The organism is Nonomuraea sp. PA05 (genome assembly GCF_008086045.1).
Classification (GTDB): Bacteria; Actinomycetota; Actinomycetes; order Streptosporangiales; family Streptosporangiaceae; genus Nonomuraea; species Nonomuraea monospora.
Window position 1 is genome coordinate 1 of sequence record NZ_VSEY01000020.1, and the last position, 54,860, is coordinate 54,860.

Consider the following 54,860-nt stretch of genomic DNA (forward strand, 5'->3'; position numbering starts at 1 on the left):
CCGGACGAGCACCTCGTGCGGCTGAGGCTCGGGACGGGGGACGTCGGCCAGCTCCAGCACCTCTGGCTCGCCGAAAGAGCGGTAAACGATCGCGCGCATGTTCTTTGTCACGGAAGACATGCTGGTCAGGATGGTTCCGCTTGTGAAGAAGGCACCTGATTGGTATTCAGGTACCTGATGGATACCACCTTTCCCGATCTCAGGAGCTACGGCGGCGCGGACGCGTTCCTGCGGGCCTGCAAGCCCCGCACCGTGCTCGACCTGTTCACCAGCAAGTGGACGGGGCTCGTCATGGGCGCCCTGCTCGACGGGCCCCGCCGGTTCAACGAGCTGCGCAGGATGCTCGACGGCCTCACCCAGAAGATGTTGTCGCAGACCCTGCGCAGCCTGGAGCGCGACGGCGTGGTGACCCGCACCGTCTACCCGACGATCCCGCCGAGGGTCGAGTACGAGCTGACCGACCTGGGGCGCAGCGCCATCGGCGTGCTACAGGCCATCGGAGAATGGGCGGGCCAGCACGCCGACGAGGTGCTCGCCTCCCGCCAGGCCTACGACGAGCGCGCCAAGGAGCCGGTCAAACCCGTTTGATCCGCGCCCACACCACGAACGCGCCCCCGAACACCGCCATCGCCAGCCCCGTCCACAGATTGATCACGCTGCCCACCAGCCCCGCGACGATCAGGATCACGCCGTACAGCAGGAACAGCCCGCCGATCACCATCCGGATGTCACTCACACGATCACCCCGTAAGCCAGGACCGCCAGGACGAGCGCGCCCACGCCGAGCAGCAGCGGCGAGCGGTACCACCGCGCGTCCCCGGCCAGCGCGTCGTCCTCCAGATTCACGTCGGCGAGCCCGTACACGAGCCCGCGCAGCTCCTCCTCCGGTTTCTCCGTGGTGACCAGCGTGATCACCACGGACACCGCGATGTCCACGCCGAACGCGATCCCCGCGCCCCAGAAGCTGGCGTTCAGCTCGGTGCCGAAGTCCACCAGCCCCGCCTTGTACGAGATGTACGACGCGAAGGCCGCCACCGTTCCGGCGAGCAGCCCCCAGAACCCGGCCCACGGCGTCATCCGCCGCCAGAACAACCCGAGGATGAACGTCGCGAACAGCGGAGCGTTGAAGAAGGAGAAGAGCGTCTGCAGGTAGTTCATGATGTTGGAGTAACCGGCCGCGATGAACGCCGTGCCGACCCCCAGCCCCACGCCCGCCACGGTCGCGACCCGGCCGACCAGCAGGTAGTGCCGGTCCTCGCGGCCTGGCCGCAGGTGGGCCTGCCAGATGTCGTTGGTGAAGACCGTGTTGAACCCGCTGATGTTGGCCGCCATCCCCGCCATGAACGAGGCCAGCAGCCCGGTCACCGCGACGCCGAGCACGCCGTTCGGCAGCAGGTCGCGCATCAGCAGCGGGATCGCGTTGTTGTAGTCCTGCCCCTGGCCCCACCCGCTGTACAGCACGAGCGCGATCAGTCCCGGCAGCACGGTGATCAGCGGGATGAAGATCTTCGGGTACGCGGCGATGATCGGCGTCAGCCGGGCCGCGTTCGTGTTCCTGGCCGACAGGGCCCGCTGCACCTCGGCGAAGTTCGTCGTCCAGTAACCGAACGAGAGCACGAACCCGAGCCCGAACACGATCCCGATCCAGTGCGCCTGCATCGGGTTGTCGCCGTTGAACGTGTCCGCCCAGGTGTGCAGGCCCGCCTCGCCGAGCGTGCTCTGCCGTACCCGCTCGGCCAGCCCCGAGAACCCGCCCACCTCGATCAGCCCCAGCACCGTCAGCGGGATCAGCCCGGCCAGGATCACGAAGAACTGCAGCACCTCGTTGTAGATCGCCGAGGAGAGCCCGCCGAGCGTGATGTAGGCCAGCACGATCACCGCCGACACCACCACCGACACCACCAGCGGCCAGCCCAGCAGCGCCTCGACGACCAGGGCCAGCGCGTACAGGTTCACCCCGGCGATGAGCACCTGCGCGACGGCGAACGTGATCGCGTTCAGCAGCTGGGTGGCCGGGTTGAAGCGCCTGCGCAGGAACTCCGGCACGCTGCGCACCTTCGAGCGGTAGTAGAACGGCATCATCACCAGGCCGAGGAACACCATCGCAGGCACGGCGCCGATCCAGTAGTAGTGCAACGTCATCGCGCCGTACTGCACGCCCTGGGCCGCCATGCCGAGGATCTCGATCGCGCCGAGGTTCGCCGAGACGAACGCCAGCCCCGTGATCCACGCGGGCAGCCCGCGCCCCGCCAGGAAGAAGTCGAGGCTGGAGCTGATCCGCTTGCGTGCGGCGAACCCGATGGCGAGCACTGTCACGAAGTAGATCGCGATGAGCACATAGTCGAGGAGGTTCACGTCGAGACGCACGGCCAGGCGGCTACCCATGGTGGACCTTCGTATGCCGCCCTCATACGCTCAGGGGCGTGGATGTCGCCGACCTGAGCCCCGCGCAGGCGCGGGAGCGCTTCCGCACCGGCGAGCGGTTGCCCACCGCCGGCTGGTGCCAGGGCTGGACGCAGGCCAACCTCATCGCCGTGCCCAAACGGCTGCGGTACGAGTTGCTGCTGTTCGCCCACCGTAACCCCCAGGCGTGCCCGGTGCTCGACGTCGGCGAGCCCGGGGCGTGGTCCACCGAGCTGTTCTCCGGTGACCTGCGCACGGACCTGCCCGGCTACCGGCTCTACCTCGACGGCGAGGCGGTCGCCGACCTCGATGAAGTGGTGGCCGAGTGGCGCGAGGACCTGGTGCCGTTCCTGATCGGCTGCAGCTTCACCTTCGAGCGGGCGCTGCTGGCCGCCGGCGTGCCGGTGCGGCACCTGGAGTCCAGGACGAACGTGCCGATGTACGTCACCAGCGTGCCCTGCCGCTCCACCGGCAGCCTGTCGGGGCCGCTGGTCGTGTCGATGCGGCCGGTCCCCGGCAAGCTCGTCGCCACCGCCGTCGAGGTGAGCGGCCGCTACCCGATGGTGCACGGCGCGCCCGTGCACATCGGCGACCCGGCGGCGATCGGCATCGACGACCTCGCCAGCCCCGACTACGGGGATCCGGTGGAGGTGCGGGAGGGCGAGGTGCCGCTGTTCTGGGCGTGCGGGGTGACGCCGCAGGCGGCGGTGCTGGCCAGCGGGGTGGACTTCGCGATCGGCCACCTGCCGGGGCACATGGCGATCATGGACGTGCGGGACGACGACTACCTGGTGACCTGAGACGCGATCCCCGCCGCCGTGAGCTGCCGTCCGATCGCCGGCGCGCCCCGCCGGTTGTCGATCTCCAGATGCGGTACGACCGGCGGCTGGTCCACTCGGATGTCGCGCAGATAGCCGTCGAACGCCGCCAGCTTGCCCGCGTCCCTGCCCAGCCCTCTGGCCGTCAGCCGTTCGCGCAGGGTCGGCCCGTCGGAGCGCACCCACAGCAGCCGCACCGGCGGCCCGCCCAGCTCCGCCACCCACTCCGCCCACCTGGCCGCGTCGTGCACCTGTGTGGTGAACGGCCCGTCGAGCAGCACCGGGCAGCCGTGCCCGCGCACCTGCCTGGCGATCCTCGTCAGCCCCTCGTACTCGTGCCGCTTGATGTGCCGGTCGTACCAGGGGCCCTCGCGCTCGCCGTCGGGACGGCCGTGGGCCCGCAGCACCTCCGCCGCGAAGCCGCCGTACACGGTGTCCTTGTCGAGCAGCGCGGGCACCGGGGACAGGCGGGCGAGCAGCTCGGCCGCCACCGTCGACTTGCCCGCCCCAGGCGGCCCGCTGATCACCCAGAGCGTGCTCACGTGATCACCGTATACGCGGATCTGCGTACGCGGACGCCTCGCCTCGGCGGACGACCCCGGCCCCGCAGGACAGCAGACTCGTTGCCCATGCTGACCGTCTTGACCAGAGTCTTCCGAGCGCCGGACCTGCGGGGGAAGGTGCTGTTCACGCTGGGCGTCATCGTGCTGTTCCGGCTCGGGCAGCTCATGCCGGCCCCCGGCGTGGACATCGTGGTGGTGCGCCAGTGCCTGGGATCCGCCAGCGGCGGCGTGTTCGACATGGTGCAGATGCTCAGCGGGGGCGCCATGCTGCAGCTCTCCGTGTTCGCGCTGGGCGTCATGCCGTACATCACGGCGAGCATCGTCATGCAACTGCTCGCCGTGGTGATCCCCAGGCTGGAGGCGCTCAGGAAGGAGGGCCAGAGCGGCCAGGCCAAGATCACCCAGTACACCCGTTACGCCACGGTCGGCCTCGCCGTCCTGAACGCCGGCACCGTCGTCACCCTGGCCCGCACCGGCCGGCTCCTGCCCGGCTGCCCGCAGCCGCTGCTGCGCGACGACGGGCTGCTCGCCGTGACCGTGATCGTGCTGACCATGGTCGCGGGGGCCTGCGCGGTCATGTGGCTGGGCGAGCTGATCACCGAGCGCGGGGTCGGGAACGGCATGTCGCTGCTGATCTTCACGCAGGTCGTGGCCGTGTTCCCGGCGTACATGTCGAAGATCTTCGTGCTCAGCCCGATGAGCTTCGTGGTGATGATCGTGTCCGGGCTGTTCCTGGTCGCCGCCGTGGTGTTCGTGGAGCAGGCGCAGCGGCGGATACCGGTCTCGTACGCCAAGCAGCTCATCGGCAAGCGCATGTACGGGGGGCGGAACACCTACATCCCCATGAAGGTGAACCAGGCGGGCATCGTGCCCGTCATCTTCACCTCGTCGCTGCTGTACCTGCCGACGCTCGTGGCGCCCCTGCTCGGGGCCGAGGCGCAGGCCTGGGTGGAGCTCAACCTGACGTCCGGGACGCATCCGCTCTACATGGGGACGTACGTGCTGCTCATCGCCGGGTTCGCGTACTTCTACGTGTCGATCACCTTCAATCCCGAGGAGGTGGCCGACGGGATCCGCAAGTACGGCGGGTTCGTGCCGGGCATCCGGCCGGGGCGGCCGACGGCCGCTTACCTGGGTCACGTGCTCAGCCGGTTGACGGCGCCGGGGGCGTTGTACCTGGCGGTGCTGGCGTTGCTGCCGCTGGTGGCGTTCGCGATCCTGCGGGATCCGGGGACGCAGCAGAACTTCCCGTTCGGGGGAACCAGCATTCTGATCATGGTGGGGGTGGGGCTGGACACCGTGAAGCAGATCGAGGCCCAGCTCCAGCAGCGCAACTACGAAGGCTTCCTGAAGTAGGGGCGGGCTGGCGTTCGGGCGGGGGTGTTCGGGCGGGGGTGTTCGGGCGGGGATGTTCAGGTGGGCAGGGCGAGGCCGGCTCGCATCGCGAACACCACGAGCTGCGCCCGATCCCTGGCGTGCAGCTTCACCATGGCGCGGCTCACGTGCGTGCGCACGGTGTCGGGGCTGATCGTCAGCTCCCTGGCGATCTCCTCGTTCGACCGCCCGGTGGCCACCCACGCCACCAGCTCCCGCTCCCGGGGCGTGAGCGTCTCGATGCCCTCGACCGGGCGGGCGTCGCCGTGCCTGCCGAACAGGCCGATGACCTTCCTGGTGATGGCGGGCGAGAGCAGCGCCTCCCCGGCGGCCACCACCCGCACGGCGTTGACCAGCTCGTCGGGGGCGCTGTCCTTGAGCAGGAAGCCGCTGGCGCCGGCCTGGAGGGCGGTGAAGACGTACTCGTCCACGGCGAACGTCGTCACCACGACGATGCGGGTGCCGCGCAGCCCGGGGTCGTCGGCGATCGCGCGCAGGGCGGCCAGGCCGTCCATGCCGGGCATGCGGATGTCCAGCAGCAGGACGTCGGGGCGGGTACGGCGGATCAGCGCCAGCGCCGCCCGGCCGTCGCCCGCCTCGCCGACGCACTCCATGCCGGGCTCGCGCTCCAGCAGCGCCCGCAACCCCATCCGCACAACGGCCTGATCGTCGGCGACCGCAACCCTGATCACACCCTCAGACCCGCCCACACCCTCAGCGCCTGCCATGCCCTCAGCGCCTGCCGCACGCTCCGTGCTCGCCGCGCTCTCGGTGCTCGCCACAGCCTTAGCGCTCGCCAGACCCTCTGCGCTCGCCGCGCCCTCAGCGCTCGTCACACCTTCGGTGTTCGCCCGGCCCTCTGCGCTGGTCGAGTCCTCTGCGCCGCTCACGCCGAGACCTGCGGGAACCGGGCCTCCACCCGGAACCCGCCGCCCTCACGCGGCCCCGCCGCGAAGTGCCCGCCCGCCTCGCTCACCTTGGCGCGCATCCCGGCCAGCCCGCGCCCCTCACCCGACCCCACCGGCCCGATGCCACGGTCGGCGACCTCCACCACGAACCCGTGCGGCCCACCGGCCGCCCGCACCAGCGCCCGAGTCGGCCCCGCGTGCCGCAGCACGTTGGTGAGCGACTCGCGCACCACCCGGTAGACGGGGCTCCGCAGGTGGGCGGGCACGGCGAGGACCGGGGGATCGAGGTCCACGGGCAGCCCCGCCGCACGCACGCCGTCGATGAGCGCGGCCAGGTCGCCGGCAGGCGGGTCGATGCCGTCGAGCGCGGCCCGCAGGTGGGCGAGCGCCGTGGTGCTGGTCTCCCGGATCGCGCGCAGGGAGGCCCGCGCCTGCTCGGGGTCGTCGTCGAGGCTGACGAGCGCCAGCCCGGCCTGCATGGCGATGGCGGCCAGCCCGTGACCGGCCGCGTCGTGCACCTCCCCGGCGATCCTGGCCCGCTCCAGCACCAGCGCCGCCTCAGCACCCCCGCCGTCCAGGCAGGACGCGGCGGTCGCGTCGGCCGGGGCGGTGGTGCCGGCGGGCCAGGGCCGCACGGTCGCCGGGGGAGCGGTGCGCGCCGCGGGGATCCCCCACGCCACCGGCCGCCCCTGATCGTGCCCCGGCGCGGTCGGCAGGCACTGAGACTGCCCCGAGCCGAGCAACAGCCCCTGCGCCTGCCCGGAACCAGCCGAATGGCCCTGAGCGTGCCCCGAACCGGCCGAATACGCCTGCCCCGAACCGGCCGAATACGCCTGCGCCTGCCCGGAACCGGCCGGATTCCCCAGCGCCTGCTCACTCACGGCCGACGCGATCGGCGGCGTCTCAGCCTCTCCGGCCGCGGCAGCGGCAGCCGCGCGGGCCTGTGCGAGCCCGCTGAACGACCAGGGAACGGCCAGCCACCCGGCCCAGGCCAGCATGATGACGACCGGCACGTCACCCAGCCGGCTCAGGCGCGACAGCGCGGCGAGCGGCCTGTGCAGACGCCCGGGTCTCCGCGTGTCGTCGGTCGCCATCCCCCCACCCGCTCAGGCTCGTGTAGCCCCGATCCTAGCGAGCTTTCACACCGTGCGGCTCGCCCGAGTCCCGTCCAGCCCCCAGGAAATGATCTTGCCGGGCACGATGTGGATGACCTCGCGGGAGAAGAACGGCACGGGCGGATCGGTGTCCGTCAGGGCCACCGCCGTGCCGCGGATCTCGATGCCCCGCGCCACCCAGGGATCGACCGAGGCCAGGTCGTCGACGACGAACGACACGGTGCTGCCCCGCTGAATGTTCTTGAACTTCTTCGAGACGCCAAGCGCGTGCCCGCCGATGACGATGGTGCCGTCCTGCACGAAGAAGCCGACGGGGTTGTTCTGCACCTGGCCGTCAGGGCTGACGGTGGCGAGGCGGCCGAGCTGCCGGCCGGAGAGGTAGTCCAGTTCCGTTGCTGTGAAGGTCATGGCGCTCAGTCTGCAACCTTGACATTGGTTGAGGTCAAGGCGAGATCAGGCGGCCAGTCCCTGGGTCAGCCAGCGCAGCGGGTTGTCGTGGGTGATGAGGCGGATGACGTCCTCGGAGGTGCCCGCCTCGCGCAGCCGCGGCAGCAGCGTACGGAACAGGTGCCCGTAGCCTGGCCCGTCGTAGCGGCGCACCTGCGCCACCCGGCTCAGCCCCGTGCTGAGCAGCAGGCGCTCGGCGTGGCCGTCCTCGATGAGGCCGAGGGCGATCCTGGCGGCCTGCTCGGCGCCCAGGCCCAGCGCGCCCAGGCTGACGTACGCGCCGGACTCGGCGATCTTCCTGGCCGCGCCCAGGTCGGTGCCCGCGTACCCGACGGCGATGCGCGAGCCCGGCAGGTTCTGGCCGAGGAGGATCTCCAGCAGGGCCGGTCCGTTCTTGCCGTGGGTGGCCACGGGCAGGCGCGAGCGCAGGGAGGCGCGGGCGGCGGCGACCAGGCAGCGCTCTTCGCGCGCCGTGGGTTCCGCGCCCCAGGAGCCGACCTCGCCGATGACGCCGGGGAACACGCCCGTCCCGTCCACGCCGCTGACGATCTCCTCCATCAGGCGGGCGGTGAGCGCGTCCACGTCCTCGTCGCCGACGTTCGTGAACGGCTCGGCGAACAGGCCCGTCGAGGCGATCACCGGCACCCGGCTGCCCGCGGCGATGCGGGTCAGGGCGGCGGCGTCGCGGCCCATGCCCATGCAGGTCAGATCGACGACCAGGCCGAGCTGGTCGGACTGGCGCAGCTCGCGCAGCTCCGCGCTGACCGTCGTCTCCTCGTCGAGCCAGCGGTGCGGGTCGGAGTCGATGCCGACCGCCCAGCGCATGTCGGTACGCAGGTGCTCGTGGGGGAGAACGGTGCCGTCGATGGCGGCCACGCGTACAGGGCCGGTGACGGTACGGAGCAGAACCTCGGGCATAGCAGACATTAACCGATGTTTGCCGGACAAAGGCCGCTCTGGCGGGAAATTTTACCGAATATGGAGTTTGGTGATTTGCTAGTCGTCTGCAAGTGGTCACGCATGGGCGGGCCGTATCCTGGGTGGCACACCGACTGCCGGGGGGAAATGTGCCGATTCAGAACTCCGACACCGGCGAAGCCGACATGATCAAGAACGAGGCCGCCGGACACTCCAGCATGCCTGGGCGCCGCTCGGGCTTCAGAGGCTGGCTGGACGGTGTCCGCTCCACCCGTACGGGCGCGCTCACCCTGAAGATCGTGGTCGGCGTGATCGGCGCCGTCATGGTCGCCGGTGGGTTGATCATGGTGCCGTTCCCCGGGCCGGGGTGGCTCGTGGTGTTCGCGGGCCTGGCGGTGCTGGCCACCGAGTTCCACTGGGCGCACAAGGTGCTGGAGTTCGGCAAGCAGACGCTGCATGCCTGGACGGAGTGGTATAAGCGGCAGGGCTGGACGGTGCGCATCATCGTGCTCATCGTCACCGTGGCCGCTGCGGCGGTGATCGTCTACTTCGGCCTGCTCACGCTGGGCATCGACGTCATCGAGATCGCTCAGCGCTTCATCTAGCCCCGCGCCGGCCTCCTGGCCGTACGCGGGCGCCCGAGCCGGAGCTCAGGCCCGCCCGCATCCAGACCCGGTCGTTATCGCCGCCCGGAATCCGCCGATCCGCTGTCTATTCTGCGGGCGTGATCGCTCACCTCGTCCTCGCCCTGTCCATGACGCTCACCCCCACCGCCGCCGCTCCCGCGCGGGCGGACCTGACGCTCCCCGGCACAGGTGGCGTGAAATATCGCGAAAAGGCGGGCGATCCCGTACGCCTGGCCGCCTACGGGCTCGGCACCAGGCGCACGTACCTGAGATCGGCCACCGGCAACGCCTTCACCTGGGAGAAGACGCTGTCCGAAGTGTCCGTCTCGCCGGGCAACCGCTGGACGGCAGGCGTGCCCACCGCCTACCGCTCCGGCTACGACACCCTCGTCGTCACCGACCGCACCACCGGCCGGGCCGCCGGCATCCGCACCGTCAAGAAGCCGATGACCGCCTCCTACGTGTCCTGGTCGCGCGACGCCAGGCGCGTCGCGCTCACGGTCGAGCGCAAGGTGAGCGGCAAGTGGCGGGTGCTCGGCTACACGGTCGTGGACGTGGTCTCCAAGACCGCCCGCACGGTGCGCATCTCCGGCCTGAGCGCGGAGGCGGGCTTCTGGTGGAGCCCCGACGGCAACCTCGTCTCCCGGCACGGCGCCGGCCTGCGCGTCCACCGGGTCTCCGACGGCGCCGTCCTGCGCACGTACGCGAGCGCCGGGCTGCCCACGGGCCCCGAGGACGCGTTCTCGCCCTCGGGCAAGCGGCTGGTCACCTGGTGCCCGTCCCGCTTCAAGGAGCACGTCTGCCTGATCGACCCGGCCACCGGCCGGATCGCGCAGCGGGTGGCGGCGCGGCCGGAGGCGGTGTTCGGCTGGTGGGACGACAGCCATCTCGTCGCCGTCATGGCGCACGGCGGCGCCTACCGCCTGTCGGTGCTCGACCTCAGCGGCAGGGTCACCCGTGTGCTGGCCGGCCTGCCCGCCCGGACGTGGGCCGCCGACCTGTGGCTCTCCTTCACCCGGACGGGAACTTCATAGGCTCAGAGGTACAGGCCGGTGCCGTGGTCGGTCTCCTGGGTGGCCACGGCGTGCAGGTCGCGCTCACGCATCACCAGGTACACCCTGGCGTGCACCTCCACCTCGAACTGGTCCTCCGGGTTGAACAGCACCTTGTCGCCCACTTTGACCGAGCGCACGTTCGTGCCGACGCCGCAGACCTCGCCCCATGCCAGGCGGTTGGCCATCTTGACCGTCGCGGGGATGACGATCCCGGAGCCGCTGCGCCGCTCCTCGGCCTCCTGCTCCAACCTGATCATGACTCGGTCGTGCAGCATCTGAATCTCGAACTTGGGCTCTACCACAGGCTCAAGTTTACGAGCAGGCGGACGCGCGGGCCCCCATGACGCTCACACCCGGCCACCTACCGTGACGGGAACGATCATGGGAGGATGACGCCATGATCATGGCCTTCGGCGAGACCGGCTGGCAGTGGCTGAACGCCCCGCGGCAGTGGACCGTGGACGACGGCCTGAGCCTCTTCTGCGACCAGAGCACCGACCTGTGGCGCACCACCCACTACGGCTACGTCACTGACAACGCGCACCTGTTCGGCCGCACCGTCCCCGGCGACGCGCGCCTCACCGTCACCTTCTCCGGTGAGTACGCCGAGCAGTACGACCAGGCGGGCGCCGTGCTGCGGATCGACGAGCACAACTGGATCAAGGCCGGGGTGGAGTACGTCGACGGCGGCTTCCACCTGAGCACCGTCGTGACCAGGCAGTTCTCCGACTGGTCGGTGCTGCCGCTGGGCCGGCCCGCGAGCGCGGTGACGTTCGCCCTGGAGCGGGTGGGCGACGCGGTCACCGTGCGGTACGGCCTGGACGGCGCCGCGCCCGAGACCATGCTGCGCCTGGCCTACTTCCCGCCGGGCGCGCCCGCGCTGGCGGGCGCCATGGCCGCCGCTCCCGTCGGCAAGGGCTTCGCCGTCCGCTTCACGGACATCCGCGTCACGGCCCCCTGAGCCAGGCCGACACGCGAAGAGCTGTTCCCGTCACGGCAGCTTGAGCTCGGCGAACACCGGCCGGTGGTCGGTGCCGTCGAGCCTCAGCACCTCGAAGCTCCGCACCGCCATCCGCGAGTCCGCCAGCACATGATCGATGGTCACCCCCGGCGACTGCGCCAGCGACCCGAACTGCGGCCACGTCGCCACGAACCCCTGCCCCATCACGTCCGCGGCGTCCCGATACCCGGAGTCCAGCAGGTCACGCACCGCGAGATGGTCGAGCGTGGCGTTGAAGTCGCCCGCCAGCACCCGCAACTCCTTCCCGCCGCCCCGGGGCAGCGCCTCCAGCCCGGCCCGCCAGCACGGCTGCCGCCCCGCCCGCTTGGGCGCGCACGGATGCACGGAGACGACCTCGATCCGCTGCCCGCCCGGATGCGACAGCCACGCCCTGGCCTGCCCGAAGGAGCCGATCTTGATGAAGCCGCCGTCCTTGAGCGGATGCCGCGCGTAGACGGCCGACCCGCCCACCCCCGTCAGCGGCTTGGTGACGGCGTGCGGCAGGGCCCGGCGCAGCCCGGCCTGCTCCAGCCGTTCCATGGCGTCGGGCGTGAACTCCTGCAACGCCAGCACGTCCGGCTTGAGCCGTTCGACCAGGGCGATCAGCCCGGCCGTGTCGGCCCGGCCGACCAGCAGGTTGGCCGCGAGCACCCGCAGCCGCGGCCCCCCGGCGTCGGGGTTGCCGTCCGTGAGCGCGCGCGGCAGCACGGCGGGCACCAACGCCAGCACCGACACGAGCGCGACGGTGCCCGCCGCCCAGCGCCGCAGCACGCAGGCCAGCACCAGCCCGATCACGGCCGCGCACACCGCGTAAGGCGTGTACGCCACCGCCGGCACCCACGGCCAGTCCGGCTCGAACCCGCTCAGCCGCACCACCGCCCACAGGGCGAAGGGCACCACCACGATCCAACTCGTCCAAGTACGCACGCCCTGTATCGCCACAAACCCGGATGAGGGTTCATGAGAAGGTGTGCACCATGCAAGAGGCAGAGATCAGGGTCCTCGACGCCATCGACGAGGCCGAAACCGTGAGCCTGCTGGCCGAGACCGTCAGGGTCCCCAGCGTCACCGGCACCGACGCCGAGTCGGACCTCCAGCACCGCATGGCCCGCCTGCTCACCGAGGCGGGCATGGACGTGGACGTCTGGAAGCTCGACCTCGCCGACCTGACCTCCCGCCCCGGCTTCCCCGGCACCGAGGCCCCGCGAGCCGAGGGGTACGGGGTCGTCGCCGTCACCCCGGGCGGCGAGGGCCCGCCCGCGCTGGCGCTGCAGGGCCACGTGGACGTGGTGCCGACGGGCGACCTGGCCAAGTGGGCGGGCAGCGACCCGTTCGCCGCCCGGATCACCGGCGACGTGCTGCACGGGCGCGGCGCCTGCGACATGAAGGCCGGCCTCGTGGCGAACCTGGCCGTGGCCCGCGCGATCAAACGGTCGGGGATCAGGCTGGCCAGGCCGCTGGCCGTGCACTGCGTGATCAGCGAGGAGGACGGCGGGCTCGGCGCGTTCGCCACCCTGGCCAGGGGGCACACGGCCGAGGCCGCGGTGATCACCGAGCCCACCAGCGGCGCGGTCATCACCGCCAACGCGGGCGCGCTGACGTTCCGGCTGGAGATCGCGGGACGGGCCGCGCACGGCGCCACCCGGTACGAGGGCGTCAACGCGATCGAGGCGTTCTGGCCGGTGTTCCAGGCGATCAGGCGGCTGGAGGCCGAGCGCAACAGGGACGTGCCGGAGCTGTTCGCGGGCAACGCGATGCCGTACCCGATCGAGGTCGGCACCGTGCGGGCCGGCGACTGGGCCAGCACCGTGCCCGACCTGCTGGTGGCGGAGGGGCGCCTAGGAGTGCGGCTGGACGAGGACCCCGCGGCGGCGCGGGCGGCGTTCGAGGAGGCGGTGGCGCGGGTGGACGACCCGTGGCTGCGCGCCAACCCGCCGGTGGTGACGTGGCCGGGCGGGCAGTTCGCCAGCGGCCGGCTGCCGGCCGGGCACGAGCTGCTCGACCAGGTGGGCAGGGCCGTCGAGGACACGACGGGCGCGCGGCCCGCGCAGACGGCGGCGCCGTACGGGAGCGACCTGCGGCTCTACGCGGCGGGCGGCATTCCGGCGCTGCACTACGGCCCGGGGGACGTGCGGTTCGCGCACGCCCCCAGGGAGCAGGTCGAGCTGCGGGAGCTGCGGGAGGTCACGCGGGCACTGGCACTGCTCGCTGTGCGCCGCTGCGCAGCACTCTGACCAGCGCGGCCGGGCTCATCAGCGCCGGTGGCGGGTCGTAGAGGTTCGTGACGCGCAGGAAGCGCCGCGTCAGCTCGGGGTCGTGCGCGGCGGCGGCGTGGAAGCGGTCCAGGTAGGCGCCGATCAGCCGCATCTTCTGCGTCGGGTTGCCGTGCGTGGCGGGCAGCCGCAGGTCGGCGCCGACGGTGATCTCCCAGGGGATGTCCACGACGGCGGCGATCCGCCGGAAGAACGCCTTCGCGCTCAGGTCGGTGTCGAGCAGTTCCCTGGCCTCCAGGGCGGAGACCGTCATGCCCTGGCCGTACAGGGGGTTGAAGGAGCAGACCGCGTCGCCGGTGACGAGCAGGCCGTCGGGGAAGGAGCCGAGCTGCTCGTAGCGGCGCCTGACGGCGGTCGGCGTGTGGTAGGCGCGCGGCTCCCCGAGCGGCTCCGCCGTCATGATCAGGTGGTGCAGGTCGGGCGCGGTGAGGGTCGCGGCGTAGGCGGCGAAACCGGCGGCGCCGGGCGGCGGGCCCTCGCCGTACCCGGCCAGGGTGACGACCCAGCGCTCGTCCTCCAGCGCCAGCGCGACCCCTGCGCGCGGCACTTCGGGCGTGGGGCCGACGACGGCGAGCAGGTCGCCTGCGAGGTGGTCGTCGCGGCGGCGGAACTCGCGCGTGCCGTACCGCATGTCGATCGCCACCCGCTCCTCCCTGGGCGGCCGGCACCCCAGGTCGCCGAGCCACAACGGCGTGCGGGAGCCGCGGCCGGCGGCGTCCACGACGAGGTCGGCGGGGATGCGCTCGCCGTCGGCCAGCCGCACCCCGGTGACGCGGCCCTCGCGGGCCAGCAGCCCGGTGACGGTCCGCTCGGCCAGCACCCGGACGCCGGGCAGGCCGCTCACCCTGCGTCGCACCTGCCCTTCCAGCAGCGGCCGGCTGACCATCAGCGCGCTGAGCCCGCTGGGGCCGCGGGCCAGCCGGTGGCCCGCGTGCACGTGACGGGCCCTGTCCTGCATGTCGCCCCTGATGGCGCCCTGCGCGACGAGCTCGGCCGTGATGCCGGGCAGCAGCTCGTCCATGATCTCGCTGCCCCTGGCGAGCAGCCCGTGCGCGTGCCGGCTCTGACCCGTGCCCCTGCGGTGCGCGTCGACGGCCGGGAGCCTGTCGCGGTCGAGCACCGTGACTTGGGCGAAGCGTCGGTGCAGGGCCGCCGCGGACAGCAGGCCGGCGATGCTCGCCCCGATGACGACGGCGTGGTCCATATGGTGTCTCCCCCTATGAAGCTGTTCTGAGCATTCGCCAGAGGGTCGCCCGCGGATGGATTTTCTTCCACGTCTTTTGGCGCGTTCCAGCCGCAGGGAATTGGACTAAAGTCCGGATGGTGCGGGAAACGTCGCTGGAGCTGCTGATGAGCCGGCCCGTCCAGGAGCGGGCGGACGCGGCACGCAACCGGGAGAAGGTGCTGGCCGCGGCGGCGCGGCTGTTCGCCGAGAAGGGGGTGGACGCGGTCTCGATGGACGCCGTGGCCGCCGAGGCGGGGGTCGGCAAGGGCACGCTGTTCCGGCGCTTCGGCGACAAGTCGGGGCTGGCGGTGGCGCTGCTCGACGCTCGCGAGCGCGACCTCCAGCAGCGCATCCTGTCGGGGCCGCCGCCGCTCGGGCCCGACGCGCCGGCCCGCGAGCGGCTGGTCGCGTTCGTACGGGCCTACCTCGACTTCCTCTTCGCCCACCTCGACCTGGTGCGCATGTCGGAGACGGCCAGCCCCGGGGCGCGTTACCGGATCGGGGCGTACTGGTTCTGGCACCGGCACGTGACCATCCTGCTGGCGCAGGCCAGGGGCGGCGACGCCGACGTCCTGGCGCACACGTTGCTCGCCTCGATGCAGGCGGAGCTGGCGGAGGTGCTCCAGGGCGAGTACGGCCGCGACCGCGCGATCGCCGCCGTCACCACCCTGGCCGAGGCACTGACGACCTGAGCCGTTTCACACCGGTCTCCGGACCGGGCCGCCGGCGTGTGCGCGCGTCTCCAGGAAGGACCCCCGCCGAGTACGGCGGAGGCTCAGGAGGAGGCGGTCACCCGCCGCCGCGCCTCAGGGACGATGAGCGGAGTGCCCGACTGCGGGTCCTGGATGATCTCGCACCGCAGGTCGAACACCTCGTGCACCAGCTCAGGCGTGACGATCTCGGTGGGGTCGCCCTCGGCCACGATCTGCCCGCCCCGCATCACGATCAGATGCGTCGCGTACCGGCACGCCTGGTTGAGGTCGTGCAGCACCGCCACCATGGTCCGCCCCTGCTCGTGCAGCTCGGCGCAGAGGTCCAGCACCTCGATCTGGTGGGAGATGTCCAGGAACGTGGTGGGCTCGTCGAGCAGCAGGATCGGCGTCTCCTGGGCCAGCGCCATGGCCAGCCACACCCGCTGCCGCTGCCCGCCCGACAGCTCGTCCACGATCCGGTCGGCCAGCTCGGCCACGTCGGTGGCGCGCATGGCCTCCGACACGGCGGCCTCGTCGGCCTTCGACCACTGCCGCATGAGCTTCTGGTGCGGGTACCGGCCGCGCGCCACCAGGTCGGCCACGGTGATGCCGTCGGGCACGATGGAGCTCTGCGGGAGCAGGCCGAGCCGCCGCGCCACCTCCTTCGACGGCAACGAGGTGATCACGCTGCCGTCGAGGTGCACGGCGCCGGTCTTCGGCTTGAGCATCCTGGCCAGGGCCCGCAGCAGGGTGGACTTGCCGCAGGCGTTCGGGCCGATGATCACAGTGAACGACTCGTCGGGGATCGTCACGCTGAGGTCCGTGGCCACGACGCGCTGGTCGTAGGCGAGGGTCAGGCCGGTACCGGTCAGACGGGAAGCAGGGGCCATCAGTGACGGTCCTTTCGCAGGAGCAGAACGAGATAGGTGCCGCCGATGGCGGCGGTCAGCACACCGACGGGGAGCTGGGTGGGGGCGAGCACCCGCTGGGCGGCCAGGTCGGCGGCGGTCAGCAGGACGGCGCCCATGAGGGCTGAGGAGGCCAGCGTGACGCCGGGGGAGCGGGTCAGCCGCCGGGCGAGCTGCGGCGCGGCCAGGGCGACGAAGACGACGGGCCCGGCGGCGGCGGTGGCCACGCCCGCCAGCAGCACGCCGGCGGTGACGGCGGCGGCGCGCACGACCTCGACCTTGATGCCCATGGCCTTGGCCGCGTCGTCGCCCATCTCGATCATCCGCATCGGCCGCGCGACGTACAGGCACAGCGGCAGCAGCACGAGCAGCGCCAGCGCGACCGGCCAGGCGTGGTCCCAGCCGCGCCCGCTGAGGCTGCCGGTGAGCCAGGCGCCCGCGTTGGCCGCGTCGTTGATGTTGGCCCGGGTCAGCAGGTAGGAGTTGACGGCCAGCAGCAGCGCGTTCGCGCCGATGCCGACCAGGACGAGCCGGTAGCCCTGGACGCCGCCCCGGTAGGCCAGCAGGTACACCAGCACGGCCGTCACCACGCACCCGGCGAGCGCGCCGCCGGCGATCGTCATGGCCGACCCGCCCGCCACGACGGCGAGGATGCCGCCCGTGGAGGCGCCGGCGGTGAAGCCGATGAAGTCGGGGCTGCCCAGGGGGTTCCTGGTGAGGCTCTGGAAGATGGCCCCGCTGACGCCGAACGCGGCCCCGACCAGCAGCCCGGTCACCACGCGCGGGGCGCGCAGCTTGCCGACGATCAGCTCGGCGACCGGCGTGCCCTGCCCGAAGATCGCGGAGACGATGTCGGGAACGGGCACGGTGAACTCGCCCGTGGACAGCGCCGCCACGGTGACGAGGAAGCCGAGCACGACGAGGAGGCCGCCGACGAGCAGGGCGCGGGGCGCGAGCCGTACGGACCAGGAGCCGACGCGGACGTTCACAGCGCGGCCACCCGCTTCCGCCTGGCGAGCATGATGAAGATCGGCGCGCCGATGACCGCCCACACGATGCCCACCTGCACCTCTCCCGGCCGGGCGATGAGCCGTCCGATCACGTCCGCGCCCAGCAGCAGGATCGGCGCGGCCAGCGCCGAGTACGGCAGCACCCACCGCTGGTCCGGGCCGACCAGGGCGCGCACGGCGTGCGGCACGATCAGCCCGACGAACACCAGCGGCCCGGCGGCGGCGGTGGCGGCGCCGCACAGCAGGGTGACGGCCACGCCGGTGAGGATCCTGGTCCTGTTCACCGCGAGGCCCAGCGCCTTGCCCGCGTCCTCGCCGAGCGCCAGCATGTTGAGCGGCCTGGCCAGCAGCAGCCCGAGCACCAGCCCGGCGATCATGAAGGGCGCGAGCCGCACCAGCGTGCCGGCGGTCTGCCCGGCCAGCGAGCCGGTCAGCCAGAACCGCATCCGGTCGAAGGTCTGGGTGTCCATGCGGAGGATGGCCGAGGCGACGGCGGTGCACACCATGCCGAACGCGACTCCGGCCAGGGCCAGGCGGACCGGGCTGGAGCCGGAGCGGCCGGCGGAGGCGAGCGCGTACACCAGGACGGAGGCGAGCGCTGCGCCGCCGAAGGCGAACCACACGTAGACGGCGGGGTCGCTGAGCCCGAACACGCCCAGGGCCAGTGTCACGCCGAGCATGGCGCCCTGGTTGATGCCCAGCAGGCCGGGGTCGGCCAGCGGGTTGCGGGTCAGGCTCTGCATGAGCGCGCCGGCCAGCCCGAGCGTGGCCCCCACGCCGAGCCCGAGCAGCGTGCGCGGGACGCGCAGCTCCCGGATGACCGTGTGGTCGCTGGAGCCGTCCGGCGCCACGAACGCGTCGATCACGGTGCTGAACGACACCGAGCGGGCGCCCAGCGCCACGCTCGCCAGGGCGACCAGCGCCAGCAGCCCGACCGTGACGACCAGCCCGGCGACGAGCACCGGGCGACGTCCCCTGGGCCGCCGTTCGCCGTCTTCCTGGCCCACTCCGGCCGCGACCGCATCCTCAGCCGGACGCACCCGACCTCCTCTCGTGGCAAGTCAAACTTAGGCAAGGCTAATCTAATAGCCACATAAGAAGGCAAGCCTAACCAGAGGGGGACGCACATGTCAGGACCGGTACTGGCTCGCAGGGGCTTCCTGTCGGGTGCGGCGGGACTCGCGGCGGCCCTGACACTCGCGGCGTGCGGAGACGGCGGGACGAGCACGCAGGCGACCCCCGCGGCCTCCGCACCCTCCGCTCAGGGCTGGACGTTCACCGACGACCGTGGCAAGAAGCTGGCGCAGCCCAAGGTTCCCACCCGGATCGTCGCCCAGGTGGGCGCCGCCGCCGCCCTGTGGGACTTCGGCGTGCGCCCGATCGGCGTCTTCGGCCCGCACAAGCTGACGGACGGCACCAGGGACCCGCAGGCAGGCAACGTGGACATCACCAAGGTCACGGGCCTGGGCAACGTCTGGGACGAGTTCAACGTCGAGCAGTACATCGCGCTGCAGCCCGACCTGCTCGTCAGCGGCATGTACATCAACGGCACCCTCTGGTACGTGCCCGAGAAGTCCAAGGACACCATCGAGCAGGTCGCCCCGACCGCCGGCGTGATGCTCACCGGCAAGAGCGCCACCGAGGTGATCGGCAAGTACGAGGAGCTGGCCAGGTCGCTCGGCGCCGGCATGGAGGGCGTGCCCGAGGCCAAGGCCCGCATGGAGGCGGCCACCAAGGAGCTGAGCCGGTTCAAGCACCTCAAGATCCTCCTGGTGTCGGGCGGCGCGGACGCCCTCTGGGTGGTCAACCCGCCCGAGTACCCGGACATCGTGCACATGGTCGACGCTGGGCTGAACGTCGTCACGCCCTCCAAGGTCGACGAGGGCGGCTTCTTCCAGACGCTGAGCTGGGAGAACGCCGACGAGTACGACGCCGACGTGATCCTCTACGACACGCGCACGCAGGCGCTCAAGCCCGAGGAGATGCTGAAGAAGCCCACCTTCGCCAAGCTCCCCGCGGTCAAGGCCGGCCAGCTCTACCCGTGGTCCGCCGAGGCGCCCTTCAGCTACCAGGGTTACGCCACATTCCTGGAGGAGCTGGTGGCGAACCTGAAGAAGGCCGAACCCCTTCAGTAGGCCCCGCGGACCTCGACGATCTCGGCGAGGGGGAACTCCAGGTAGTCGCCCGCCTCCTCGCACCAGGCGTCCAGCGCGCCGCCCTTCAGCTCGCCGTGGCTGATCGTGGCGGTCAGCCCGCCGGTCAGCGTGATGCCGGCGCGCACGCCCCGGTCGACCACGAACCCGAGCAGCGACTGCTGCGCCGTCGGCAGCCTGGTCGCCATCCTGCCGATGATGGCCCAGGTGCGGCCGTTCCTGTCGTCGCCCGCCCGGCCGGCGGCGACGAGGCGGCGGGCGTGCTCGTACGGGTCGGGCGGCGGCTCGGCCAGCATGTGGGGCGGCGCCTCGAACTCCGCCAGGCCGGGAAAGTCGGACAGCTCCGCCACCTGCCCGCCGGGCAGCAGGATGAGCTTGCCCGGCGCGCTCTCCTCGGCCCTGACCCGGTGGATGGTGATCTCCCCGGTGTCGGAGACGGGCACGGGGGAGTAGCCGACCTCGCGCAGCGCGGCCAGCGTGCGGTCGGCCGGCGCGCCGCTGACCAGCACCGTAGGGGCCAGCAGCCGCAGCCCGAGCCGGCCCAGCCGCCGGTGCGCGGCGATCTCGGCGAGCAGTGTGGGGTCGGTGGCCTGCACCACGCAGCCGACCGTGCTCACGGTCACCTCGCCGTGCCTGCGAGCGGTGTCGCGGACCAGGTATTCGAGCGGCTGCGGGATGGTGCCGACCGCGGCCAGCTCGTCGAGCAGATCGTCGGCGTCGTAGCCCTGGTCGAGCGCGCGCCGCACGCTCGGCGTGGTGAAGCGCCACACCGAGGCGGCGCCGCGGGACTCGCGGTCGGCGCAGCGGTCGAGCAGCGCCGCCAGCTCCGCCGACGGCGGCCCGGTGACGACGGCGGTCAGGTCGGGCCCGAACAGCGCGCTCCTGCGCACGCTGGCCAGCGCCCTGGTGGCGGCCTCGGCGAGCACCGGGTCGTGCTCGACCATGGGCACGGCGTCGTCGTTCTCGTCGCCGGGCTTGGCCGTCAGGCCGGCCAGCGCGCGGCCGAGGTCGGTCAGCGTGTTGTTGGCCAGCAGCCCGAGCAGCCTGGCCTCGTCGAGGACGGCGGGCGCGCACTCGCGCAGCAGCGCCTTGTCGAGCAGCGGGGCGTGCCAGTGGACGGCGGCGATGAGGCTGTCGCGGTCGGCGAAGGCCGTGCCGGCGGGCAGGTGGGCGAGCACGGCCAGCACGGCCCTGCGCACCTGGGCGAGCGCGGCGCCGGCGGGGTCGTCGCCGAGCACGGTGCCGTACCTGCCGTCGATCTTGCGCAGCGAGGAGCGCTCCATCCGCCACCACGCCGCCAGCAGCACCCGCAGGCGGGCGGAGCCCTCGTCGAGCCGCCACCGGTCGAAGCGCTCGGTGGGGATCATGCCGCCGGACGGCTCGTCCCAGGCCAGCAGCCTGGCGACCGCGCACACCTCCAGCAGCAGCCGTGTCTCGTCCTCGTCGCAGCCGGTCTCCTTGGCCATCCTGCGCACCTCGCGCACGCCCACGCCGCCGGTCTTGAGCAGCGGCAGCGGCGTCTTGGAGGTGTTGTCGAGCAGGGCCGCGCACCGCTCGACCACGTGCGGGGCGGCCAGCGTCATCAGGTGGTCGACCTCCTCGGGGTCGACCGGGATGGTGGCCATCTCGGGCGCGTCGGGCAGGAAGGCCGGGTGGTAGCCGGAGCCGCGCAGGCAGATCGCCACCTCGCGGGGGATCTCGGCCTTGTGCCAGCTCGGCCGGAAGAGCAGGCCGTGGTCGGCGCACCACCGCTCGGGCGTGCCGGGGCTGACGAACCTGGCGCCGTCCACGGTGAGTGCGGGGCCGTCCCAGGCGAAGCGGTCGAGCAGCGGGACGGTGCCGTCGGGGGCGTGGCGCATCAGCGCCCTGATGCGGTCGGTGTCGCTGAGCGCCTCGATGACGCGGGTGATCATGCGGCGCTTGTTGCCCTGCACAGGCAGGCCGAGGTTGCGGGCGAGCGCGTGCAGCGCGTCGTTGCTGATGGACCAGGCGTTCAGGTAGTGGTCGAGCGGCTCGCCGAGGCTGAGCGGCGCGGCCCACCAGCGCGAGACGCCCTCGGCGAGGTGGATGACGCCGTCGTCGCCGGGCCAGGCCAGCGCGTGGTCGTAGAGGTGCTCCAGCCAGGGCGTCACCTCGTCGGGCGGGCTGCTGAGGAAGCGCGCCAGCGACTCGGCGGTGGGGCGGGTCATGGCCAGGGTGGTCTCGGCGACCTGGAGGCAGGGCAACGGCAGGCCGCGCAGGGTCTCGATCACGGCGACGGCGTTGCCGAGCCGCTGGGCCAGGGTGTCGAGCCGCCTGGGCCAGGGCGCGGCGATGGCGTCGGGCCGGTTGGCCAGGATGCGGCCAAGCCTGTCCTCGTCCAGTGTTCGCAGCCAGCCGAGCAGGTGATCTTCCATCTGTCAGCACTCTCATGGGGTCGCGCGCGGGACTCACCGTGAGCCATGACCATCCACGGTAATGCAGATCACCCCCGGTCAGGAGAGGACTGCCCAGACGATCTTTCCGTGAGGCGCGAGTGCGGACCAGCCCCAGCGGAGGCTGAGCGATTCGACGATGTGGAGTCCGAGGCCGCCGGTGTCAAGGGGGCCAGGGTATCGCAGCACGGGGACCGAGGAGCCTGGATCGGTGAAGGCGCTGGTGACCAGCGGCCCCCGGCGGACGAGGGACATGTGGACCGAGCGCTCGCGGGCCGGGTCGTCCAGGCAGAGGCCGTGCCGCAGCGCGTTGGTGGCCAGCTCGGAGACCACCAGCTCCATGTTGTCGGCCAGCTCGCCGAGGCCCCAGCCGGTCAGCGCGCCCACCGTGAAGCTGCGGGCGGTATGGACCGAGGTGGCGGCGGGCGGGAGGACGAACGTGGCGCTCGTGGACGGGCCGGGGACCAGCAGATCGCGGGCGGCCTCCGGCCACCAGCCGACTGGGGGCCACCAATCGAACGTGGTCCACTGGCCGTGCGCCGTGGTGGATTGCACGTGATCATTCTGCTGCAAACTCTCGTGCAGGTGCAAGAGCGAATGCACGTGCAGACAACTCGTGCAGGCGCTACCGTTGCCCTCAATTGGTCAATATGGGGGAAAGGGGATCTTGTCCGCGGCCCATGATCTTTCGGCCGTGAAGTGACAGACTGTAGGTGCATACTCCGCTACCCTGCGGTCGCCCGTACAAAAGGGGCGTTCGTGGGTGCAACTTCACTACGTGCGGTGGGCGCCGCCGAGAACGGTGCGGTCCCATCGTGTTGCAAGGAAACGACCCTCCGGGGTTGACGACCCTTCGGGGATATGGCCTTCAGGGATAGGACCGAGGAGCAGCACGTGTCGATTGATCCGCCCGGGACCGGTTCAACCGTTCGGCGCATCATGCTGGGGGCGAGTCTCAGGCGCCTCCGCGAGGCCAGCGGGCTCGACCGGGCACAGGCCGGATTCCACATCCGGGCGTCCGAGTCCAAGATCAGCCGTATGGAGCTCGGCCGCGTCGGCTTCAAGACACGTGACGTGGAAGACCTGCTCACCTTGTACGGCGTCGTCGACGATGCCGAACGCCGTGCCCTGCTGGAGATGGTGCGCGAGGCCAACACCCCCGGATGGTGGCACAAGTACTCGGCCGAGCTGCCGTCGTGGTTCACCACGTACATCGGCCTGGAGGAGGCCGCGAGCGTGATCCGTACCTATGAGGTGCAGTTCGTGCCCGGCCTGCTGCAGACGGCCTCGTACGCGCGCTCGGTCTTCCAGCTCGGCAACCCCGATGCGAGCCCCGAGAGAATCGAACGGCGCGTGCACATGCGCATGCAGCGCCAGGAGCGCTTCACCCAGAAAGACGGACCCCGGTTGTGGGCCGTCATCGACGAGGCGGCGCTCAAGCGGACCATCGGCGGGCGGGAGGTCATGTCCGAGCAGCTCCGGCATCTGCTGGAAGTCGCGGCCCTTCCCAACATCACCCTCCAGGTGATGCCCTTCAGATTCGGCAAGCACGCCGCCGAGGGGGGCGCGTTCAGCATCTTGCGGTTTCCCGAGTCCGACTTGTCGGACGTTGTCTACGTCGAGCAGCTCTGGGGTGCCCTGTACCTGGACAAGCGTGAGGACATCGATCCGTACCTCACGGCCATGGAGCAGTTGTGCGTGGAGAGCACCACGCCAGGGGGCACAGTCGAGCTCATCGGCGGTCTTCTCAGAAAGATGTAGATGAACCAGACCTACAACGGCATGCCCGCGGCCGACCTCACCCAGGTGGCCTGGCGCAAGAGCCGCTACAGCAACTCGCAGGGCAACTGCGTCGAGCTCGCCGAGCTCCCCGACGGGGGCGTCGCGGTGCGCAACTCCCGTTTCCCCGACGGCCCTGCCCTCATCTATACCCGCGACGAGATCCGGGCCCTGGTGCTCGGGGTGAAGGACGGAGAGTTCGACGGCCTGCTCGTGTAACAGCATGTTCACACACGGCGCGCCCGCGTAACGGGGGCGCGCCGGAGGCGTAACCGCCCGGCCTCGTCCTTCGGCCAGTATTCGGGTCATGCTCGACCAGATGACTCTGTATCCGATCGCCGACGACGTGCTCTTCGCGCCGGGCGGCAAGGTCGTGATCCGCACCTATGGCGTGGCGCCCGCCACCACGGGCGCCTCCGTCTCCTATCGCACCTGGGTGACCGGCATCAGGGACCAGCCGCGTTACTGGCACTGGGGCCACTTCGAGGACGCCGCCTCCGGGCACCGCAAGGTCCTCGAGTGGCTGACCGGGCGCGGGCCCCAGCCTTCCCAAGCGCTGTCCTGATCGCTATCCTCTGAGCCAAGCAATCGCTTGGTAGCCACCCGGCATCGGAGGAGGCGTGGTGCGGCGCGCGATCCACCTGATCGAGGAGGTCGACTTCCGGCCGATGAACTCCAGGCGCCCGCTGGAGTACCTCACCTGGCTGACCCGCTACAAGCGCGAGGACGCGGAGCGCACCGCCCCCGAGCTCACCGCCGGGATGTCCATCAGGTCACGCGAGATCGACCTCGTGGGCGCCTTCTACGCCGTCGGCATCACCGGCCACCCCCAGTTCAAGGCCGTCACGCTGTGGGACTGCCACGGCGGCTGGGACGGCGGCTGGCGGCAGATGATGGAGATCTACCAGGGCGTGGACGAGCGCCTGTTCCTGTCCGACATCGACGACCTGCGCTTCTCCGCCTACTCGAGGCCGCTCGGCGCCGTGCCCGGCTGCCCGCCGCTCGCCGAGGCGCCCGCCGCCGAGCTCTACCTCTTCGAGAACGCCCGCGTCCGCCCCGGCGCCGCGCTCGACTACCTGCACGCCGTACGCACCGAGCGGGCCCCGCTGCTGGCCGAGCACGGCCACACCCTCGTCGGCCTGTACGAGGTGCTCTTCTGCGACACGGAAGCGGTCACCGTCTGGGCCGTCTCCCTCGACGACCACCTGGCCACCCAGCGCGCCAGGGACGCGGCGCTGGGCCTCGACGACGAGATCGAGCCGGATTCTCGGCTGTTGGACTGGGGAAAACGCGCGCGCGACTACCTAGAAGGCCGCTGGCGTGAGACGCTTCTGGCACCGTTCCCCGGCTGCCGCCTGGCACCGAGGACCCCACCGGGTTAGCGTCGGCTGCGGAGGTGGCCATGACGGACTCCTACCTGTACAACGGGCAGAGCCCAGACGACCATGTCGCCTCGTGCCCTGACTGCAGTGCCGCCATCGCGCTGCTCGACAGGCCGCCCGAGACGGCCGTCGAGCCGCCCGCGTCGCTGCGCGAGGCCGTGTTGTCCATGGCGCGCCGGCGCCGCAGCCCGGCCGTGGTGCCCGTGGCGACGGTGGCGGTCCCGTACGCTGAGCAGGTCGCGCTCATGGACGACCTGCTGGCCGACCTGAGCGCGCCCGACTGGGAGACGCCGATCGCCAAGCACGGCACGATCAGGGGCGTGGTCGAGCACCTGGCCGCCAACGACGCGACCGTGGCCGCGTTCATGGGCGTGGCGGGCGCCGGCGTGGTCACGCTGCCCGTGCCGATCCACCGGCGCTGGCGCGAGCAGGCCGGGTCCCTGCTGCAGCGGGTCTCGGCAGGCAACGAGGTGCTGCTGGGCGTCGAGGTGGCGCTGGCGGGCACCAGCCCCACCCCGGTCCGCGCGCCGCTGCGCCAGGTCATGATCCAGCGCACGTTCGAGACGTGGACGCACGCCGACGACATCAGGGCCGCCACCGACCGGTCCAGGGCCGAGCCCCGGCCCGAGCACGTGCACATGATCGCCGAGTTCGGCCTGGCCATGCTGCCGGCCGCGATGAAGGGGCCGCGCCGCGACGTCTCCGCCACCATCGTGCTGACCGGCCCGGGCGGCGGCACCTGGACGATCCCGCTCTCCCCGACCTCCGACCACGTCGGCGTGCTCGTCTCCGCCGACGCCGTCGAGTTCTGCCGGCTGATGGCCAACCGGTTGCCGCCCGACTGCTTCCCGTACGCCGCCGAGGGCGACCCCGCGCTCGCCCGCGACCTGATCCGCGCCGCCGCGACGCTGGGATGCGACTGATGAGCGACATGGACCTGTGCGCACGACTGACGGCCGGCGACCTCGACGCGCTGGCCGACGCCTACGACCAGCACGGCCCGTACGTGTACGGCGTCGCCGTCAAGGTCACCGGCAGCCAGACGTACGCGGAGGAGGTCACCCAGCACGTGTTCACCGCGCTCTGGGAGCGGCCCTTGTCCTACGACCCCAGCCTGGGGTCGTTACGGGGCTGGCTGGTGAGCAGGGCCCTGCACGAGTCGGCCTTGCGCACGAAGGTCTAGCGGGTCAGACGGGGGCGTTCCAGGCCGTGAGCACCGGCTCGGCGTGCTCGAAGCCGAGCCGCGAGTAGGTGCCCGTGTCCAGCTTCAGCAACCTGCCGTCCTCCGGCGCCAGGCGCAGCCAGCGGGCGGCCAGCACGCGCAGGAAGTGCCCGTGCGCCACCAGCGCCACCCGCCCCTCCACCGCCCTGGCCCGCTCGATCACCCGGTCGGCGCGCGCGCCCACCTGCGCCGCGCTCTCGCCGGGATGCTCGGCGTCACCCGGGATCACCCCGTCACGCCACAGGTACCAGCCGGGCCGGGTCTCACGGATCTCCGGCGTGGTGATCCCCTCGTAGCCGCCGTAGTCCCACTCCCACAGGTCGGCGTCCACCTGGAGCTGCGACAGCCCGGCCAGCTCCGCCGTGCGGCGGGCGCGCTGGGCGGGGGAGACGAGCACCAGCTCGAACGGCTCCTTGGCCAGCGGCGCCAGGGCTCTGGCCTGCTCCTCGCCGTGCTCCGTCAACGGCAGGTCGGTACGCCCGGTGTGCCTGCCCGCCTTGCTCCACTCGGTCTCGCCGTGCCTGAGCAGCAACATCTCATTCATGCGTCCCATCATCCGGCACGGCCCGGCTCAGCCGGTGGCCAGGTCTTCCACGACGGGTTCGAAGGTGTCCAGGTCCCGCTCGTGGTGGAGCACGAAGTACGAGACGTCGTGCTCGTCGCGCCAGTGGCGGATCTTGTCGGCGATGTCGTGCCGGGTGCCCAGCAGCACCTGCGGCGTCTCGTCCAGCGCGGCGCTGTCGGCGGCGCTCCACGTCTCCTCCGCTTTCCGCTCGCCCGCCTGGATCACGCTGGTGCCCAGTTCGAGCCGCGCGTACCGCTCGCCGGCGGCCTCGCGCACGGCGGCGAGCTTGCCGAGGAGTGCCGGCAGCCCGCCGTCGCGCAGGTCGGGCCCGCTGCCGTCGGGCTTGACCCGCATCCCGATGTTCACCACGTCGGCCTCCTCGGCCGCCAGCCGCAACATCCGGGCGCCGCCCGCGCCGATCACCAGCGGCGGCCCGGGCCGCTGGAGGGGCTTCGGCTGCTGGTCGAGCCCCGAGATCCGGTAGTGCCGCCCCTCGAAGCGGAACGGCCCCTCGCCCCAGAGCCCCTTGAGCACGGCCAGGGCCTCCCGCAGCCGCTCGACCCGGACGCCGGGCGGCTCCAGCGCGAGGCCCGCGCCCGTGTAGTCGCCCGCCATCCAGCCGGTCCCGATGCCGACCTCCAGCCGCCCCTCCGACAGTAGATCGAGCGTGGCCGTCTCCTTGGCCAGGACGGCCGGGTGCCGGAAGTCGTTGGCGAACACCAGCGTGCCCACCCGCAGCCTGGTGGTGGCGCAGGCCGCCGCCGTGAGCGCGGCGATGGGCGCGAACCTGGGGCCGACGAGGTGGTCGGGGACGAGCAGCACGTCGAACCCGGCCCCTTCCAGCCTCCTGGCCTTCTCCGCCCACGCCTTGCCCGACCCGGCCTCCCTGACCACCGCTCCGAACCTGATCCGCCGCACGCCGCCTCCCGCCAAGTGCCTGCTCCGATCATTGTGGCGTACGAGCCGGGGGCTTACCAAGCGCTTGCTTTAGGTGCCAGACTGGGGTCATGGAGATCCCGGTGCGTCAGGCCACCGACGACGAGGCGGCCTTCTTCGCCGAGCACGGCTGGGTGCGGCTCGGCCGCCTGGTCCCGCCCGCCGTCGCCGCCGACCTGCGCGAGCGGGCCACGGGCTACCTGGAGGCACGCTCCAAGCAGCACCAGACGCTCGTCGACCAGGCGTTCGGGCAGTCCAGGGACATCGCGGCCGGTGACGAGGCGTTCGGGGCGCTGACCATGAGCCCCGCGATGGGCCGCACCGCCGCCCGGCTGCTGCGCGGCGTCCGCGCGGTACGCGTCCAGGTCACCAACCTGCTCGTCAAGGAGCCGGGCGAGCACGGCGCCACCGAGTTCCACCAGGACTTCCCGTGGATGCCGATGGACCGCTCGGCCATGCTCACCGTCTGGCTGGCCCTGTCCGACGTGCCGGCCGACATGGGCTCGCTGCGCTTCTACGACGGCTCCCACCGCCACGGCCTGCTCGGCCGCAGCTTCACCCGCCCCGGCGACGACCAGCTCACCCAGCACCCCTGGCTCAAGGAGCTGGAGCTGTCGCCGCCGCTCGACCTCAAGGCCGGGGACGCGACCGTGCACCACGCCCTGACCGTGCACGGCGCCCCCGCCAACCGCCGCGACACCCCCCGCCTGTCCTTCACCGCCACCTACTTCGACGCCGACGCCCTCTACACCGGCCTGCCGTACCAGCAGACCGACGGGCTCGGGCTGCGCGTGAACCAGCCGTTCGAGCACGAGAGGTTTCCGTGCCTGAGACCGTGAGAGGCCCGGTCGCCGACCTCGGGGCGACGCTCATGCACGAGCACGTCTTCGGGCTGAGCCCGGAGATCCTGTGGAACTGGCCCGACATCCCGGAAGGCTGGGACCTGGAGGAGCGGGCGCGCGAGGCGGCGGGCAAGCTCGACGCGCTCAAGGCCGCCGGCGTCGACACCATCGTCGACCTCACCGTGGTGGGCCTGGGCAGGTACGTGCCCGCCGTCCAGCGGGTGGCCGAGCTGACCTCCGTCAACATCGTGGCCGCCACCGGCCTCTACACCTACGACGCGCTGCCGCCGTACTTCGGCAACCGCGGCCCCGGCTCGTTGTTCGGCGGGCCGGACCGGCTGGCCGAGTTCTTCGTCAGGGACCTCACCGAGGGCATCGGCCGCACCGGCGTCAAGGCCGCCATCCTGAAGTGCGCCTCCGACCACCTCGGCCTGACCAAGGGCTGCGAGCGGGTGTTCAGGGCCGTCGCCGAGGCGCACCTGGAGACCGGGGCGCCGATCACCACGCACTCCCACAGCGCCTCCAGGGGCGGGCTCGGCCAGCAGAAGCTGCTCGCCTCGCTGGGCGTGGACCTCGGGCGGGTCGTCATCGGGCACGCCGGCGACTCGACGGACGTGGCCTACCTGGAGGAACTGGTCGCCAACGGGTCGTACCTGGGCATGGACCGGTTCGGCATCGAGACGATCAGCCCCTTCGAGGACCGGGTGGCGATCGTGGCGGAGATGTGCGCGCGCGGGCACGCCGGCCGGATGGTGCTGAGTCACGACTCGTACTGCTTCAACGACCGCTTCGACGCCGCCGTCGTACGGGAGCGGCATCCCCGCTACCACCTGCTGCACATCTCCCGCGACGTGCTGCCCGCGCTGCGCGGGCGGGGCGTCACGGACGACCAGATCCACCAGATGCTCGTCGTCAACCCGGGGAGGATCTTCGCACCATGATCGAGGACTTCGACGTCGGCGCCGACTGGCACGTCGCCGACCCGTACCCGTTCCTGGCCGGGCTGCGCGAGCGGGCGCCGGTGTTCCGCAGCGAGCACCTGGGCGCGTACGTGCTGACCAGGTACGCCGACGTGCGGGCCGCGTACGGCGACCCCCGGCGCTTCTCCTCCCGGGGCTCGCTGACGATCTCGCGCAGCCTAACCCAGGAGACCCGCGAGAAGCTGGGCGAGCACGGCTCGTTCCTGTCCAGCTTCGTGGCGAACGTGGATCCGCCCGACCACACGCGGCTGCGCCGGTCGGTGTCGAGGGCGTTCACGCCGCGCGCGGTGGCGGCCATGGAGCAGCGCTTCAGGCAGTTGAACGAGGACCTGCTCGACCGGGTGGCGCCACGCGGGCGGGCCGACTTCGTCAGCGAGATCGGCCACGAGCCGTCCGTCAAGCTCACCGCCCGCTTCATCGGCGTGCCGGCGGCGGACGAGGCGTTCGTGCAGGCCCGCGTCAAGGACTGGTTCCAGCTCTTCCTCTCGCCGCAGCCGCCGCGGCGGCAACTGGAGCTGGCCGACGGTTTCCTGACCTACCTCGACTACGTGGACCGGCTGGTCGCCGCGCGGGCCAAGGACCCGCAGGACGATTTCACGTCCCTGATGACCGCGCTGATCGGCGTCGAGCTGTCGCACCGCGAGGTGGTGGAGCTGATCTCCACGATCCTGCTCGGCGGCAACGACACCGTGCCCAACCAGCTCGGTAACACCGTCCTGCGCCTGCTGCGCGAGGGCGCCTGGCCGGTGCCGCCCGAGCTGGTCGCGAACGCGTCCGAGGAGTGCATGCGCATCGACGGCGCGTCCCTGGGCTCCTTCCGGTACGCGGCCGAGGACGTCTCCCTGCACGGCGTGACGATCCCGCGCGGCGCGCTCGTGCTGCTGTCCACCGACTCGGCGGCCCACGACGGGACGGTCTTCCCCGACCCCGGCCGGTTCGTCATCGACCGGCCGAACGCCGCCGAGCACCTGGTGTTCGGGTACGGCATCCACTTCTGCGTGGGGGCCGCGCTGGGGCGGCTGCAACTGCGTACGGCGCTGGAGGTGCTCGGCGGGCGGCTGCCGGGGCTGCGGCTCGCGCCAGGCCAGGACATCGCCTACCGCAGGTCCATCGTGGGCCGTGGCCTGACGTCCCTGCTGGTGGAATGGTGAGCGGGCGCTTCGACGGCAAGGTGGTGCTGGTGACCGGCGCCGGGTCCGGCATCGGCGAGGCCTGCGCGGCCCGCTTCGGCGCCGAGGGCGCCTTCGTCGGAGCCCTCGACGTGCGCGCGGCCGGCGCGCGGGCCACCGCCGCCGCCATCCGCGCCCACGGCGGCACCGGGATGGCGCTGACCTGCGACGTCTCCGACGAGAAGCAGGTGCAGGAGGCGGTCGCGACGCTGGTGGCCTCCTTCGGCAGGGTGGACGTCCTGCACTCCAACGCGGCCGTGTTCGAGCCCGGCGTGTACGGGCGGGACCGCGAGCTGGAGACGCTCGACGTGGCCGTCTGGGACCGGACCATGGAGGTCAACCTGCGCGGCGCCATGCTCATGGTCAAGCACTGCATGCCCGTCATGCCCGATGGGGGCGCCGTCGTCCTCACCTCGTCGGTGTCCGCCCTGGTGGGCGACTCGGTGCACGCCGCCTACGGGGCGTCGAAGGCGGCCCTGATCGGTTTCACCCGGTACGTGGCGACGATGTACGGCTCGCGCGGCATCCGCTGCAACGCGGTCGCGCCCGCCCTCGTCCTGACCCCGAACGCGCGGCGCGCCATGACGCCCGCGCAGCTCGCCGACAAGGAGGCCGAGCGGCTGCTGCCGTGGGCGTGCTCGGTCGAGGACGTCGCCAACCTGGTGGCCTTCCTGAGCTGCGAGGAGTCCCGCTGCCTGACGGGCCAGACCCTGGTGATCGACTCGGGGACGCTCGCCCACCGGCCGCAGCACGCGGTTGAGCGGTGGCGCTCGCGGCCGTAGGTTTGCGGCTATGGACGATCTTGCGGGGCCGGTGGCGGTAGGGCTGATCGGGGCGGGGCCGTGGGCGCGGATGGCGCACGTGCCGATGCTGGCCAAGGGGCCGCACACGCGGCTGGCCGGCGTGTGGGCGCGCAGGCCGGAGGCGGCGGCCGAGCTGGGGGCGCCGGTGTTCGCGACGGTCGAGGAACTGTTCGAGCACTGCGAGGCGGTGGCGTTCTGCGTGCCGCCCGCCGTGCAGGCCGAGTACGCCGTCCGCGCCGCCCGCGCGGGCAAGGCGCTGCTGCTGGAGAAGCCGCTCGCCGACACCGTGCGGAACGCCGAGCGGGTGGCCGCGGCCGTCGCGGAGGCGGGCGTGGCGTCCCAGATGGTGCTGACCCTCAGGTACGCCCCGCAGACCCGCGCGTTCCTGGCCCGCTGCGCCGAGATCGGCCCGTTCGGCGGCCACGCCGCGAACATCTCCGGCATCCTCCTCGGCGACCACCCCTTCGCCACCCCGTGGCGGCGCGCGCACGGCCCCCTGCTCGACGTCGGCCCGCACCTGATCGACGTCCTGGACGCCGCCCTGGGCCGCGTCACCGGCGTGCGCGCGCACGGCCGGCCGCTCGGCTGGATCGGCCTGCTGCTCGACCACGAGGGCGGCGCCGTCAGCGAGGTGTCCCTGTGCATGACCGCCGGCGGCGACCAGCCTCCGCAGACGATCGCCGTGTACGGCCGCGCGGGCGCCGCCGTCCTGCCGCACTTCGAGGAGGACCCGCTGGAGACGATCGCCGAGGAGTTCGCCGCCACCGTGCGCGCGGGCGGCGGGCACCCCCTCGACGCCGCCCACGGGCTGCGGCTGCAGCGGATCATCGCCGAGGCGCAGGCCCAACTCGCCCCTTGACGCGGGCGGCATCTGGGGCATTGATAACGTTTGTCCGATGCGCAGAGCGCAGCGAAGTCCGGTGTGAGTCCGGCGCTGTCCCGCAACTGTCATAGCCAGGTCGCCTGCCTCCGCGCTGACGTCATCAACCCTCGTGGAAAAGGGTGATCCGTCGCTCAACGCGGGTCTCTCGGTTCCGAACAGTGTGAAAGGACTTCTCGTGAGGCCCGTACGCACGGCCTTCGCGGGCGCGCTGCTGGGAACGCTTCTTCTGGCCGGATGCGGCCAGAGCGGCGACACCACCACCGCGACCGCCCCCACCACGCCCCCCGCCTCCTCCTCCGCCGGCTTCCCCGTGACCGTCGAGGCGGCCAACGGCAAGGTCACCATCTCCAAGAAGCCGGAGCGGATCGTCTCGCTGTCGGCCACCCACACCGAGACGCTCTTCGCCATCGGAGCGGGACCCCAGGTCATCGCGGTCGACAACCAGTCGAACTTCCCGCCCGAGGCGCCCAAGACCGACCTGTCCGGCTTCAAGCCGAACGTCGAGGCCATCGTCGCCCAGAAGCCCGACCTCGTCATCGTCTCCGACGACCTCGACCAGGTCGTCGCCGAGCTGGGCAAGGTGAACGTGCCCGTCCTGCTCCAGCCCGCCGCCACCAAGCTCGACGAGGCGTACGAGGAGATCACCGAGCTGGGCGCCGCCACCGGCAACCAGGCCAAGGCGGACGAGGTCGTCTCCGGCATGAAGGACACCATCGGCAAGCTGGCCGCGCAGGCGCCCAAGAGCGGCGAGCTCACCTACTACCACGAGCTCGACACCACGCCCTACGCCGCCACGTCCCAGACCTTCATCGGCCAGATCTACGGCCTGTTCGGCCTGACCAACATCGCGGACAAGGCGCCCGACGCCGCCGGCGGCTACCCCAAGCTGTCCGCCGAGTTCGTCGCCCAGGCCGACCCCGACCTGATCTTCCTGGCCGACGTCAAGTGCTGCCAGCAGAGCAAGGACACCCTCGCCGAGCGGCCCGGCTGGAAGAGCCTGTCCGCCGTCAAGAACGACCAGGTGATCCAGCTCGACGACGACATCGCCTCCCGGTGGGGGCCGCGCGTCGTCGACCTCGCCGAGGCTATCGGCGCCGGTGTGTCCAAGGCGGGCACCAGCTGACATGGTGACGCAGGCCGGCCCGTCCAGGGCCAGACCCCTGTGGGTGGTGGGCGCGCTGGGCGTGCTGGCCGTCTCCATGATCGCCGCCCTGCTCGACGGGGCCGCCGACATCTCGCCGTGGCAGGTCGTGCTGCAGGTCGTGGACTGGCTGCCGTTCACCCACGTGGACTCCGGGCTGGCGCCCGTCGAGCAGGGGCTGCTGTTCGAGCTGCGGCTGCCCCGCGTGCTGGTCGCCGCCGTCGTCGGCGGGCTGCTGGCCATGGCCGGCGCCGGCTACCAGGGCGTGTTCCGCAACCCGCTCGCCGACCCTTACCTGCTCGGCGCCGCCGCCGGGGCGGGGCTGGCGGCGACCGCGGCCATCGTGCTGCTGCCCGCCGTCGCCGGCAGCATCCCCGTGGCCGCCTTCCTGGGCGCCGTCGGAGGCGTGTTCCTGGCGTACACGCTGGGCAACACCGCCGGACGGGCCGGCGGCACCGCCACGCTGGTGCTCGCCGGGGTGGCGGTCACGTCGTTCCTCACCGCGATCCAGACGTTCGTCCAGCAGTTCAAGGTCGAGGAGTTGCAGCGCATCTACTCGTGGATCCTCGGCGACGTCGGCGGCGGATGGGACCAGCTCTGGCTCGTCCTGCCCTACGCCGCCGTCTCCGCCGTGCTGCTCCTGCTGCACGGGCGCATGCTGGACGTGCTGTCCGTCGGCGACGAGGAGGCCAGCAGCCTCGGGCTGCGGGCCGCCAGGGTGCGCCTCGTCGTGCTGCTGGCCGCGTCCCTGGCCACCGCCGCGGCCGTGGCGGTGAGCGGGCTGATCGGGTTCGTCGGGATCGTGGTCCCGCACGTCGTACGGCGGATCGCGGGCGGCTCGTACCGGATCGTGCTGCCGCTCTCGATGATCGGCGGGGCCGCGTTCCTCGTGCTGGCCGACCTCGTGGCCCGCACCGTGCTCGCGCCCGCCGAGCTGCCGATCGGGGTCGTGACCATGTTCGTCGGCGCGCCGTTCTTCGTGGCCGTGCTCCGCATGACCCGGCGGACCAGCACATGATCAGCGCCAGCGGCCTGTCCGTGCGGCTCGGGGAGCGCGACGTCCTCGACGGCGTCGACCTGGAGGTGCGGCGCGGCGAGTGGGTGGGCGTCATCGGGCCCAACGGAGCCGGCAAGTCCACCCTGCTCAAGGCCCTCATGGGGCTGGTCGCGCACCGGGGCGGCGTGCTGCTCGACTCGCGGCCGTCCGGCGGCCTCAAGCCGCGCGAGCGCGCCAGACTGCTGGCCTACGCGCCGCAGACCCCCGCCCTCCCACCCGACATGTCGGTCTTCGACTACGCGCTGCTCGGCCGCACCCCCTACATCCCCTACCTCGGACGCGAGAGCCGCCACGACCGCGAGGTCACCCGATCCGTACTCGAACGGCTGGACCTGACGGCGCTGGCCGGCCGCCGCGTCGGAGAGCTGTCCGGCGGCGAGCGGCAACGCGTCGTCCTCGCCAGGGCGCTCGCCCAGGAGGCCCCCGCCCTGCTGCTCGACGAGCCCACCACCGCGCTCGACCTCGGCCACCAGCAGCAGGTCCTGGAGCTGGTGGACCGGCTGCGCCGCACCGACGGCCTGACCGTCGTCACCACCCTGCACGACCTGACCGTCGCCGGCCTCTACGCCGACTCCCTCCTGCTGCTGACCCGCGGCCGGGCCGTCGCCTCCGGCGAGCCCGCCCAGGTGCTCACCGAGGAACTCGTCGGACGCCACTTCGACGCCCATGTCAAGATCGAGCCAGGGCCCGACGGGCGGCCCGTCGTGCACCTCGTGCGAGGAGGGTCGTGAAGCTCAGCTATCGCGTCGAGGAGGGGGCCCGGCTCGGGTCCCTGCTCTGGGAGTTCGGGCCGGGCTGGCGGATGATCTCCTCCGCCATGCTGGGCGGCGGCATCGGGGTGCGCGAATGGGTGCTGAACGCGCAGGTCGTGGCCGGGTACGCGCGGATGGACCCGGTCGATCACCTGGCGTCGCTGGGGCCCTGCGAGGGGGCCGGGGTCGGGATGATGACCGCGGCCTCCGTGGATCGGTACGTGCGGGCGGCCGACGCGGGTGTGGAGGCGTACGCGACCGTGGGGCTGCGGGTGCCCACCTGGGCGGCCGCGCCGGAGGGGCACACGGACCCCGAGCTGGCGCCCATCCGGGTGGGGACCATCAACATCGTGGTGGTGCTGCCTGTGGCGATGACGGACGCGGCGCTCGTGAACACGGTGATGACCGTCACGGAGGCGAAGACGCAGGCGCTCGTGGAGACGGGCTTCGCGGGGACCGGGACGGCTTCCGACGCCGTGTGCGTGGTGGTGCCTGTGGCGGGGGAGGAGGAGGTGTTCGGGGGGCCCCGGTCGGAGTGGGGGGCTCGGGTGGCTCGGGCCGTGCACGCGGCGGTGCGGAGAGGGGCCGAAGGGTGGCGGCCTCGTCACTTAAAGTGAGGGAAAAGGGGGAAGTAGCATGTGGGCGAGGGCGAGACTCCCGATAATGAGCAGGTGACCGCATTGGCGATCGAATCGACGGGGCGCACTGGCTTTCCCAGCGCGCCGTTCACCGTTGACGACCTACTCACGTTTCCCGACGACGGGAACCGCTACGAGCTCTTCAACGGGAGCCTGCTGGTGAGCCCTGCCCCGACCCCCCGGCATCAGCGCGTCATCACGAGGCTGCTGCTCGTGCTGCAGACCGCCGCACCGCCCGGGCTGGAGTGCCTGACGACGGTCAACGTGAGGTCGAGCAACGAGAATCTCTTCATCCCCGACCTCGTCGTCGTGCCGGAGGCGGTGTCCGAGGGAGTGGACCTCATGTATGCGCCGAGTGACCTCCTGCTCGCCGTGGAGGTGGTCAGCCCGAGCAGCAAGACTCATGACAGGGCCACCAAGGTCGCGGCGTACGCGGAGGCCGGCATCCCCGTGTACTGGCGGGTCGAGCCGATGGAAGGGCCGACGGTCTACGTCTACGAGCTCGACGGCAACTCCTACGCGGGGCCTGTCGCGCACAAAGCCGGAGCCGCGCTCTCCTCGGCGTCCCCCTTCCCGGTGACCTTCGACCCGGCCGACCTCATGCGTCTTCGAGGCTGACCCCGTAGTCCTCAGCCGCCCCCCGCGCCGAGACCCGCCCGGCGTCCAGGTCGGCCACCACCGCCCCCCGCTCCCGCTCCGACGCGGGCCCCAGCCCACCCCCGCCCGTGGTCTCCACGATGAACGCCTCCCCGGCCGAGAACCGCACATTGTTCACCTTGGACGCCAGCCGCTCCACCGTCCCGTCCACCCGCCGCCGGTAGAACCCGCCGACCCGCCCCGGCAGCCCACCCTCCCGCCCGGGAGGCGCGAGCCGCAGCCGGTCGCCGCGCGTCGTGACGTGGCAGTCGGCGAGGAACCGGTACACCGTGCGTGACCCCAGCCCGCCCCGGTGCCGTCCGGGGCCGCCCGAGTCGGGGATCGTCTCGATCGACTCCACGATGAGCGGGCAGCGGCTCTCCACCGGCTCCGCCTGCGGCACCGAGTTCCTGCCGACGCCGAAGTGCACGCCCGTCGCGTCCGGGCCGTCGAGGGCGCGGCGCGCGCCGACGCCGCCGAAGTCGTACGACAGGTGGATCCAGTACGGCGCCCCCACCGCCGCGATCGAGAACGGCTGCAGGATCCCGCTGGCCGCGACGGCACGCTCGGGCACCGCGTCCGAAAGCGCCTGGAAGACGGCCTCCATGGCGGCGTAGATGGGCACGTAACGGCCGCCGCAGGGGTGCGGGGAGCGGGCATTGAGCAGGGAGCCCTCGGGCAGGTGCACGTCGATGGCGCGCAGGCAGCCGTCGTTCATGGGGATCGTCGGGTCGAGGAAGCAGCGGATCGCGAACACGGCGGCGGCCAGCGACTGAGACGCGGACGCGTTGATGGCGGCGGGCACCTGCGGGTCGGTGCCGGCGAAGTCGAGCGCCGCCGTGCGCGGGCCGAGGGTGACGGCGACGCGGACGTGGTGGCGCCGGTCGAGGTCGATGCCGTCGTCGTCGATCGGGTACGACGCCTCGTACCGGCCTTCCGGCAGCTCCGCCAGCGCCGCCCTGGTCCTGTCCTCGGTGTAGGTCAGGTAGTCGTCGATGCCCGCGGCGAGGCCGTCCGCGCCGTACTCCGCGATCAGGGACTCCAGCCGGGTGGCGGCCACCGCCGTGCCGGCGACGAGGGCCCGCACGTCGCCCATGACCTTGTCCGGGGTGCGGCTGTTGGCCTTCAGGATCGCCTCGACCGAGGGCTCCAGGCCGGCGGCGGTGGCCAGGCGGACCGGGGGGAGCTGGAGCCCCTCCAGGAAGATGTCCGTGGCCAGCGGGGCCATGCCGCCCGCCGAGAGGCCGCCCAGGTCAGAGACGTGGATCATGGTGGCGGTGAAGTAGGCGGGGGCGCCGTGGACGAAGACGGGCCGGTAGACGAGCAGGTCGTTGGTGTGCACGCCGCCCCGGTAGGCGTCGTTGAGCGCGTACACGTCGCCGGGGCGCATCGTGTGCGGCGGGAGGTCGTTGAGCAGCTCGGGGAGGGCGAGCTTGAGCGCCATGCTGTTCATCAGCGTGGTGGCCATGGAGTGGGCGATCAGGCGGCCCCGTGCGTCGAGGACGGCCGCGGAGGCGTCCGAGCCCTCGACGATGAAGGTCGAGTACGCGGAGCGGACCACCACGATGCCGGCCTCCTCGGCGGCCACCACGAGGGCGTTCCTGAGCACCTCGGCGGTCAGCGGGTCCGTGGTCATGGGGTGCTCCGGGTGAGGTGGACGGCCTGGCCGGGGGTGAGGCGGGCGGTCCAGCCCGGCGGGATGACGATCGTGGAGCCGGGGTCCTCGACGATGGCGGGGCCGTCGGCCTGGCCGCCCGCTCCGGCGAGGGTGTCCCTGGTGTGGACGGGGACGTCTGTGTAGCCGCCGCACTCCGGGAAGTACGCCTTGCGGGTGCCCGCCGTTCGCGTCGCGCCGGGCTCCGCCGTACGGCTTCCCGCCGGACCGCCCGCGTCGCCAGGCGGGGTGGTGACGCGGACGCGGTAGCTGACCAGCTCGACCTCGCCCCGCTGGGTGATCCCGTACACCTCCGCGTACCGGCGGGAGAACCGCGACTCCAGCACGTCCCGGTCGCCGGACCACTCCACCGTGAGGTCGTGCGACTGGCCCTTGAAGCGGACGTCCACCGAGCGCAGCACCCGCACGCCGGGCGCGGACAGCGAGAGGCCCAGGTCGGCGGCGGCGTCCCCGGCCAGGGAGGTGAAGATCGCCTCGGGGTCGGGGGCGTCGAGGCGGGACAGGACCCGGTCGGTGGACAGGGCGCCCGACAGCAGCCCGGCCGCCGACGCCACCCCGCAGTGCGCCGGCACCGCCACCGTCCCGATGCCGAACCGCTCGGCCACCCTGGCCGCATGCATCGGTCCCGCGCCGCCGAAGGCCACCAGCGCGAAGCCGCGCGGGTCGATGCCGCGCTGCACCGTGACCACGTGCACGGCCGACGCCATGGAGGCGCTGACGATCTCGTGCACGGCGTACGCGGCCTCCTCGCGCGTCACCCCCAGCGGCGAGGCCAGCCGGTCCAGCGCCTTGTCCGCGAGCGGCGGCGACAGCGGGATGGAGGCCGAGGACAGGTAGCCGAGCACGAGGTTGGCGTCCGTGACGGTCGGCTCGGAGCCGCCGAGGCCGTAGCAGGCGGGGCCGGGGGAGGAGCCGGCCGAGCGCGGGCCGACGCGCAGCGCGCCCGCCGGGTCGAGCCAGGCCACGCTGCCGCCGCCCGCCCCCACTTCCGCCAGGTCGATGGCCGGGGTCTTGATGGGCACGCCGGTGCCCGCCCGCCGCCCGCCGAAGCTGCCCTTGCCGCCCACGTGGAACTCGTGCGTGATCTCCGGCCGCCCGCCGCGCACCACGCACGTCTTGGCGGTGGTCCCGCCCATGTCGAACGAGATCGCCTCCGCGAACCCGGCCCCGGCCGCCGCCAGCACCCCGGCGGCCGGGCCCGACTCGATCGTGGCGACGGCCCGCCTGGCGGCCAGCTCGGCGGAGATCACGCCGCCGCTGGACTCCATGACGTGGACGGGCGCGCGGATGCCGAGCTCCGCGAGCCGTTCGCGCAGGCGGGAGAGGTAGGAGGCCATCAGCGGGCCGATGTAGGCGGACATGATGGTGGTGGTGGCCCGTTCGTACTCGCGGATCTCGGGCCACACCTCGGACGAGATGACGACGGCGGGGATCGTGGCACGCAGGATCTGCGCCACCCGCCGTTCGTGGTCGGGGTTGGCGTAGGAGTGCAGGAGGCACACCGCCGCCGACTCGATGCCACGGGCGGCGATCGCGTCGGCGACCCGGTGCACCGAGGCGGTGTCGAGGGGTGTCAGTACGGCGCCGCGGGCCGAGACGCGTTCGACCACCTCGAAGCAGTCGCCGGGCGCGACCGGGGGAGGGGGCGGGGTGAAACGCAGGTCGTAGCGGTCTTCCTCGACGCGTGCGTACCGGCCGAGTGGTATGGCCGCCCGGAAACCCTGTGTCGTGACATAGGCGACACGCACCCCCTTGCGTTCGAGCACCGCGTTGGTGGCCAGAGTGGTCGCGTGGACCACCCGTGTGACCTGCGCCGGGTCGCGTCCGTCGAGCACGCGCGTAACGCCGGAGACGATGCCCGCGATGGGGTCGTAGTGGGTGCTCAAACATTTGGCCACGGATATCGCGCCGGACGTGCCTCTCAGGACCACGTCGGTGAAGGTGCCGCCGACATCGACGCCGATCGCGTAAGCCATCCAGGTACGTTATGTCCCCGAGCAAGCGCTTGTCTATGTTGTGGTCTATTGACTTACGCCATGTGATTGGGAACCTGGTCCTATTCCAGTGTTTGGAGCGGAGATGGCGCGCCTCACAGCTCTTGCCGGTGGCGCCGCGGTGGCACTGGTGCTCATCGCGACACCGGTCGCGGCCCACGAGCACCCGAGCGGGATCACCGACCTGGTGAGCCCGGCCGTGGTGCGTCTGGAAGCCGTGTCCCACGTGAAGATCACCCTGCTCGACCATATCGGCGAGCTGAAACACGTGGACCGTTCCTACAGCCTGCCGTTCGCCGCGGGCACGGGCACGGTCGTCAACCCCGACGGCACCATCGTGGCGCTCAGGCGCCTGGCGGTGAACGCGAACGACGTCGCCATCTACGCCGCGAACAAGATCTTCGCCGAGCACCACAAGGTGAAGATCCCGGCCGACTACGACAAGCACAAGCTCTCCGACGACCTGCTCGACGAGCACCTGCAGCAGTGCTACAACCCCGAGAGCGACACCGCCACCTGCATCGTCAGCGTCACCACCGACATCACGGCCTACCCCAACGTCTCACCGGCCAGCCCCGACGGCTACAAGGTCAAGTGCATCAAGGCCGGCCCCAACCCCGACGACCCGGCCGTGCTGGTGCCGCTGACCCCCGCCGCCGGCGGCGTCGGCCTGCCGACCGCGCCGCTCGCCGACAAGGTGCCCGACCAGGAGGGCTCACCCACCAACGTGGCCGGCTTCCTCGGCAGGCCGGGCCCGAACGTGGCGCACACCGTCGAGATCGCCCACCTGGGAAAGGGCGGCGTGGCGGGTGGCGCGGGCAGGCCGTTCGCCGACCCGGAGAAGAAGGTCGACGAGCCGGTCAAGCTGGGCGGCCTCGCCGACAAGGGCCTGGTCGGCGCGCCGATCATCGGCGACAAGGACGGTCACGTCATCGGCCTGCTGGTCGGCGGCGGCAAGGAAGGCAGGATGATCGGCGTCAAGGAGGTCACCGCCATCCTGGCCGCCGCCAAGGTGGTGCCGCGCAGAGGCGCCATCGACACCGCCTTCGAGGCGGCCCTGACCCGGTATCACACGAAGTACTACACCGAGGCCGCGCCCGGCTTCCAGCGCGTGCTGGAGCTCTACCCCGGCAACGTGGTGGCCGCGGCCCTGCTGAAGACCTCGCTGGCCAAGCGGGGCGGCCCGGAGGACCAGGGCACCAAGAGGGCGGCGAGCGAGCCCGAGGGGTCCACGCCGCTGTGGCCGTACATCGCGGCGGCCGGAATTCTTTTCATCGCGGCGGGGGGCGGGGCGTATCTGCTGTGGCGCCGCCGCACTCCTGAAAGACAGACAGAACTGCCACAGCCGCTGGCGGCCAGTCCTCCGCTCGACGACGGTGCGAACCAGACCGTGGTCGTGCGGCGGTCCCAGTCGTTCCAAGTGGTCCCGCAGCAACAGCAGGTGATGACCGCGCCGGACCCGGCGATCAAGTACTGCACCTCGTGCGGCATGAGACTCGGACCGGCGCATCGATTCTGCGGCTACTGCGGCCACCCCATCGAGACGTGATGCCATTGAACGAAAGATCGCTCATCGGCCAGGAGGTGGCCGGGTACTACATCGAGGACATCGTCGGCAAGGGCGGCATGGCCGTCGTCTACCTGGCACTCGACCCGAGGTTGAGCCGCCGGGTGGCGCTGAAGATCCTCAACCCGGTGCTCAGCGTCGACGACAGGTTCAGGCAACGGTTCATCCTGGAGTCCAGGACGGTCGCCAGCATCGAGCACCCCAACATCATCCCGATCTACGAGGCGAACGCGGACGTGGACGGCGTCCTGTACATCGCCATGCGGTACGTGGACGGCCTCGACCTGCGCCGCCTCATCTACGACCGAGGCCCGCTGCCGATCGGGCAGGCGAACCAGATCTTCGCGCAGACGGCCGCCGCGCTCGACGCCGCCCACGCGCACGACCTGATCCACCGCGACGTCAAGCCGGCCAACATCCTGCTGGCCGGTGACCACGTCTACCTGACCGACTTCGGCATCACCAAGCATCGCTCGTCGATCTCCGGGCTGACGCAGACCGACCAGTTCATCGGCACGCCCCGGTACATGTCGCCCGAGCAGATCAACAAGGAGCACATCGACGGCCGCTGCGACCAGTACGCGCTGGCCTGCGTGGTCTACGAGGCGCTGTCGGCGCGGCTGCCGTTCCAGCGCGAGAACGACATCGCGCTGCTCTGGGCGCACCTGGCCGAGCAGCCGACGCCGCTGTCACAGCTCCGGCCCGAGCTGCCCGCGCAGGTGGACGGCGTGATCATGCGCGCGCTGGCCAAGTCGCCCGAGCAGCGGTACGCGACCTGCACCGAGTTCGTGACCGCGCTGCGGGACGCGATCAGCGGGCAGCAGCAGGATCCCTTCGGCGACCCGTTCGGCGGCTTCGGCTCTCGGCCGAACCTGGGGTCCGGGTCGCACCTCGTGCCGCCTCCCGGGCAGAGCCCGCACTCCGGGCCCTATCCCGTGCAGCGCCGGGGGGCCCACGCGGCGCCCCAGCAGGGGCCTGGCTCGGGGCCGCACTCCCTGCCCGGCTCAGGGCCGGGATCGGGGCCGCATTCCGTGCCTGGCGCGGCGGGGCAGGGGCACAACTCCGGGCCGGGGTCAGTGCCGCCGTTCGCGGCGCCGTTCACGCAGGGTCCGGCGGGCGGGCCGGCCACCCAGCCGGCCACCCAGCCGGCCAGCCAGTCAGCCCGTCAGTCAGCCCGTCAGCCGGCCCGGCAGCCGGCCCGCCCGGCGGGCAAGCGGCCGGGCCGGGTGCCGATCGTGGCCGCCACGCTGGTGGCCGCCGTGGCCGCGCTCGCCCTGGTGGCGTTCGTGGTCATGAACAACCGCGGTGACACCTGGACGACGTACAAGACCAGCGCCGCCGCGCCGCTCACGTTCGACTACCCGGGCGACTGGACGGTGCGCACCCACCAGGACCTGTTCGCCGTGGCGTCCTCGCACGCCACGGAGTTCGAGGAGCTGTTCGTGGCCGGTCCCGGCGCCGACTGGTCCGAGGTGAAGGAGATCGTCAACAGCGACCCCGAGGGCGTCGCCGGCGTGTACGTCCAGGTCTCCGACACCCTCGACGCCAGCGGCACCGCCGAGATGATGAAGCCCAAGATGGAGGCCCTGCTCCCCGGCCAGGTCGACCTCGACAAACCCGTGCAGGACCAAGCGGGCAGCAGCCCCGCCACCCGTTTCGACGGCTCCCTGCACGACCCGGCCAGCGGCGCCAGGCTCGCCTTCGTGAGCTACGTGGTCGACCGCGAGCCCAAGACCATGCTGATCATGTACTTCTGCGGCAAGACGAGCTGCGACGACGCCACCCAGACGAGGTTCAGGCAGAGCGTGCGGATGTCCTGACTTGGAACTCACTTGCGTACGGCTTGGCAGGGGAGTTCTCGCGGTGTTCAAGGCGGCACCCCGCCGTCTAACCTCCGCGTGTGGGCATTCGCATAGTCATCGCGGACGATCAGGCGATGGTCAGGGCCGGGCTGCGCATGGTCGTCGAGAGCGATCCCGGCATGGAAGTCGTCGGAGAGGCGGCCGACGGGCGTGAGGCCGTCGCCGTGGCCAGGCGCACCCGGCCGGACATCGTCCTCATGGACATCTCGATGCCCCGGCTCGACGGGCTGGCGGCGGCCAAGGAGCTGCTGGACGCGCCCGCGCCGCCCAAGGTGATCACGCTGACCACGTTCGACACCGACGAGAACCTCTACGCCGCGCTGCGCGCCGGCACCAGCGGCTTCCTGCTGAAGGTGTCGCCGCCCGAGCAGCTGCTGGAGGCGATCAGAGTGGTGCACGCCGGCGACGCGCTGCTCGACCCGGCCGTGACGAGCCGGGTGATCGCCACGTTCGCCGGCCGCGCCGAGCCCAGGCCGTCGCCCGCTCTGGCCGAGCTGACGCCGCGTGAGCTGGAGGTGCTGCGGCTGCTGGCGCGCGGGCTCACCAACGCGGAGATCGCCAGGGACCTGTTCGTCGGGGAGGCCACGGTCAAGACGCACGTGGCGCGGGTGCTGATGAAGCTGTCGCTGCGTGACCGGGCGCAGGCCGTGGTGTTCGCGTACGAGACCGGCGTCGTACGGCCTGGGGCTGTTTAGCCGGGAGGGACTAGCGAGGATTTCCGTATATGTGTGTATATTTTCCTGCACAAGGCGGCTGATGCAGGAGATATTTCATGCGATCGTTCCCCCAGGTGTTGTTCGACGAGGCTCACAGCGAGTCGTGGACCATCCGGCGCGAGCTGGCCGAGTCCATCAATCCCGCCCATCCCGACGACAACAGCTACGCCCGCGCGGCCGGGCTGCTGCGGCACCTGGGACACACGGTCACCGCTCACCCGTCTGGCCCGCTCGGCCCCGACGTGCTGGCCGGGCAGGACGTCCTGGTGATCGCGCACCCGTCGGGTGACCGCTGGGAGCGCACCACCGGGCAGGGCAGCCCCGTCTTCACCGCCGAGGAACTGGACGCCGTCGAGGCGTTCGTCGCCGGGGGTGGCGGGCTCGTCGTGCTGGCCGAGGAGGAGCAGGACAAGTACGGCAACAACCTGCGCGCCCTGCTCGCCCGCTTCGGCGTGGACGTGCGGCACACCACCGTGCGCGACCCCCGCCACGCCCACCGGGACGTGGCCACCTGGGTGCTGGGGGAACGTTCCAGCGACCTCGGGCTGCTCGCCGGGGTGCGGACGGCCTGCTTCTACCGTGCGGGCACGCTGGCGGCCGACGGGGCGCAGGTGCTCTTCGCCACCTCCGCGACGGCGGACCCGGCGGGCGAGCCGCTGGCGGTGGCGCTGCGGCACGGCAAGGGACGGGTCGTCGTGTTCGCCGACTCCGACCTGTTCGGTGACGACTCGATCGACGATCACGATCACCGCGTGCTCTGGCAGAACGTGGTCACCTGGGCTGCCAGGCTCCCCGCCGACGGCGCCGAAGGTGCTGGCGCGGCTGGTCACGAGGTCGTCGGGAAGGCGCATGGCAAGGCGCTTGGCGCGGCGCGCGATGAGGCGCACGGCGCGGCGCGCGATGAGGCGCACGGCGCGGCGCGCGATGAGGCGAGCGGCGGGGCGCTGGGCGAGGCGGGCGGCGAGGCGTCCGTGCAGGTCAAGGCGGCCCTGTTCGGGCGGCTCAAGGAGGCCGTGGAGGAGCTGCGGCCGCTCCAGGTCAAGGACGGCTCGGTGCCGGAGGAGTCAAGGGCGCGGGCCAAGACCCTGGTGAGCCGGATCACCGCGCACGTGAGCGAGATCTCCGAGCACTTCCCGCACGACGCCGCCTACCTCCAGGCCGTCAGGAACGACCTGACCAAGTGGTCGGCACAGGACCTGGGCGTGCCCGACTTCCTCGACTCGCTGAACCACTTCCACCCCGACACCCAGCGCCTCGACAGGCTGGAGCACGTCGTGGTGTTCCCCATGTACACCCAGAACGGCAACCCGGTCCGCAATCTGGAAGCCGTCTGGATCCGCACGATCTGGCCCGGCTGGCTGGCCGAGCTGGAGGCGGGCGGCTACGACAACCCGATGTTCGTGCCGATCGCGTTCGTGGACTTCACCTCCGGCTACGACACGCACTCGGCGGTGCTGTTCCCCGAGACGGTGGCGGTGCGGCAGGCGCCCGCCAGGTTCACCTGGGGCGGGATCTTCGCCGACCGCGAGGCCGCCAGGTTCAGGCGGGTCTCCTCGGCCGCCGTCGAGACGCTCAGGCTGGACCTGCCGCCCGACGCCGAGCGGCTGCTGGCCTCGCAGCGGCTGGCGCAGGACACGTTCGTGCTCTGGGACCTGGTGCACGACCGCACCCACAGCCACGGCGACCTGCCGTTCGACCCGTTCATGATCAAGCAGCGGATGCCGTACTGGCTGTACGCGCTGGAGGAGCTGCGCTGCGACCTGACCGCGTTCGGGGAGGCTGTGGAGCTGGAGCGGCGGGGTGTGCCGTACGCGCGGTACGTGCAGACGGCGATCCTGTTCGACCGGCTGTTCCGCTTCCCCGTCACGGGGGAGCGGGTGCGCAACTACGACGGGCTCGGCGGGCAGCTCCTGTTCGCCTACCTGCACCGCAACGACGTCGTGCGGTGGACCGACAACCGGCTCACGATCGACTGGGACCGGGTCGCCGACGGGGTGGCCGATCTGCGCGGGGAGGTCGAGAAGCTGTATCGCGACAGCATCGACCGGTCCAAGCTGGCGCACTGGCTGGCGGCGTACGAGCTGGTGAGCGCGTACGTGGCGGCGCATCCCGGCTCGACCTGGGCGAAGGGGGTGGACGCGCTGCCCGAGGAGCAGAAGGCGAAGGTGGACGCGGTGCTGCCCGACGAGTTCCCGCTCAGCATGTTCTACGAGGCACTGCGCCGTAAGCTGACAGACGTAGTCGAATCGACTAAGGGACTCCGAGCATGATCATTCTGGTTACCGGGGCCGGAGGGCCCGCAGGTGAGGCCGTGTCCGGATATTTCCGGAAACAGGGTCACACTGTGATCGGCGTGGACAAGCAGGACGTGGACCTGCTCGACCGCGCCGCCGTACAGGGCCTCGCCGACCGCGTCGAGCGCGAGCACGGCCGCGTGGACGGCGTGGTGCACCTGGTCGGCGGCTGGCGCGGGGCCGGCTCGTTCGCCGAGACCGACCTGCGCGACTGGGACCTCCTGCACGACCTGCTGATCCGCACCCTCCAGCACGTCTCGCTGGCCTTCGAGCCGCTGCTGCGCCGCAGCGACGACGGCCGCTTCGTGATCGTCTCGGCCAAGGCGGCACAGGCCCCGTCCGCCGGAGGAGCAGTCTACGCGGCGGCCAAGGCGGCGGCGGAGGCCTGGACGCTCTCCCTGGCCGACGCGCTCAGGGGCACCTCCAGCGCGGCCACCGTCCTCGTCGTCAAGGCACTGGTGAACGACTCCATGCGCGCGGCGAACCCCGACGCGAAGTTCTCCGGCTTCACCGACGTCGGCGACCTGGCGGCGGCCATCGGCGGGCTCTACGAACGCCCCGCCGCAGAGATCAACGGCACACGATTGGACCTGTCTTCTTGAACCCCCGGCACGACCCCCGGCTCAAGGCCTTCGCCAGCGACAACTACGCCGGGGTGCACCCCGAGATCCTCCAGGCCATCGTCGCCGCCAACGGCGGCCACCAGACCTCCTACGGCGACGACGTCTACACCGAGGCCATGCGGGAGGTCTTCCAGCAGCACTTCGGCGAGCGCGCGCAGGCGTGGCCGGTGTTCAACGGCACCGCCGCCAACGTCGTCTCCCTGCGCTCCATGACCGCGCAGTGGGAGGCGGTCATCTGCGCCGAGAGCGCCCACATCAACACCGACGAGGGCGGCGCCCCCGAGGTGGCGGGCGGCATCAAGCTGCTCACCGTCCCCACGCCCGACGGCAAGCTCACCCCCGAGCTGATCGACCGGCAGGCCTGGGGCTTCGGCGACGTGCACCGCGCCCAGCCGAAGGTGGTCTCCATCTCCAACACCACCGAGCTGGGCACCGTCTACACCGCCGCCGAGATCGCCGCGATCTGCTCGCACGCCCACGACCTGGGCCTGCTCGTGCACCTCGACGGCTCCCGCCTGACCAACGCCGCCGCCGCGCTCGACGTCCCGATGCGGGCGCTGACCACCGACGCGGGCGTGGACGTGATCTCCTTCGGCGGCACGAAGATCGGCCTGATGTACGGCGAGGCCGTCGTCGTGCTCAACCCGGACGCCGCCACCGGCATCGACTACCTGCGCAAGACGTTCATGCAGCTCTCGTCGAAGATGCGGTTCGTCTCGGTGCAGTTCGAGGCGCTGCTGTCGGGCGACCTGTGGCTGCGCAACGCCCGGCGGGCCAACGAGATGGCGCGGCGGCTGGCCGAGGCGGTCGGGCGGGTGCCCGGGGTGCGGGTGGCCAGGGCGGTCGAGGCCAACGCCGTGTTCGCGGCGCTGCCCCCGGACGTGGCCGAGCGGCTGCGCAAGCGGTTCAGGTTCTACGACTGGACGGACGGGGAGGTGCGGTGGATGTGCGCGTTCGACACGACGGAGGAGGACGTGGACGCCTTCGCGGCCGCGCTCGCCGAGGAGATGAGCGACACCCGCCGCTGAGACCCCGAGAGCGGGCTCAGCGGTGGCGCAGGGCGAGGCGGGCGGCCTGCCAGCCGCCCATCCCGTGCACCCCGGGCCCCGGCGGCGTCGAGGACGAGCAGAGGAACACCCCCGGCAGCGGCGTGCGCCACGGGGCGGGCGACCAGACCGGACGGCGGGCGAACTGCGCCAGGCTGGCCAGCCCGCCCCCGATGTCGCCGCCCACCAGGTTGGGGTCGGCGGCCTCCAGCTCGGCGGGCCCCATCGCGTGCCTGGCCAGCACCCGGTCGCGGAAGCCGGGCGCGTACCGCTCGATCTGGGCCTCGACGGTGTCCGTCAGGTCGGCCCGCGAGCCGTGCGGGACGTGGCAGTAGGCCCACAGGGTGTGCCCGCCGCGCGTCGGATCGGCCGCGTACGGCTGGACGAGCAGCACGTACGGCCGGGGCGAGACCCGCCCGGCACTCGCCTCGGCCTCGCTGAGCGCGATCTCCTCCAGGGTCCCGCCCAGGTGCACCGTGCCCGCCGAGGCCACCGCCGGGTCGCGCCACGGCACCGGCCCGTCCAGCGCCCAGTCCAGCTTGAACACGCCGGGCCCGTACCGGTAGCGCTCCAGCCGCCGCCGGTACCCGCCGGGCAGGTCGGCCATCGCGAGCAGTTGCCTGGGCGTCACGTCGAGCACGACGATCGGCGCGTCCAGCTCCGACAGCCGCCGCACCCGGTGCCCGGTGACCGCCTCGCCGCCCAGCGACCTGAGCTCGGCCACCAGCGCGTCGGCGAGCACCTGCGACCCGCCGCGCACCACCGGCCAGCCCACCAGGTGGGCCAGCACGGCGAGGGTCAGCCCGTAACCGGCCGAGATGGGGGCGCGCAGGTCGAGCATGGAGTGCGCGGCCATGCCCGCCATCAGCGCCCGCGCCCGCTCGGTCCTGAACGCGCCTCTGGCGAACGTGGTGGCGGGCAGCGCCGCTCCCAGCCCGAACCTGGCGGCCCTGGCGAACGTCATCGGCCGCGCCGGCCACGGCCCCAGCGGCTTGAGCAGCAGCTCCACCAGCGGCAGCCCGGCCCGCACCGCCGCGCCCACGGTGGCCGTGTACGCGGCCCCGTCGCGCCCCAGCCCTTCGGCGGTGCGCCGGACGTCGCGGTGCACGAGCACGGCGGGCCGCCCGTCGAGCGGGTGGGCGGCGACCACCGGCGGATGGGCGAACTCGACCCCCTTGAGGTCCAGCTCCCTGAACGCGGGGGAGGCCAGCGCCATCGCCATCACGGTCGCGCCCAGGTCGTGCACGTGCCCGGGCAGCGTCAGCTCGGCGGAGCGCAGCCCGCCGCCGAACCGCTCGGCCGCCTCCAGCAGCAGCACCTCGCGCCCGGCGCGGGCCAGCATGACGGCCGCCATCAGGCCGTTGGGCCCCGATCCCACGACGACCGCGTCGGCGCCCATCGCCTACTGGCTCTTCAGCATCGACGGGTAGGGCTGCGCGCCGCGCTGCTTGAGCAGCTCCGTCATGAGCTTGATCTCCCCGCTCTGCCCGCCGACGATCTTCTGCGCCATGCTGACCACCTCGCTGCGCGTGGACAGCTTGAGCAGCCCCTCGGCCATCTGCACGCCGCCCTCATGGTGGCGGATCATGAGCTGCAGGAACAGCACCTCGGCCTGCGTGCCCTGCGCCTGCTTGAGCTTGGTCAGCTCGTCGGCCGAGGCCATGCCGGGCATCACACCCGGCGTCACACCCGGCGTCGCCGCCGGTGTGGCGCCGTGCCCGTGACCGCTCATCCAGGCCATCGGCCGCTGGTCGGTCGCCTGGTTGAGCTTCCACTGCTGCAGCCAGCCCTGGAACATGCCGCGCTGGTTCGACTGGGTGTTGATGATGTCGAAGGCCAGGCTCCTGATCTCCCTGGCGGGGCCCTTGTCCCTGATGATGAACGCCATGTCGACGGCCTGGGCGTGGTGGGTGGCCATGTCGCGGGCGAAACCGGCCTCCGGTGAGGTGTCGCCGGGCGTGCCGTCACGGCCGAACAGCAGGAACGCGGCCACGGCGAGCACCAGCACGCCGCAGATGATCAGAATGGGTTTTCTCACCGGCTTTTCCATGGCTGCTCCAGCGTACCCACCTGTGGCCCACCTGCGGGCACGCCGGTTCGCAGGGCTGTGATCGGACGCTTATGTCCCGCTTATTCTCCGCATACGCCCGCAGGGCATAGGGTGACCCGGAGTTGGTACGCCGATGGAGGAACGATGACGAAGGAGAAGGCGCAGGCGAGGCGCGAGAACCTGCAGAAACTGCGGGCCGAGCAGAAGCGCAAACAACGCCGCGCCGCACTGCTGATGTGGGGCACGGGCGGGCTCATCATCGTGGTGCTCGTCGGCGTGGTGGGCTTCTACCTGGTCAATCAGGCCAGGCAGACCTCGTTGGACGCTGTGACCAGCGCGAAGTACGAAGGCAGCCAGCATGTCTGGAACGCCGTGACGTACAAGGAGACGCCCCCGGTGGGCGGCCAGCACAACAACTACTGGCAGCAGTGCGCGATCTACGACAAGCCGATCCACCCGGAGCACGCGGTGCACTCGATGGAGCACGGCGCGATCTGGATCACCTACCGGCCCGACCTGCCCAAGGCGCAGGTCGACAAGCTGAAGGAGATCGCGTCCTCCACGGGGCAGCAGGACTACATGCTGATGAGCCCGTTCCCCAACCTGCCGTCGCCGGTCGTGGTGTCCTCCTGGAACCACCAGCTCAAGCTGACCGATCCGGCCGACCCGAAGCTCGGGGCGTTCATCAAGCGCTACCAGAACGGCCCTGACACGCCCGAGCCGGGCGCCACCTGTGGCGGCAACGACGCGATCACCACCACGGCCGACCAGGCCCCCCTGCCGCCGGAGCCCACGAACCAGCAGCAGGCGCCGATGGAGACGCTGGCCCCCTCGGCCAGCCCATCGCAGCAGCAGTAGCAGCGGTGCGAGGACGTCAGGGCCCGGCCCCCGCCGGGCCCTGACGTGTGTCCTGGCTCCTCAGCCCCCGCTGATGAGCAGGCCGTGGCGGGCCCTGGCGAACTCCTCGAACGAGATGCGCCCGTCGCCGTCGCTGTCGGCCTCGGTGAAGGCGGTGGCGAGGCCGGTGTCCCGGTGGCTCCAGAGCGAGCGGAACTCCTCGGCGCTGATGTGCCCGTCGCCGTCGTGGTCGGCCACGGTGAAGGTGGCCTTGGAGATCGGCGCCAGCACCGCTTCGAGTGCGCCGGTGCGTACCAGCATCTCGAAGGAGCGCACGTACTCCTCCTTGCTGATCTCGCCGTCGCGGTCGGTGTCCAGCGCGCGGGCGTGGGTGTCCCAGGCGTTGAGGAACGCGTCGACCAGGGCCTCTCCGGCGGGTGTGTCGGGGCGGACGCCGGCCCGCTGGAGCCGCTGCTGGGCGAGCGCCAGGTAGTCGTGGCGGGTGAGGAAGCCGTCGTTGTCGGCGTCCAGGTCGTCGAAGTTGCGCTCCGCGCTCTCACGGAAGCTCGGCAGGGACATCACCACTCCGATCATTACGGTGAGTAGCTGATCGCTACTTAGGGTAACTCTTCGGATGCTGGATGCCCAGAGGCGCAGGGGAATCCGTTCAGCCGAGCACGTCGCCGGGCGCCGTCCACTCCAGCCCGTGCGCCTGGGCCACGGGGCGGCTGGTCAGGCGGCCCTCGTGCGTGTTCAGGCCGAGCGCCAGCGCCGGGTCCTCGCGCATCGCGCGCTGCCAGCCCAGGTCGGCGATGGCCAGCGCGTACGGGAGCGTCACGTTCGTCAGCGCGAACGTGGAGGTGTGCGGCACCGCGCCCGGCATGTTGGCCACGCAGTAGAAGACCGAGTCATGCACCCGGTACGTCGGCTCCTCGTGCGTGGTCGGCCGCGAGTCCTCGAAGCAGCCGCCCTGGTCGATCGAGATGTCCACCAGCACCGAGCCCGGCTTCATGCGGCTGACCAGGTCGTTGCTGACCAGCTCTGGGGCCTTGGCGCCGGGCACCAGCACCGCGCCGATGACCAGGTCGGCCTCCAGCACCGCGCGCTCGATCTCCAGCATGTTGGACGCGACGGTCTGGCAGTGGCCCTGGTAGATCAGGTCGGCCCGGCGCAGCTTGTCGATGTTCATGTCGAGCAGCACCACCTCGGCCTGCATGCCGAGGGCGATGGCGGCGGCGTTCATGCCCGAGACCCCGGCCCCGATCACCACCACGTGCGCCGCGCGCACCCCCGACACCCCGCCCATGAGCACGCCCCTGCCGCCCGCCGAGCGCATCAGGTGGTAGGCGCCCACCTGCGGCGCCAGCCGGCCCGCCACCTCCGACATGGGCGCCAGCAGCGGCAGCGCACCGTTCGCCGTCTGCACCGTCTCGTAGGCGACCGCGGTGCAGCCCGACTCCAGCAGCGCCCGCGTGCAGGGCCGCGAGGCGGCCAGATGCAGGTACGTGAACAGCACCAGCCCCTTGCGCAGCCGGTGGTACTCCTCCGCCTCCGGCTCCTTGACCTTCATCACCAGGTCGGCCTCGCCCCACAGCTCGTCGGCGGCGGGCACCAGCACGGCGCCCGCGGCGGCGAAGTCGGCGTCGGGGATCGCGGAGCCGGCTCCGGCGTCGCGCTCGACCAGGACGTGGTGACCGTGGCGAGCCAGCTCGTGCACCCCCGCCGGGGTCAGCGCCACCCGGTACTCGCTGTTCTTGACCTCACGCGGCACACCGATCTTCATGCCGTCACTCTTCCCGGGGATCCAGGGTTTCCTCCTCCATTCTTCCCCCGGTCTATCAGTTGAGTGAGGATTATCCGGCGGATTACCCCGGTGTGCCTTCTCCTCGATAGGCTCACCGGCAGCCCGAACGTCAGGATGGGATCGTCATCGATGGACAAGCCGGAAGAGCCGCCACCCGCGGACCCGGGGGAGCCGACCGCCAGCAGACTCACCACCATCGTGCTGATCGTCTCGCTGGTGGTCGTCGTGCTCGTCGCAGGCGTGCTCGGCACGGTCGCCGTCCTCATGACCAGAAGCCCTGACACGCCGCTGTTAGGGGCCGCGCCGCCGCGCTACCTGTCGGTGCCCATCCACTTCGCGCCCGTCAGGGAGACCAAGGTCGCGCCGTGCCCCGGCGACCCGGCCGTGCTCGACGCGGCGCAGACCACCTGCTACCTGCTGGAGGACGGAGTCACCGTCGCGGCCGTGCAGCGCATCGAGCCGCTGCGCGAGGACGACGGCCTCTATTCCGTGCGCATCGCGGTCGCGCCCGCGTTCAAGGAGAAGCTGGTGCGGCTGGTCGACGAGCTGGCGCCCGAGCAGCAGCAGATCGCGATCGTGCTGGCGCCCGCACAGGCCGACCAGCCCAAGACGGTGATCGCCGCGCCCATCGTTACCCAGCCGATGGACGGCGACAGCGTGAGCATCGCCGGCTTCACCAAGGAGGACGCCGACGCGCTGGTGTCCCGCCTGCTGGGCAGCTCGGCCAGCCCCGGCGCCGGCACCGCGACCCCTCCGACCGGCCAGCCCGCCACCCCTCCGACCGGGCAGCCCACGGGCCCCGCCACGTCGGGCCAGCCGACCGGCGGCACCGGCCCGACCGGCACGACCGGCACGACCGGTTCCACGGGCACGACCGGTTCCACTGGCACGACCGGCTCCACGGGCACCTCGCGGCCCGGCGGCACCGCGCCCGCCACCAACGGCCGGGGCGGCGTCGACAAGCGCTACACGAGCTGCAAGGAGGCCGTGGCGGCCGGCGACGGGCCCTACTACAAGGGCACGCACGAGGAGTACAACTGGTACACCGACGTCGACAACAACGATGTCGCCTGCAACAGCGGCGACATCCGCTAGGCGAACAGCTCCTCCAGCCAGTCGATGCCGAAGTAGGCCAGGAAGACCAGCGAGACCACCCACAGCAGCCACGGGATCTCCGAGAACCGCCCCCTGACCGCCTTGATCAGCGTGTAGACGATCACGCCGGCGCCCACGCCGTTCGTGATCGAGTACGTGAACGGCATCAGCGCGATCGTCAGGAACGCCGGCACGGCCAGGTCCAGGTCGTTCCACGGCACGTTCCTGCTCTGCATCATCATCAGCGCCCCCACCAGCACCAGCGCGGGCGCCGCGGCGGCGGCGGGCACCACCGCCGCCAGCGGCGTGAACAGCAGCGTCAGCCCCAGCAGCGCGCCGGTCACCACGCTGGCGAGCCCGGTGCGCGCGCCCTCCCCGACACCGGCCGCCGACTCCACGAAGACGGTGTTCGCCGAGGCGCTGGCCCCGCCGCCCACCATGCCGGCCACGCCGTCCACGGTCAGGATGCGGCCCAGCCTGGGCACCCGGCCCTGCTCGTCCACCAGCCCGGCCTCGTCGCTGACGCCGATGATCGTCCCCATGGCGTCGAAGAAGCCCGACAGCACCAGCGTGAACAGCACCACGGTGGCCGTCAGCGCCCCCGCCGTGA

At 71.8% G+C, this 54,860-nt stretch carries 57 protein-coding genes (1 of these 57 running past the window's edge); 33 read left to right on the plus strand and 24 right to left on the minus strand.

All coding sequences use genetic code 11. The features are described from left to right. The first annotated feature begins 177 nt into the window (after positions 1-177). Complete coding sequence (locus tag FXF51_RS29185; RefSeq protein WP_148437896.1) at positions 178-588, plus strand: winged helix-turn-helix transcriptional regulator; 411 nt, start codon at positions 178-180, stop codon at positions 586-588. Here the strand turns inward: FXF51_RS29185 and FXF51_RS61030 are convergent. Both FXF51_RS61030 and FXF51_RS29190 read right to left on the minus strand, forming a co-directional pair. Further along, positions 575-736, minus strand: coding sequence for a hypothetical protein (locus FXF51_RS61030; protein ID WP_187414630.1), 162 nt, complete (start codon positions 734-736; stop codon positions 575-577). The two genes, FXF51_RS29185 and FXF51_RS61030, sit on opposite strands and share 14 nt — an antisense overlap. Further along, complete coding sequence (locus FXF51_RS29190) at positions 733-2,385, minus strand: sodium:solute symporter family protein (protein ID WP_148437897.1); 1,653 nt, start codon at positions 2,383-2,385, stop codon at positions 733-735. Before FXF51_RS29190 ends, FXF51_RS61030 begins: the two co-directional genes overlap by 4 nt. 38 nt (positions 2,386-2,423) lie before the next feature. Here FXF51_RS29190 and FXF51_RS29195 point away from each other — a divergent pair, with 38 nt between their 5' ends. Continuing rightward, positions 2,424-3,203, plus strand: a complete 780-nt coding sequence (locus FXF51_RS29195) for a putative hydro-lyase (RefSeq protein WP_222871522.1) — start codon at positions 2,424-2,426, stop codon at positions 3,201-3,203. On the opposite strand, the gene FXF51_RS29200 is transcribed toward FXF51_RS29195, so the two are convergent. After that, positions 3,188-3,763, minus strand: coding sequence for an AAA family ATPase (locus tag FXF51_RS29200; RefSeq protein WP_148437898.1), 576 nt, complete (start codon positions 3,761-3,763; stop codon positions 3,188-3,190). The genes FXF51_RS29195 and FXF51_RS29200 overlap by 16 nt on opposite strands. An 87-nt stretch (positions 3,764-3,850) precedes the next feature. Here FXF51_RS29200 and secY point away from each other — a divergent pair, with 87 nt between their 5' ends. Further along, on the plus strand, positions 3,851-5,140 hold the full coding sequence (gene secY, locus FXF51_RS29205; protein ID WP_148437899.1) for a preprotein translocase subunit SecY: 1,290 nt from the start codon (positions 3,851-3,853) through the stop codon (positions 5,138-5,140). 56 nt (positions 5,141-5,196) lie between these two features. On the opposite strand, the gene FXF51_RS29210 is transcribed toward secY, so the two are convergent. The 4 genes from FXF51_RS29210 to FXF51_RS29225 form a co-directional block, all read right to left on the minus strand. Next, positions 5,197-5,850, minus strand: a complete 654-nt coding sequence (locus FXF51_RS29210; protein WP_148437900.1) for a response regulator — start codon at positions 5,848-5,850, stop codon at positions 5,197-5,199. Between the two features lie 194 nt (positions 5,851-6,044). Beyond that, entirely contained in the window at positions 6,045-7,160 is a 1,116-nt protein-coding gene (locus tag FXF51_RS29215) for a sensor histidine kinase (RefSeq protein ID WP_148437901.1), read from the minus strand. A 45-nt stretch (positions 7,161-7,205) separates the two neighbouring features. Then, complete coding sequence (locus tag FXF51_RS29220; protein WP_148437902.1) at positions 7,206-7,589, minus strand: PPOX class F420-dependent oxidoreductase; 384 nt, start codon at positions 7,587-7,589, stop codon at positions 7,206-7,208. Positions 7,590-7,634: 45 nt separating this feature from the next. Continuing rightward, complete coding sequence (locus FXF51_RS29225; protein ID WP_148437903.1) at positions 7,635-8,546, minus strand: phosphotriesterase; 912 nt, start codon at positions 8,544-8,546, stop codon at positions 7,635-7,637. A 149-nt stretch (positions 8,547-8,695) separates the two neighbouring features. Between FXF51_RS29225 and FXF51_RS29230 the strand changes: the two genes are divergently transcribed. Further along, on the plus strand, positions 8,696-9,151 hold the full coding sequence (locus FXF51_RS29230) for a TIGR02611 family protein (RefSeq protein ID WP_148437904.1): 456 nt from the start codon (positions 8,696-8,698) through the stop codon (positions 9,149-9,151). Positions 9,152-9,270: 119 nt separating this feature from the next. After that, complete coding sequence (locus FXF51_RS29235) at positions 9,271-10,206, plus strand: hypothetical protein (protein WP_148437905.1); 936 nt, start codon at positions 9,271-9,273, stop codon at positions 10,204-10,206. A gap of 2 nt (positions 10,207-10,208) precedes the next feature. Here FXF51_RS29235 and FXF51_RS29240 read toward each other — a convergent pair whose 3' ends face one another. Continuing rightward, positions 10,209-10,529 carry a GroES family chaperonin gene (locus FXF51_RS29240; RefSeq protein WP_148437906.1) on the minus strand — a complete coding sequence of 107 codons (321 nt, stop codon included), beginning with the start codon at positions 10,527-10,529 and terminating at the stop codon, positions 10,209-10,211. 95 nt (positions 10,530-10,624) lie between these two features. Between FXF51_RS29240 and FXF51_RS29245 the strand changes: the two genes are divergently transcribed. Then, positions 10,625-11,188, plus strand: coding sequence for a DUF1349 domain-containing protein (locus FXF51_RS29245; RefSeq protein ID WP_148437907.1), 564 nt, complete (start codon positions 10,625-10,627; stop codon positions 11,186-11,188). Between the two features lie 30 nt (positions 11,189-11,218). Here the strand turns inward: FXF51_RS29245 and FXF51_RS29250 are convergent, their stop codons facing one another. After that, complete coding sequence (locus FXF51_RS29250) at positions 11,219-12,130, minus strand: endonuclease/exonuclease/phosphatase family protein (protein ID WP_187414631.1); 912 nt, start codon at positions 12,128-12,130, stop codon at positions 11,219-11,221. Between the two features lie 74 nt (positions 12,131-12,204). Here FXF51_RS29250 and FXF51_RS29255 point away from each other — a divergent pair, with 74 nt between their 5' ends. Next, positions 12,205-13,461, plus strand: a complete 1,257-nt coding sequence (locus tag FXF51_RS29255; protein WP_148437909.1) for an ArgE/DapE family deacylase — start codon at positions 12,205-12,207, stop codon at positions 13,459-13,461. Here the strand turns inward: FXF51_RS29255 and FXF51_RS29260 are convergent. Then, positions 13,412-14,704: an FAD-dependent oxidoreductase gene (locus FXF51_RS29260; protein ID WP_148437910.1), complete on the minus strand. Its 1,293-nt coding sequence runs from the start codon at positions 14,702-14,704 to the stop codon at positions 13,412-13,414. The two genes, FXF51_RS29255 and FXF51_RS29260, sit on opposite strands and share 50 nt — an antisense overlap. 116 nt (positions 14,705-14,820) lie before the next feature. On the opposite strand from FXF51_RS29260, the gene FXF51_RS29265 reads away from it, so the two are divergent. After that, positions 14,821-15,417, plus strand: a complete 597-nt coding sequence (locus tag FXF51_RS29265) for a TetR/AcrR family transcriptional regulator (protein ID WP_187414632.1) — start codon at positions 14,821-14,823, stop codon at positions 15,415-15,417. An 83-nt stretch (positions 15,418-15,500) separates the two neighbouring features. On the opposite strand, the gene FXF51_RS29270 is transcribed toward FXF51_RS29265, so the two are convergent. From FXF51_RS29270 to FXF51_RS29280, 3 genes are read right to left on the minus strand one after another with little or no spacing between them, the layout of a single operon-like run. Next, on the minus strand, positions 15,501-16,307 hold the full coding sequence (locus FXF51_RS29270) for an ABC transporter ATP-binding protein (protein ID WP_148437911.1): 807 nt from the start codon (positions 16,305-16,307) through the stop codon (positions 15,501-15,503). Continuing rightward, positions 16,307-17,314, minus strand: coding sequence for a FecCD family ABC transporter permease (locus FXF51_RS29275; RefSeq protein WP_148437912.1), 1,008 nt, complete (start codon positions 17,312-17,314; stop codon positions 16,307-16,309). Before FXF51_RS29275 ends, FXF51_RS29270 begins: the two co-directional genes overlap by 1 nt. Continuing rightward, on the minus strand, positions 17,311-18,375 hold the full coding sequence (locus FXF51_RS29280; protein ID WP_148437913.1) for a FecCD family ABC transporter permease: 1,065 nt from the start codon (positions 18,373-18,375) through the stop codon (positions 17,311-17,313). The genes FXF51_RS29275 and FXF51_RS29280 overlap by 4 nt, the downstream gene beginning before the upstream one ends. A gap of 87 nt (positions 18,376-18,462) precedes the next feature. Between FXF51_RS29280 and FXF51_RS29285 the strand changes: the two genes are divergently transcribed. Further along, positions 18,463-19,470 carry an ABC transporter substrate-binding protein gene (locus FXF51_RS29285; protein WP_148437914.1) on the plus strand — a complete coding sequence of 336 codons (1,008 nt, stop codon included), beginning with the start codon at positions 18,463-18,465 and terminating at the stop codon, positions 19,468-19,470. On the opposite strand, the gene FXF51_RS29290 is transcribed toward FXF51_RS29285, so the two are convergent. Both FXF51_RS29290 and FXF51_RS29295 read right to left on the minus strand, forming a co-directional pair. Then, a complete protein-coding gene (locus tag FXF51_RS29290) occupies positions 19,464-21,884 on the minus strand; it encodes a helicase-associated domain-containing protein (protein WP_148437915.1) in 2,421 nt (806 codons plus the stop codon). The two genes, FXF51_RS29285 and FXF51_RS29290, sit on opposite strands and share 7 nt — an antisense overlap. Before the next feature lie 78 nt (positions 21,885-21,962). Continuing rightward, a complete protein-coding gene (locus FXF51_RS29295; protein WP_148437916.1) occupies positions 21,963-22,457 on the minus strand; it encodes an ATP-binding protein in 495 nt (164 codons plus the stop codon). Between the two features lie 384 nt (positions 22,458-22,841). On the opposite strand from FXF51_RS29295, the gene FXF51_RS29300 reads away from it, so the two are divergent. The 6 genes from FXF51_RS29300 (at position 22,842) to FXF51_RS29325 (ending at position 26,246) form a co-directional block, all read left to right on the plus strand. Next, on the plus strand, positions 22,842-23,663 hold the full coding sequence (locus tag FXF51_RS29300) for a helix-turn-helix domain-containing protein (protein WP_148437917.1): 822 nt from the start codon (positions 22,842-22,844) through the stop codon (positions 23,661-23,663). After that, complete coding sequence (locus FXF51_RS29305; protein WP_148437918.1) at positions 23,664-23,900, plus strand: DUF397 domain-containing protein; 237 nt, start codon at positions 23,664-23,666, stop codon at positions 23,898-23,900. 100 nt (positions 23,901-24,000) lie between these two features. Next, positions 24,001-24,246, plus strand: coding sequence for a hypothetical protein (locus tag FXF51_RS29310; protein WP_225273446.1), 246 nt, complete (start codon positions 24,001-24,003; stop codon positions 24,244-24,246). A gap of 58 nt (positions 24,247-24,304) precedes the next feature. Then, a complete protein-coding gene (locus FXF51_RS29315) occupies positions 24,305-25,063 on the plus strand; it encodes a hypothetical protein (RefSeq protein ID WP_187414633.1) in 759 nt (252 codons plus the stop codon). Positions 25,064-25,083: 20 nt separating this feature from the next. After that, complete coding sequence (locus FXF51_RS29320) at positions 25,084-25,986, plus strand: maleylpyruvate isomerase family mycothiol-dependent enzyme (protein WP_148437921.1); 903 nt, start codon at positions 25,084-25,086, stop codon at positions 25,984-25,986. Next, positions 25,986-26,246 carry a sigma factor gene (locus FXF51_RS29325; RefSeq protein ID WP_187414634.1) on the plus strand — a complete coding sequence of 87 codons (261 nt, stop codon included), beginning with the start codon at positions 25,986-25,988 and terminating at the stop codon, positions 26,244-26,246. Before FXF51_RS29320 ends, FXF51_RS29325 begins: the two co-directional genes overlap by 1 nt. Before the next feature lie 4 nt (positions 26,247-26,250). On the opposite strand, the gene FXF51_RS29330 is transcribed toward FXF51_RS29325, so the two are convergent. Beyond that, positions 26,251-26,829 (minus strand): histidine phosphatase family protein, encoded by a 579-nt coding sequence (locus tag FXF51_RS29330; protein WP_148437923.1) that lies wholly within the window; start codon positions 26,827-26,829, stop codon positions 26,251-26,253. 27 nt (positions 26,830-26,856) lie between these two features. Further along, positions 26,857-27,768, minus strand: a complete 912-nt coding sequence (locus tag FXF51_RS29335) for a TIGR03621 family F420-dependent LLM class oxidoreductase (protein WP_148437924.1) — start codon at positions 27,766-27,768, stop codon at positions 26,857-26,859. 89 nt (positions 27,769-27,857) lie between these two features. Here FXF51_RS29335 and FXF51_RS29340 point away from each other — a divergent pair, with 89 nt between their 5' ends. From FXF51_RS29340 to FXF51_RS29385, 10 genes are all read left to right on the plus strand, one after another. Further along, positions 27,858-28,625, plus strand: coding sequence for a phytanoyl-CoA dioxygenase family protein (locus tag FXF51_RS29340; RefSeq protein WP_148437925.1), 768 nt, complete (start codon positions 27,858-27,860; stop codon positions 28,623-28,625). After that, positions 28,610-29,569, plus strand: a complete 960-nt coding sequence (locus tag FXF51_RS29345; protein ID WP_148437926.1) for a phosphotriesterase — start codon at positions 28,610-28,612, stop codon at positions 29,567-29,569. Before FXF51_RS29340 ends, FXF51_RS29345 begins: the two co-directional genes overlap by 16 nt. Then, positions 29,566-30,759: a cytochrome P450 gene (locus tag FXF51_RS29350; RefSeq protein WP_148437927.1), complete on the plus strand. Its 1,194-nt coding sequence runs from the start codon at positions 29,566-29,568 to the stop codon at positions 30,757-30,759. Before FXF51_RS29345 ends, FXF51_RS29350 begins: the two co-directional genes overlap by 4 nt. Next, complete coding sequence (locus FXF51_RS29355; RefSeq protein WP_148437928.1) at positions 30,753-31,559, plus strand: SDR family NAD(P)-dependent oxidoreductase; 807 nt, start codon at positions 30,753-30,755, stop codon at positions 31,557-31,559. The genes FXF51_RS29350 and FXF51_RS29355 overlap by 7 nt, the downstream gene beginning before the upstream one ends. A gap of 10 nt (positions 31,560-31,569) precedes the next feature. Further along, positions 31,570-32,439, plus strand: a complete 870-nt coding sequence (locus tag FXF51_RS29360) for a Gfo/Idh/MocA family protein (protein WP_148437929.1) — start codon at positions 31,570-31,572, stop codon at positions 32,437-32,439. A 199-nt stretch (positions 32,440-32,638) separates the two neighbouring features. Continuing rightward, on the plus strand, positions 32,639-33,586 hold the full coding sequence (locus FXF51_RS29365) for an ABC transporter substrate-binding protein (protein WP_148437930.1): 948 nt from the start codon (positions 32,639-32,641) through the stop codon (positions 33,584-33,586). Between the two features lies 1 nt (position 33,587). Further along, positions 33,588-34,622 carry a FecCD family ABC transporter permease gene (locus tag FXF51_RS29370; RefSeq protein WP_148437931.1) on the plus strand — a complete coding sequence of 345 codons (1,035 nt, stop codon included), beginning with the start codon at positions 33,588-33,590 and terminating at the stop codon, positions 34,620-34,622. Then, positions 34,619-35,392 carry an ABC transporter ATP-binding protein gene (locus FXF51_RS29375; protein WP_148437932.1) on the plus strand — a complete coding sequence of 258 codons (774 nt, stop codon included), beginning with the start codon at positions 34,619-34,621 and terminating at the stop codon, positions 35,390-35,392. Before FXF51_RS29370 ends, FXF51_RS29375 begins: the two co-directional genes overlap by 4 nt. Continuing rightward, complete coding sequence (locus tag FXF51_RS29380) at positions 35,389-36,030, plus strand: adenosylcobinamide amidohydrolase (RefSeq protein ID WP_148437933.1); 642 nt, start codon at positions 35,389-35,391, stop codon at positions 36,028-36,030. The genes FXF51_RS29375 and FXF51_RS29380 overlap by 4 nt, the downstream gene beginning before the upstream one ends. Before the next feature lie 54 nt (positions 36,031-36,084). After that, positions 36,085-36,669 carry a Uma2 family endonuclease gene (locus FXF51_RS29385; protein WP_187414635.1) on the plus strand — a complete coding sequence of 195 codons (585 nt, stop codon included), beginning with the start codon at positions 36,085-36,087 and terminating at the stop codon, positions 36,667-36,669. On the opposite strand, the gene FXF51_RS29390 is transcribed toward FXF51_RS29385, so the two are convergent. After that, the gene (locus FXF51_RS29390) at positions 36,650-38,323 is read right to left on the minus strand and encodes a hydantoinase B/oxoprolinase family protein (RefSeq protein ID WP_148437935.1); all 1,674 of its coding nucleotides are present in this window, start codon (positions 38,321-38,323) and stop codon (positions 36,650-36,652) included. The genes FXF51_RS29385 and FXF51_RS29390 overlap by 20 nt on opposite strands. Beyond that, complete coding sequence (locus tag FXF51_RS29395; RefSeq protein WP_148437936.1) at positions 38,320-40,338, minus strand: hydantoinase/oxoprolinase family protein; 2,019 nt, start codon at positions 40,336-40,338, stop codon at positions 38,320-38,322. Before FXF51_RS29395 ends, FXF51_RS29390 begins: the two co-directional genes overlap by 4 nt. Before the next feature lie 103 nt (positions 40,339-40,441). On the opposite strand from FXF51_RS29395, the gene FXF51_RS29400 reads away from it, so the two are divergent. The 6 genes from FXF51_RS29400 (at position 40,442) to FXF51_RS29425 (ending at position 48,446) form a co-directional block, all read left to right on the plus strand. Further along, the gene (locus FXF51_RS29400; protein ID WP_187414636.1) at positions 40,442-41,905 is read left to right on the plus strand and encodes a zinc ribbon domain-containing protein; all 1,464 of its coding nucleotides are present in this window, start codon (positions 40,442-40,444) and stop codon (positions 41,903-41,905) included. Continuing rightward, entirely contained in the window at positions 41,905-43,743 is a 1,839-nt protein-coding gene (locus tag FXF51_RS29405; protein ID WP_148437937.1) for a serine/threonine protein kinase, read from the plus strand. Before FXF51_RS29400 ends, FXF51_RS29405 begins: the two co-directional genes overlap by 1 nt. Before the next feature lie 80 nt (positions 43,744-43,823). After that, the gene (locus FXF51_RS29410) at positions 43,824-44,480 is read left to right on the plus strand and encodes a response regulator (protein ID WP_148437938.1); all 657 of its coding nucleotides are present in this window, start codon (positions 43,824-43,826) and stop codon (positions 44,478-44,480) included. A gap of 77 nt (positions 44,481-44,557) precedes the next feature. Continuing rightward, a complete protein-coding gene (locus tag FXF51_RS62820) occupies positions 44,558-46,771 on the plus strand; it encodes a DUF6421 family protein (protein ID WP_148437939.1) in 2,214 nt (737 codons plus the stop codon). Continuing rightward, on the plus strand, positions 46,768-47,397 hold the full coding sequence (locus tag FXF51_RS29420) for an SDR family NAD(P)-dependent oxidoreductase (protein WP_148437940.1): 630 nt from the start codon (positions 46,768-46,770) through the stop codon (positions 47,395-47,397). Before FXF51_RS62820 ends, FXF51_RS29420 begins: the two co-directional genes overlap by 4 nt. Next, a complete protein-coding gene (locus FXF51_RS29425) occupies positions 47,394-48,446 on the plus strand; it encodes a threonine aldolase family protein (protein ID WP_148437941.1) in 1,053 nt (350 codons plus the stop codon). The genes FXF51_RS29420 and FXF51_RS29425 overlap by 4 nt, the downstream gene beginning before the upstream one ends. A 16-nt stretch (positions 48,447-48,462) precedes the next feature. Here FXF51_RS29425 and FXF51_RS29430 read toward each other — a convergent pair whose 3' ends face one another. Both FXF51_RS29430 and FXF51_RS29435 read right to left on the minus strand, forming a co-directional pair. Beyond that, positions 48,463-49,863 (minus strand): phytoene desaturase family protein, encoded by a 1,401-nt coding sequence (locus tag FXF51_RS29430; RefSeq protein WP_148437942.1) that lies wholly within the window; start codon positions 49,861-49,863, stop codon positions 48,463-48,465. Positions 49,864-49,866: 3 nt separating this feature from the next. Then, positions 49,867-50,502, minus strand: coding sequence for a DUF305 domain-containing protein (locus tag FXF51_RS29435; RefSeq protein WP_262379914.1), 636 nt, complete (start codon positions 50,500-50,502; stop codon positions 49,867-49,869). 156 nt (positions 50,503-50,658) lie between these two features. On the opposite strand from FXF51_RS29435, the gene FXF51_RS29440 reads away from it, so the two are divergent. Then, entirely contained in the window at positions 50,659-51,372 is a 714-nt protein-coding gene (locus FXF51_RS29440) for a DUF3105 domain-containing protein (RefSeq protein ID WP_148437943.1), read from the plus strand. Between the two features lie 60 nt (positions 51,373-51,432). On the opposite strand, the gene FXF51_RS29445 is transcribed toward FXF51_RS29440, so the two are convergent. Both FXF51_RS29445 and ald read right to left on the minus strand, forming a co-directional pair. Continuing rightward, a complete protein-coding gene (locus FXF51_RS29445; RefSeq protein WP_187414637.1) occupies positions 51,433-51,930 on the minus strand; it encodes an EF-hand domain-containing protein in 498 nt (165 codons plus the stop codon). 88 nt (positions 51,931-52,018) lie between these two features. After that, positions 52,019-53,134, minus strand: coding sequence for an alanine dehydrogenase (ald, locus tag FXF51_RS29450; protein WP_148437945.1), 1,116 nt, complete (start codon positions 53,132-53,134; stop codon positions 52,019-52,021). 150 nt (positions 53,135-53,284) lie between these two features. Between ald and FXF51_RS29455 the strand changes: the two genes are divergently transcribed. Then, positions 53,285-54,250 carry an excalibur calcium-binding domain-containing protein gene (locus FXF51_RS29455; protein WP_148437946.1) on the plus strand — a complete coding sequence of 322 codons (966 nt, stop codon included), beginning with the start codon at positions 53,285-53,287 and terminating at the stop codon, positions 54,248-54,250. On the opposite strand, the gene FXF51_RS29460 is transcribed toward FXF51_RS29455, so the two are convergent. Next, a protein-coding gene (locus FXF51_RS29460) for an NCS2 family permease (protein ID WP_148437947.1) crosses the window boundary here: on the minus strand, positions 54,247-54,860 show its final stretch. The gene runs 772 nt beyond the window's last position; only the last 614 of its 1,386 coding nucleotides appear in the window; the start codon falls outside the window, past its right edge — the gene reads right to left on this strand; the stop codon is at positions 54,247-54,249. The genes FXF51_RS29455 and FXF51_RS29460 overlap by 4 nt on opposite strands.

Excerpts from the sequence above, each read along its gene's own strand:
- FXF51_RS29405 (WP_148437937.1), top strand. The coding sequence starts at position 41,905 with ATGCCATTGAACGAAAGATCGCTCATCGGCCAGGAGGTGGCCGGGTAC.
- FXF51_RS62820 (WP_148437939.1), top strand. The coding sequence starts at position 44,558 with ATGCGATCGTTCCCCCAGGTGTTGTTCGACGAGGCTCACAGCGAGTCG.
- FXF51_RS29290 (WP_148437915.1), bottom strand. The coding sequence starts at position 21,884 with ATGGAAGATCACCTGCTCGGCTGGCTGCGAACACTGGACGAGGACAGG.
- FXF51_RS29185 (WP_148437896.1), top strand. The coding sequence starts at position 178 with ATGGATACCACCTTTCCCGATCTCAGGAGCTACGGCGGCGCGGACGCG.
- FXF51_RS29305 (WP_148437918.1), top strand. The coding sequence starts at position 23,664 with ATGAACCAGACCTACAACGGCATGCCCGCGGCCGACCTCACCCAGGTG.
- FXF51_RS29190 (WP_148437897.1), bottom strand. The coding sequence starts at position 2,385 with ATGGGTAGCCGCCTGGCCGTGCGTCTCGACGTGAACCTCCTCGACTAT.
- FXF51_RS29260 (WP_148437910.1), bottom strand. The coding sequence starts at position 14,704 with ATGGACCACGCCGTCGTCATCGGGGCGAGCATCGCCGGCCTGCTGTCC.
- FXF51_RS29340 (WP_148437925.1), top strand. The coding sequence starts at position 27,858 with ATGGAGATCCCGGTGCGTCAGGCCACCGACGACGAGGCGGCCTTCTTC.
- FXF51_RS29225 (WP_148437903.1), bottom strand. The coding sequence starts at position 8,546 with ATGCCCGAGGTTCTGCTCCGTACCGTCACCGGCCCTGTACGCGTGGCC.
- FXF51_RS29255 (WP_148437909.1), top strand. The coding sequence starts at position 12,205 with ATGCAAGAGGCAGAGATCAGGGTCCTCGACGCCATCGACGAGGCCGAA.
- FXF51_RS29265 (WP_187414632.1), top strand. The coding sequence starts at position 14,821 with ATGGTGCGGGAAACGTCGCTGGAGCTGCTGATGAGCCGGCCCGTCCAG.
- FXF51_RS29395 (WP_148437936.1), bottom strand. The coding sequence starts at position 40,338 with ATGGCTTACGCGATCGGCGTCGATGTCGGCGGCACCTTCACCGACGTG.
- FXF51_RS29400 (WP_187414636.1), top strand. The coding sequence starts at position 40,442 with ATGGCGCGCCTCACAGCTCTTGCCGGTGGCGCCGCGGTGGCACTGGTG.
- FXF51_RS29355 (WP_148437928.1), top strand. The coding sequence starts at position 30,753 with ATGGTGAGCGGGCGCTTCGACGGCAAGGTGGTGCTGGTGACCGGCGCC.
- ald (WP_148437945.1), bottom strand. The coding sequence starts at position 53,134 with ATGAAGATCGGTGTGCCGCGTGAGGTCAAGAACAGCGAGTACCGGGTG.
- FXF51_RS29445 (WP_187414637.1), bottom strand. The coding sequence starts at position 51,930 with ATGTCCCTGCCGAGCTTCCGTGAGAGCGCGGAGCGCAACTTCGACGAC.
- FXF51_RS29270 (WP_148437911.1), bottom strand. The coding sequence starts at position 16,307 with ATGGCCCCTGCTTCCCGTCTGACCGGTACCGGCCTGACCCTCGCCTAC.
- FXF51_RS29245 (WP_148437907.1), top strand. The coding sequence starts at position 10,625 with ATGATCATGGCCTTCGGCGAGACCGGCTGGCAGTGGCTGAACGCCCCG.
- FXF51_RS29325 (WP_187414634.1), top strand. The coding sequence starts at position 25,986 with ATGAGCGACATGGACCTGTGCGCACGACTGACGGCCGGCGACCTCGAC.
- FXF51_RS29300 (WP_148437917.1), top strand. The coding sequence starts at position 22,842 with ATGCTGGGGGCGAGTCTCAGGCGCCTCCGCGAGGCCAGCGGGCTCGAC.
- FXF51_RS29455 (WP_148437946.1), top strand. The coding sequence starts at position 53,285 with ATGGACAAGCCGGAAGAGCCGCCACCCGCGGACCCGGGGGAGCCGACC.
- FXF51_RS29320 (WP_148437921.1), top strand. The coding sequence starts at position 25,084 with ATGACGGACTCCTACCTGTACAACGGGCAGAGCCCAGACGACCATGTC.
- FXF51_RS29390 (WP_148437935.1), bottom strand. The coding sequence starts at position 38,323 with ATGACCACGGACCCGCTGACCGCCGAGGTGCTCAGGAACGCCCTCGTG.
- FXF51_RS29330 (WP_148437923.1), bottom strand. The coding sequence starts at position 26,829 with ATGAATGAGATGTTGCTGCTCAGGCACGGCGAGACCGAGTGGAGCAAG.
- FXF51_RS29310 (WP_225273446.1), top strand. The coding sequence starts at position 24,001 with ATGACTCTGTATCCGATCGCCGACGACGTGCTCTTCGCGCCGGGCGGC.
- FXF51_RS29350 (WP_148437927.1), top strand. The coding sequence starts at position 29,566 with ATGATCGAGGACTTCGACGTCGGCGCCGACTGGCACGTCGCCGACCCG.
- FXF51_RS29375 (WP_148437932.1), top strand. The coding sequence starts at position 34,619 with ATGATCAGCGCCAGCGGCCTGTCCGTGCGGCTCGGGGAGCGCGACGTC.
- FXF51_RS29430 (WP_148437942.1), bottom strand. The coding sequence starts at position 49,863 with ATGGGCGCCGACGCGGTCGTCGTGGGATCGGGGCCCAACGGCCTGATG.
- secY (WP_148437899.1), top strand. The coding sequence starts at position 3,851 with ATGCTGACCGTCTTGACCAGAGTCTTCCGAGCGCCGGACCTGCGGGGG.
- FXF51_RS29220 (WP_148437902.1), bottom strand. The coding sequence starts at position 7,589 with ATGACCTTCACAGCAACGGAACTGGACTACCTCTCCGGCCGGCAGCTC.
- FXF51_RS29440 (WP_148437943.1), top strand. The coding sequence starts at position 50,659 with ATGACGAAGGAGAAGGCGCAGGCGAGGCGCGAGAACCTGCAGAAACTG.
- FXF51_RS29370 (WP_148437931.1), top strand. The coding sequence starts at position 33,588 with ATGGTGACGCAGGCCGGCCCGTCCAGGGCCAGACCCCTGTGGGTGGTG.
- FXF51_RS29285 (WP_148437914.1), top strand. The coding sequence starts at position 18,463 with ATGTCAGGACCGGTACTGGCTCGCAGGGGCTTCCTGTCGGGTGCGGCG.
- FXF51_RS29420 (WP_148437940.1), top strand. The coding sequence starts at position 46,768 with ATGATCATTCTGGTTACCGGGGCCGGAGGGCCCGCAGGTGAGGCCGTG.
- FXF51_RS29215 (WP_148437901.1), bottom strand. The coding sequence starts at position 7,160 with ATGGCGACCGACGACACGCGGAGACCCGGGCGTCTGCACAGGCCGCTC.
- FXF51_RS29360 (WP_148437929.1), top strand. The coding sequence starts at position 31,570 with ATGGACGATCTTGCGGGGCCGGTGGCGGTAGGGCTGATCGGGGCGGGG.